52 protein-coding genes and 1 tRNA gene (1 of these 53 only partly in view) are annotated in these 56771 nt (G+C 64.1%); 28 read left to right on the top strand and 25 right to left on the bottom strand.

Annotation, left to right across the window (positions count from 1 at the left end):
• Positions 1-116 precede the first annotated feature (116 nt).
• A complete protein-coding gene (gene pdeM / locus J1C48_RS15355; RefSeq protein WP_207258895.1) occupies positions 117-830 on the top strand; it encodes a ligase-associated DNA damage response endonuclease PdeM in 714 nt (237 codons plus the stop codon).
• A gap of 10 nt (positions 831-840) precedes the next feature.
• Here pdeM and J1C48_RS15350 read toward each other — a convergent pair whose 3' ends face one another.
• The 4 genes from J1C48_RS15350 to J1C48_RS15335 all read right to left on the bottom strand — a co-directional run bounded on the left by J1C48_RS15350 (position 841) and on the right by J1C48_RS15335 (position 7452).
• Positions 841-1356, bottom strand: coding sequence for a DUF3429 domain-containing protein (locus tag J1C48_RS15350; protein ID WP_207258870.1), 516 nt, complete (start codon positions 1354-1356; stop codon positions 841-843).
• Positions 1357-1449: 93 nt separating this feature from the next.
• Entirely contained in the window at positions 1450-2346 is an 897-nt protein-coding gene (locus J1C48_RS15345; protein WP_231081822.1) for a TIGR02186 family protein, read from the bottom strand.
• A 47-nt stretch (positions 2347-2393) separates the two neighbouring features.
• Positions 2394-3323, bottom strand: a complete 930-nt coding sequence (locus J1C48_RS15340; RefSeq protein WP_207258869.1) for a TSUP family transporter — start codon at positions 3321-3323, stop codon at positions 2394-2396.
• Positions 3324-3558: 235 nt separating this feature from the next.
• Positions 3559-7452: a peptidoglycan-binding protein gene (locus J1C48_RS15335; RefSeq protein ID WP_207258868.1), complete on the bottom strand. Its 3894-nt coding sequence runs from the start codon at positions 7450-7452 to the stop codon at positions 3559-3561.
• A 309-nt stretch (positions 7453-7761) separates the two neighbouring features.
• Here J1C48_RS15335 and J1C48_RS15330 point away from each other — a divergent pair, with 309 nt between their 5' ends.
• A complete protein-coding gene (locus J1C48_RS15330) occupies positions 7762-8217 on the top strand; it encodes a MerR family transcriptional regulator (protein WP_231081821.1) in 456 nt (151 codons plus the stop codon).
• A 657-nt stretch (positions 8218-8874) separates the two neighbouring features.
• Positions 8875-10083, top strand: coding sequence for an acetyl-CoA C-acetyltransferase (locus tag J1C48_RS15325; RefSeq protein WP_207258866.1), 1209 nt, complete (start codon positions 8875-8877; stop codon positions 10081-10083).
• Between the two features lie 43 nt (positions 10084-10126).
• Here J1C48_RS15325 and J1C48_RS15320 read toward each other — a convergent pair whose 3' ends face one another.
• The gene (locus tag J1C48_RS15320; protein ID WP_207258865.1) at positions 10127-10855 is read right to left on the bottom strand and encodes an EAL domain-containing protein; all 729 of its coding nucleotides are present in this window, start codon (positions 10853-10855) and stop codon (positions 10127-10129) included.
• A gap of 219 nt (positions 10856-11074) precedes the next feature.
• On the opposite strand from J1C48_RS15320, the gene J1C48_RS15315 reads away from it, so the two are divergent.
• The gene (locus J1C48_RS15315) at positions 11075-13282 is read left to right on the top strand and encodes an FAD-dependent oxidoreductase (protein WP_207258864.1); all 2208 of its coding nucleotides are present in this window, start codon (positions 11075-11077) and stop codon (positions 13280-13282) included.
• 236 nt (positions 13283-13518) lie between these two features.
• A complete protein-coding gene (locus tag J1C48_RS15310) occupies positions 13519-14757 on the top strand; it encodes an SH3 domain-containing protein (RefSeq protein ID WP_207258863.1) in 1239 nt (412 codons plus the stop codon).
• Positions 14758-14773: 16 nt separating this feature from the next.
• On the opposite strand, the gene J1C48_RS15305 is transcribed toward J1C48_RS15310, so the two are convergent.
• Together J1C48_RS15305 and J1C48_RS15300 are read right to left on the bottom strand one after the other, a co-directional pair.
• Entirely contained in the window at positions 14774-16153 is a 1380-nt protein-coding gene (locus J1C48_RS15305; RefSeq protein WP_207258862.1) for an L-serine ammonia-lyase, read from the bottom strand.
• A gap of 76 nt (positions 16154-16229) precedes the next feature.
• Positions 16230-17243, bottom strand: a complete 1014-nt coding sequence (locus tag J1C48_RS15300) for a YihY/virulence factor BrkB family protein (protein ID WP_343217705.1) — start codon at positions 17241-17243, stop codon at positions 16230-16232.
• Positions 17244-17539: 296 nt separating this feature from the next.
• On the opposite strand from J1C48_RS15300, the gene J1C48_RS15295 reads away from it, so the two are divergent.
• Positions 17540-18193, top strand: coding sequence for a S24 family peptidase (locus tag J1C48_RS15295; protein ID WP_207258861.1), 654 nt, complete (start codon positions 17540-17542; stop codon positions 18191-18193).
• On the top strand, positions 18160-18906 hold the full coding sequence (locus J1C48_RS15290; protein WP_207258860.1) for a thermonuclease family protein: 747 nt from the start codon (positions 18160-18162) through the stop codon (positions 18904-18906). The genes J1C48_RS15295 and J1C48_RS15290 overlap by 34 nt, the downstream gene beginning before the upstream one ends.
• Positions 18907-19005: 99 nt before the next feature.
• Here the strand turns inward: J1C48_RS15290 and J1C48_RS15285 are convergent, their stop codons facing one another.
• Entirely contained in the window at positions 19006-20661 is a 1656-nt protein-coding gene (locus J1C48_RS15285; RefSeq protein ID WP_231081820.1) for a lysine--tRNA ligase, read from the bottom strand.
• Positions 20662-20665: 4 nt separating this feature from the next.
• Here J1C48_RS15285 and J1C48_RS15280 point away from each other — a divergent pair, with 4 nt between their 5' ends.
• Entirely contained in the window at positions 20666-20833 is a 168-nt protein-coding gene (locus tag J1C48_RS15280; protein ID WP_207258859.1) for a hypothetical protein, read from the top strand.
• A gap of 144 nt (positions 20834-20977) precedes the next feature.
• Positions 20978-21388, top strand: a complete 411-nt coding sequence (locus tag J1C48_RS15275) for a tellurite resistance TerB family protein (RefSeq protein WP_207258858.1) — start codon at positions 20978-20980, stop codon at positions 21386-21388.
• Between the two features lie 19 nt (positions 21389-21407).
• On the opposite strand, the gene J1C48_RS15270 is transcribed toward J1C48_RS15275, so the two are convergent.
• The gene (locus J1C48_RS15270; RefSeq protein ID WP_231081819.1) at positions 21408-22286 is read right to left on the bottom strand and encodes a transporter substrate-binding domain-containing protein; all 879 of its coding nucleotides are present in this window, start codon (positions 22284-22286) and stop codon (positions 21408-21410) included.
• 106 nt (positions 22287-22392) lie between these two features.
• Between J1C48_RS15270 and J1C48_RS15265 the strand changes: the two genes are divergently transcribed.
• Entirely contained in the window at positions 22393-24468 is a 2076-nt protein-coding gene (locus tag J1C48_RS15265) for a glycosyltransferase family 2 protein (RefSeq protein WP_207258857.1), read from the top strand.
• Between the two features lie 126 nt (positions 24469-24594).
• On the opposite strand, the gene J1C48_RS15260 is transcribed toward J1C48_RS15265, so the two are convergent.
• On the bottom strand, positions 24595-24738 hold the full coding sequence (locus J1C48_RS15260) for an entericidin domain-containing protein (RefSeq protein ID WP_207258856.1): 144 nt from the start codon (positions 24736-24738) through the stop codon (positions 24595-24597).
• Between the two features lie 214 nt (positions 24739-24952).
• Between J1C48_RS15260 and J1C48_RS15255 the strand changes: the two genes are divergently transcribed.
• The 6 genes from J1C48_RS15255 (at position 24953) to J1C48_RS15230 (ending at position 31416) form a co-directional block, all read left to right on the top strand.
• Positions 24953-26101: a patatin-like phospholipase family protein gene (locus tag J1C48_RS15255; protein WP_207258855.1), complete on the top strand. Its 1149-nt coding sequence runs from the start codon at positions 24953-24955 to the stop codon at positions 26099-26101.
• A gap of 207 nt (positions 26102-26308) precedes the next feature.
• Complete coding sequence (locus tag J1C48_RS15250; protein WP_207258854.1) at positions 26309-26953, top strand: exopolysaccharide biosynthesis protein; 645 nt, start codon at positions 26309-26311, stop codon at positions 26951-26953.
• 91 nt (positions 26954-27044) lie between these two features.
• Positions 27045-27422 carry a hypothetical protein gene (locus J1C48_RS15245; protein ID WP_207258853.1) on the top strand — a complete coding sequence of 126 codons (378 nt, stop codon included), beginning with the start codon at positions 27045-27047 and terminating at the stop codon, positions 27420-27422.
• 290 nt (positions 27423-27712) lie between these two features.
• Positions 27713-28657: a GlxA family transcriptional regulator gene (locus tag J1C48_RS15240; protein WP_231081826.1), complete on the top strand. Its 945-nt coding sequence runs from the start codon at positions 27713-27715 to the stop codon at positions 28655-28657.
• A 138-nt stretch (positions 28658-28795) separates the two neighbouring features.
• Entirely contained in the window at positions 28796-30571 is a 1776-nt protein-coding gene (locus tag J1C48_RS15235) for a hypothetical protein (protein WP_207258890.1), read from the top strand.
• A 398-nt stretch (positions 30572-30969) separates the two neighbouring features.
• Entirely contained in the window at positions 30970-31416 is a 447-nt protein-coding gene (locus J1C48_RS15230) for a YqaA family protein (RefSeq protein WP_207258851.1), read from the top strand.
• Between the two features lie 63 nt (positions 31417-31479).
• Here the strand turns inward: J1C48_RS15230 and J1C48_RS15225 are convergent, their stop codons facing one another.
• Positions 31480-31698: a hypervirulence associated TUDOR domain-containing protein gene (locus tag J1C48_RS15225; protein ID WP_207258850.1), complete on the bottom strand. Its 219-nt coding sequence runs from the start codon at positions 31696-31698 to the stop codon at positions 31480-31482.
• Positions 31699-31872: 174 nt separating this feature from the next.
• On the opposite strand from J1C48_RS15225, the gene J1C48_RS15220 reads away from it, so the two are divergent.
• On the top strand, positions 31873-32901 hold the full coding sequence (locus tag J1C48_RS15220; RefSeq protein WP_207258849.1) for a DNA topoisomerase IB: 1029 nt from the start codon (positions 31873-31875) through the stop codon (positions 32899-32901).
• A gap of 38 nt (positions 32902-32939) precedes the next feature.
• On the opposite strand, the gene glcF is transcribed toward J1C48_RS15220, so the two are convergent.
• The 7 genes from glcF to J1C48_RS15185 form a co-directional block, all read right to left on the bottom strand.
• Positions 32940-34244, bottom strand: a complete 1305-nt coding sequence (gene glcF, locus J1C48_RS15215; RefSeq protein ID WP_207258848.1) for a glycolate oxidase subunit GlcF — start codon at positions 34242-34244, stop codon at positions 32940-32942.
• Between the two features lie 3 nt (positions 34245-34247).
• Positions 34248-34604 carry a hypothetical protein gene (locus J1C48_RS15210; RefSeq protein WP_207258847.1) on the bottom strand — a complete coding sequence of 119 codons (357 nt, stop codon included), beginning with the start codon at positions 34602-34604 and terminating at the stop codon, positions 34248-34250.
• Positions 34588-34827, bottom strand: coding sequence for a DUF433 domain-containing protein (locus J1C48_RS15205; RefSeq protein ID WP_207258846.1), 240 nt, complete (start codon positions 34825-34827; stop codon positions 34588-34590). The genes J1C48_RS15210 and J1C48_RS15205 overlap by 17 nt, the downstream gene beginning before the upstream one ends.
• 25 nt (positions 34828-34852) lie before the next feature.
• Positions 34853-36070, bottom strand: coding sequence for a glycolate oxidase subunit GlcE (gene glcE, locus J1C48_RS15200; protein WP_231081818.1), 1218 nt, complete (start codon positions 36068-36070; stop codon positions 34853-34855).
• A 23-nt stretch (positions 36071-36093) separates the two neighbouring features.
• Complete coding sequence (locus tag J1C48_RS15195) at positions 36094-36687, bottom strand: Uma2 family endonuclease (protein WP_207258844.1); 594 nt, start codon at positions 36685-36687, stop codon at positions 36094-36096.
• A 2-nt stretch (positions 36688-36689) separates the two neighbouring features.
• Positions 36690-38183 (bottom strand): FAD-linked oxidase C-terminal domain-containing protein, encoded by a 1494-nt coding sequence (locus tag J1C48_RS15190; protein ID WP_207258843.1) that lies wholly within the window; start codon positions 38181-38183, stop codon positions 36690-36692.
• A gap of 111 nt (positions 38184-38294) precedes the next feature.
• Positions 38295-39596, bottom strand: coding sequence for a DUF3422 family protein (locus J1C48_RS15185; protein ID WP_207258842.1), 1302 nt, complete (start codon positions 39594-39596; stop codon positions 38295-38297).
• A gap of 344 nt (positions 39597-39940) precedes the next feature.
• Here J1C48_RS15185 and J1C48_RS15180 point away from each other — a divergent pair, with 344 nt between their 5' ends.
• Genes J1C48_RS15180 through J1C48_RS15160 form a run of 5 tightly spaced genes read left to right on the top strand, consistent with a single transcriptional unit; the run spans position 39941 to position 43909 of the window.
• A complete protein-coding gene (locus J1C48_RS15180) occupies positions 39941-40738 on the top strand; it encodes a (Fe-S)-binding protein (RefSeq protein ID WP_207258889.1) in 798 nt (265 codons plus the stop codon).
• Positions 40739-40750: 12 nt separating this feature from the next.
• The gene (locus J1C48_RS15175; RefSeq protein WP_207258841.1) at positions 40751-41293 is read left to right on the top strand and encodes an O-acetyl-ADP-ribose deacetylase; all 543 of its coding nucleotides are present in this window, start codon (positions 40751-40753) and stop codon (positions 41291-41293) included.
• The gene (locus J1C48_RS15170) at positions 41290-41754 is read left to right on the top strand and encodes a DUF29 domain-containing protein (protein WP_207258840.1); all 465 of its coding nucleotides are present in this window, start codon (positions 41290-41292) and stop codon (positions 41752-41754) included. The genes J1C48_RS15175 and J1C48_RS15170 overlap by 4 nt, the downstream gene beginning before the upstream one ends.
• 11 nt (positions 41755-41765) lie before the next feature.
• Positions 41766-43199: a LutB/LldF family L-lactate oxidation iron-sulfur protein gene (locus tag J1C48_RS15165; RefSeq protein ID WP_207258839.1), complete on the top strand. Its 1434-nt coding sequence runs from the start codon at positions 41766-41768 to the stop codon at positions 43197-43199.
• Complete coding sequence (locus tag J1C48_RS15160) at positions 43196-43909, top strand: LutC/YkgG family protein (protein WP_207258838.1); 714 nt, start codon at positions 43196-43198, stop codon at positions 43907-43909. Before J1C48_RS15165 ends, J1C48_RS15160 begins: the two co-directional genes overlap by 4 nt.
• A gap of 290 nt (positions 43910-44199) precedes the next feature.
• Here the strand turns inward: J1C48_RS15160 and J1C48_RS15155 are convergent, their stop codons facing one another.
• Positions 44200-44862 carry a glycoside hydrolase family 18 protein gene (locus tag J1C48_RS15155; protein WP_207258837.1) on the bottom strand — a complete coding sequence of 221 codons (663 nt, stop codon included), beginning with the start codon at positions 44860-44862 and terminating at the stop codon, positions 44200-44202.
• A gap of 432 nt (positions 44863-45294) precedes the next feature.
• On the opposite strand from J1C48_RS15155, the gene J1C48_RS15150 reads away from it, so the two are divergent.
• The 5 genes from J1C48_RS15150 to J1C48_RS15130 are packed head-to-tail and all read left to right on the top strand — an operon-like array spanning position 45295 to position 50367.
• Positions 45295-46383, top strand: coding sequence for an ABC transporter ATP-binding protein (locus J1C48_RS15150; RefSeq protein WP_231081817.1), 1089 nt, complete (start codon positions 45295-45297; stop codon positions 46381-46383).
• 53 nt (positions 46384-46436) lie between these two features.
• Positions 46437-47720 carry an ABC transporter substrate-binding protein gene (locus J1C48_RS15145; protein WP_207258836.1) on the top strand — a complete coding sequence of 428 codons (1284 nt, stop codon included), beginning with the start codon at positions 46437-46439 and terminating at the stop codon, positions 47718-47720.
• 4 nt (positions 47721-47724) lie between these two features.
• Positions 47725-48702 (top strand): ABC transporter permease, encoded by a 978-nt coding sequence (locus J1C48_RS15140; RefSeq protein ID WP_425523512.1) that lies wholly within the window; start codon positions 47725-47727, stop codon positions 48700-48702.
• Between the two features lie 4 nt (positions 48703-48706).
• A complete protein-coding gene (locus tag J1C48_RS15135; protein ID WP_207258835.1) occupies positions 48707-49606 on the top strand; it encodes an ABC transporter permease in 900 nt (299 codons plus the stop codon).
• Positions 49607-49614: 8 nt separating this feature from the next.
• Positions 49615-50367: an aspartate/glutamate racemase family protein gene (locus J1C48_RS15130; protein WP_207258834.1), complete on the top strand. Its 753-nt coding sequence runs from the start codon at positions 49615-49617 to the stop codon at positions 50365-50367.
• 192 nt (positions 50368-50559) lie between these two features.
• On the opposite strand, the gene J1C48_RS15125 is transcribed toward J1C48_RS15130, so the two are convergent.
• Both J1C48_RS15125 and J1C48_RS15120 read right to left on the bottom strand, forming a co-directional pair.
• Positions 50560-50634 (bottom strand) — tRNA-Thr (locus tag J1C48_RS15125).
• Positions 50635-50749: 115 nt separating this feature from the next.
• Entirely contained in the window at positions 50750-51496 is a 747-nt protein-coding gene (locus J1C48_RS15120) for a HisA/HisF-related TIM barrel protein (protein WP_207258833.1), read from the bottom strand.
• A 123-nt stretch (positions 51497-51619) separates the two neighbouring features.
• On the opposite strand from J1C48_RS15120, the gene J1C48_RS15115 reads away from it, so the two are divergent.
• Positions 51620-52669, top strand: coding sequence for a hydantoinase/oxoprolinase family protein (locus J1C48_RS15115; RefSeq protein ID WP_207258832.1), 1050 nt, complete (start codon positions 51620-51622; stop codon positions 52667-52669).
• Positions 52670-52728: 59 nt separating this feature from the next.
• Here the strand turns inward: J1C48_RS15115 and J1C48_RS15110 are convergent, their stop codons facing one another.
• The 4 genes from J1C48_RS15110 to J1C48_RS15095 all read right to left on the bottom strand — a co-directional run.
• Complete coding sequence (locus tag J1C48_RS15110; protein ID WP_207258831.1) at positions 52729-54960, bottom strand: xanthine dehydrogenase family protein molybdopterin-binding subunit; 2232 nt, start codon at positions 54958-54960, stop codon at positions 52729-52731.
• A gap of 3 nt (positions 54961-54963) precedes the next feature.
• The gene (locus J1C48_RS15105; RefSeq protein ID WP_207258830.1) at positions 54964-55935 is read right to left on the bottom strand and encodes an FAD binding domain-containing protein; all 972 of its coding nucleotides are present in this window, start codon (positions 55933-55935) and stop codon (positions 54964-54966) included.
• On the bottom strand, positions 55932-56441 hold the full coding sequence (locus J1C48_RS15100) for a 2Fe-2S iron-sulfur cluster-binding protein (protein WP_207258829.1): 510 nt from the start codon (positions 56439-56441) through the stop codon (positions 55932-55934). Before J1C48_RS15100 ends, J1C48_RS15105 begins: the two co-directional genes overlap by 4 nt.
• A gap of 223 nt (positions 56442-56664) precedes the next feature.
• Positions 56665-56771: the end of a DUF447 domain-containing protein gene (locus J1C48_RS15095; protein WP_207258828.1), read on the bottom strand. 469 nt of this gene lie beyond the right edge of the window; only the last 107 of its 576 coding nucleotides appear in the window; the start codon falls outside the window, past its right edge; its stop codon occupies positions 56665-56667.

Here is a 56771-nt window from a genome sequence, read left to right as displayed (position 1 = left end):
AAGGCTGCGCCCACCCGCCGCAAGGTCGCCGCTCCGCTTGGGGCCTTGCCAACGGCCCATCGGCGCTGGCAAAAAGAACGAAACGCGAATCAACGCGGACGAGAGACCCCTTGGCGATGAATGCTTTGGCGCGGCGGCGCTTGCATGAGGACTGCGCAGCCTTCGAAATGGCGTTGGCCGGCGAGCGGATCGCCTGCGACCCGTCGGGCGTTCTGTTCCTGCCGGCCGAAAACTGCCTCGTCGTCTCCGATCTGCATCTCGAAAAGGGCGCGGCCTTTGCCCGCCGGGGCATGTTTCTGCCGCCCTACGATACCGCCGCAACGCTCGCGCTGCTTAGCCTCGCGCTTGAGCGGTATCAACCGGCGCGGGTGGTGTGTCTCGGCGATTCCTTTCACGACCGCAAGGGCGCGGCGCTGATGCCGGCCGGCGAACGGGCGACCTTATCCCATCTGATGCGGGGCCGCGACTGGATCTGGATCGCCGGCAATCACGATCCCGAGCCGCCCGTCGGCATCGGCGGCGAGACATGCGACACGGTCGCGATCGGCGCCCTCTCCTTTTGTCACGAACCGCGCGTCGGCATCCGGCGCGGCGCGGTGTCGGGCCATCTCCATCCGGTGGCGCGGCTGGCCGGCCGCGGCTCGCGGCGGGCGTGTTTTGCGACCGACGGCGAGCGGATGATCCTGCCCTCCTTCGGCGTCACCACCGGCGGGCTAAACGTCTTGGATCGCGCGTTTCACGGGCTTTTCGACGCCAGCCGGGCGTTCGCCTGCATGATCGGCCAGAGCGGCGTCTATCCCGTGCGCTTTGCGGCACTCGCCGCCGGCTGACAGCGGGTCATCAGCTGAAGGTCGCGGCGAAGGCGACGAGTTGGCAGAGCGTCACGATCAGGGACAGGACGAGGCGCAGCCTGCCGAACCAGGCCGGCAGATGGCCACGGCGCGCCGCGAATACATCCCACAGGCCGGTCATCGCGAAGCCGAGCGCATAGCCGGCAAACATAAAGGGGCTCGGCACGAACAGCATCGCCCAGCCGAACAGCGACGGCAGCACCGAGATCAACAGCGTGCGGCCCGACTCCGGGGCGGGCGTCAGCACATGGCCCCATCGGATGCCGCCGAGAAATGCCAGGATCGTCGCCGAATAGCCGGACAGAGCCAGGATAATCTGCGGATAGGCGATGAATTCGCGCCCGGCATAGGCCAAAAGCCCCACCATGATGACGAAGGGAACGAGGCCGAGAAGGCCAAGCGTCCAGGCCATGCGGTGATGGTGAACGTCTCGCGGCGGGACGCCGCGTGTACCGCGCACCGCCGGAGCGGCATTGTCGAAGGGGATATCGTCCGTCGTGCTCATGGGACAAACAGATAGGCGGATGCCGCCAGCCGTCACCGCCCTGCGACATCGATCCGAAGCGCGCGCCCGCCGGATCCCGCCTTCCGCAGTCGATCAGTCGCGCTTGAAGACCAGCCGGCCGAACCAGCCGGTGAAGATCGCCAGGATCACCGCCGAGATGCCGTAAAGCACGCCGTGATCGGTCGCGAAATTGTCGATCCAGCTCTCGATACCGGACTTGACCACCCGCAGCGGCTCCGAGGCCTCGCGGATGAAGACGCCGCTGCGGAACAGATAGGCCCGCGCGACATGAGTGCCGGTCGGCAGATCGGCGGGCAGCTGCAGATCGGCGCGGAACAGCGTCGGGCTGACGAACGAGACCGAGCCGACGGTCTGGTTGTAGAGCCCCTTCGACTCGCGAATGCGCTTCAGCGCCTGGGCATATTGGTCGGCCGGGCGCGAGGGAAGCGGTAGCGTGGCGGCGCCGCTTTCGCTCTTCGCGCGCCGCTCCTTCAGACTGATATTGGCCTGCGCCCGCTTCTCGCCCGCCGGCAGATCGACGGCGGACAGGCCCGCCGGCCCCGGCGGCGGTGGATTGTCGAGCTGCAGGTCTTTGATCCCGAGGGACAGGCGCTCGCGCAGCTCCGGCCGGGTGACATCGGCGAGCGGCCGGGTCGCCGCCAGCGAATAGGAGGTCGGCACGGAGGTGAAGGTTTCCGAGCCGCGATTGATCCACAGGCCGAAGGTGCGCTTCTTTTCACGCACCACCGCCGGCTGGCGAGGGCCGACAAGCACGACGACAATGTCGTAGCGCTGCTGGCGCAACAGCTTGGCGTCGGCATTGTCGAGTGCGCCAAAGACCACAAGCCTGGCGCCGGAAAAGTCCGAGCCGATCGAGATCTTGTTGGTCGACAGGCCGATTTCGAAGCCTTCGCGGCTGCTGTCCTGGGCCCGAGCCGGCGCGCTCACGAGCGCGCTCAGCCCAGCGGCGACAGCGACGATGGCCGCCACGCGAGCGGCCGCTCGAGGCGGGCGCCGGTGGCTGTGCACCGCGCCGCTCACCCGGTCTCTCCCGTCGGCAGCGTGATGGTGAAGGGCTCTTCCGGCGTCACCACGAGCTGGATGCCAAGACGAATACCGACGGCGAGCACGAGCAGCGCCAGAAGCGCACGCAGCTGATCGCCGCGCAGCCGCCGCCCCGCCTCGGCCCCGAACTGCGCGCCGATGACGCCGCCGAGCATCAACAGAAAGGCGAGGACGACGTCGACCGTGCGGTTGGTCGCCGCCTGCAGAATGGTCGTCGCCGCGGCGGTGAAGATAATCTGGAACAGCGAGGTGCCGATGACGACGCTGGTCGGCACCCGCAACAGATAGATCATCGCCGGCACCGCGATGAAGCCGCCGCCGACACCCATGATGCCGGCGAGAAGTCCGATCAGGAAGCCGAGCACCAGCACCGGAATGACCGACACATAGAGCTTGGAGCGATGGAACCGCATCTTCAGCGGCAGCCCGTGCACCCAGCTGTGCTGGCCCGGCCGGCGCACCTCGCCGGCCCCCTGCGATTGGGAGCGCAGCATGGATTGCAGGCTCTCGACCAGCATCAGGCCGCCGATGCCGCCGAGAAACACGACGTAGAGCAGCGAGACGACGAGATCGAGCTGGCCGAGACGGCGCAGCAGCGTGAACAAGGCGACGCCGAGCAACGAGCCGCAAAAGCCGCCGATCAACAAGACAGTGCCGAGTTTGAAGTCGATCGTTCCACGCCGGTAATGGGCGAGCGCCCCGGAAAAGGACGCGGCGATGACCTGGTTGGCGCCGGTCGCAACGGCGACGGCCGGCGGAATGTTGTAGAAGATCAAAAGCGGCGTGATCAGGAAGCCGCCGCCAACGCCGAACAGGCCCGAAATGAATCCGACCGCCGCGCCCATCCCGACAAGGACAAAGACGTTCAACGAGATTTCCGCGATCGGCAGGTAGAGATTCACGGGCGTGCGGCCGAAGGGTCTTGAGCGTCAGCCCGCCGATGCAACGGGCAAGGCACTTCTGGCGGGAAGCCACGTCGCTGTCAAATATCAAAATGCGCAAACGACGCGGCCCGCAAGCTGAGGATTCGAAACGTCAGCCCGCCGCGCGTCCGATCAGATGCACACAGGACACGCCACCTTCTTGAGTTGACGCATCGTGCTTGCAAAAATCGATCCCGATTTTCGGGCCGGTGCGTCAGCCGTCCTTGCGCGCGAGCAGCTTGCGGATCAGCGCCTCGTCGATCTTGCCGGTGGGCTTCAAGCCGGAGTCGGCCTGGAACTTCTCGATCGCTTCCGTGGTTTTGGGACCGATCACACCATCAGGCGTGCCCGGCGCATAGCCGAGCTTGATCAGGATCGCCTGAATGTTGCGGATGGCGCGGGTCATGTCGATCGACGACGTCTGGGTCTTGCCGGACACGCCCATCCAGGACTGCGGGGTATCGACGGTGTTGGCGCCCTCGTTGCGCGTCAACGGTTTGTAGTCGGCCACCGCTGCCTCGCCCGCCGCCAGTTGCTTCGGCGTCATCACCTTCTTGATCTCATCGCGCTTGGTGGCTGCGTCCTTGTCGCCGCCCTTGGCGACAATCGAGAACCACGTGAATGACTTCACCAGATCCTGATCGACGCCGGCACCGCGCGCATAAAGAATACCGAGATTGTACTGGCTGTCGGACATGCCGTAACTGGCCGCCTTCTCGAACCATTGCGCCGCCTTCGCGGGATCCGACTTGCCGTCGATCCCGGTGGCATAGAGCACCGCGAGATTGTGCATCGCCCGGACATTGCCGCCATCGGCCGCCTGAAGATATTCGTCGCGCGCCTTGATCAGATCACGCTCGACGCCGTTGCCTTTCTCGTAAAGGGTGCCGAGACTGTACTGCGCCGGAGCAAAGCCGCGCTCGGCTGCGAGCGCAAACCATTTGGACGCCGTCGTCGGATCGGGATCCCCGACCCGGCCTTCCATCAGCCGCAGCCCGATCTCGAACAGCGCCTTCGGATCGCCGGCCTGAGCGGCTTTCGTCAGCGCCTCATTGGCAAGCCCCTCGGGGATCGACGGCAGGTCAGCGGGCGCGATCGCAGCCGTCGTTGAAGGCGAAGTCGAAATCGGGGCCGCAGGAATGGCGGCACTCGCCGCGGATGTGTCGGCCTTCGGCGCAGCCGGCGCCGCGGGGGGCACAGAGGCCGCTCCGGAGACGCTTGTCGATGCCGGCTTGATGCCGTTAAAGCCCGCGCCTTTCGGTCCATCCGCGAGCGAAAAGCCGTTCTTCGGATCTGGCAATGCCGTCGACGCGGTCGGCGCGGTCATGGTCCCGCCGGCGGTGGCTTTCGCAGCGGGCGGGTTCGGCGCAGCCGGCGGGTTCGGTGCAGCGGACGGGGTCTCCACCTTCGCCATCGCGGTAGAGTCAGTGCTCAAAGGCACCGTCGATGCGGATTTCTGCGGCGCCGCCGGCGTCACTTTCGCGTCGACGACCGGCGTGTCGGCATCGTTCCCGGCGATCATCTTCGAGGCGACATTGGCGAGCGGCAGCGCCATCAGCGCCAACAAGACGGCGCTGACGGCGAGCAGGATCGGCTTCCGGCGACGGCGAACGATATCGGCGAGGCTTGCCTTGCCCTCGGTTTCTTCAGCGCTCTCCGGCCCGCTGCGCATCGCGTCTGCCTCGGCGGCCGCGGCAAGCGCCGCACGACGCGCGGCGGCAATGAAATCCGCCCGGCCATCATGATCCTCCGGCGCGGCTTGCTGTTGTTGCTGCGCCCGGACACGCTCGATCAGCGAAACGATATCCGGCTGGCCGGAGCCGATCGCCAACGGCCGGTTGGCTTCGCTCAACGAAAAGGCGTCAAATCCGACCGCCATCTCGTCGTCGTTCTCCTCAGCCTCGGCCATTGCCTGCGGCCGCGGCCCGGAGGCGCCGAGCTCAGGCTCCTGGCGATCGTCATGAGCGGTCTCATCGAGGCTTTCGGCGCTGGCCGACTTACCCCGGCGCCACTTCAGCAAACCGCGCAGACCACGCGGCGCGTCGGCATCGTGGAGATCGGCCGCCGCGGTTTCCCTCGCCGTCGCAGCGCTCGCCGTGAAAGCGCCGGTGGTGCGAGCCTCGGACAGATCGCTGTCGATTCGGTCGATCCGGTCGATCAGTTTCAGCAGCGTTGCATGCATCGCCTCGTAGAAGGTCTGGCTCTGTTCGCCGCTCGCCCGCGACATTTCCTGCAAGGCCCGCAGATCGCCGGCTAGCTGCTCGACATAGATGTTCGGCGCGCCGCCACCATTTTCAATCATTCGGCGAACGGCGGCATCGGCTGCGGCCTGCGCCGCGTCGAGCACCGCCTCGCGGTTCTCCTCGATGCGAAATTCGATCGTCGCCAGCCGTTCGTCGAGTTCCGGATCGGACAGCGCGCTGGCGCCGCCGGCTTCGGCAATGCGATCGGACAGCCGGGCGATCTGCTCTTCGAGCGCGGCGACAACTTCGAGATCGATTCCCGGGGCCGCCAGAGCTTCAAGCCGCTCGTTAACCGCCTTCAACCGCTCTTCGAAGGCGCTGATATCGGGCCGGGCGTCGCCATCGCTGGCGCTGGCAAAGGTTTCGAGCTTGGCCGAGAACGCCTCGATCCGCTCGCCGAGCGCCGCGATCGCAGGACCATTCGAGAGGCTCTCGATGCGGTCGGCAAGCTCGGCGATCTTGGCCGACATCGCCTCGGTATCGGCCTCGCCGAGGCTGTCGACACGGCTCGACAGCGACTGCAGCCGCGCCTCGACCCGCTCGACCGGAGACATGTCGATCGTCGGGACCTTGGTGGCCGCAGCAACGATGGCACGAGAAATTTCGTCGAGGCGCTCTTCGATCACCCCAAACTGCTCGTCCTCGGCCTCATTGTTCAAGCTCTGGCCGAGCGCCTCGAGATTGGCCGCGAGGGCCTGCACCCGCTCCTCCAGCGGCTTCAAGGCGAGACTGTCGGGCAGCCGATTCAAGGTTTGCTCGAGCTGCTCCATGCGCGTCGACAGCGCCTCGATGCTGGATTCGATCGACCGGGACGCAAAGCGCTCCTCCAGTGAGCCCCAGCGCTCCTCGACCGCCTTCACGGTCTGCTCGGAAGCGAGCGTCTCCAGCTTCTCCCGCAGGCTCGTCATCTCGCTCTTGAGCAGACCTGAAATGTCGACGCTATCATCCTTGCCGGAGCTCTCCAGAAAGCGGCTTTCGAACTCCGCCCAGCGCCGTTCGACGGCCTTGACGTGTTCTTCGCTGGCGAGCCCACCGAGCGACAGGCGGAGGCGCTCGATTTCATCCTTGATGTTGCGGCGCTCGGAGTTGTGCTCGGCATCGCGGCTGGTGATCGTCGCGCGAAAGTCTTCCCACTTATCGTCGGCGGCCTTGAGGCTGTCCTCACGGGCGAGATCGCCGACCAGCGCGCGAATCAAGTCGAACTCCTCGCGCAGGCCTTTGACGCCGGCGGCATCGGCGCCGTTTGACGCCATCTGGCTGAGCCCTTCCTGAACCCGAGCGATCTCGGCCTCAATGCGCTCGCCGCTGACCTTTTCGGAGATCATCCGACGCAATTCGTCGACGGCTTCGCGCATGTCGTCGAAGCGTGGCTGGAAGCTCTTGGCCATATCGGCCCGCAGCTCTTCGCGCAGGCGTTCGAGCTGGGCGTTGATCGTCGGCGCGCTGCCCCCTTGCGGACGCGACGAGGCGGCGCGCGCCGCGGCCTCCGCCCCAGGATGCGGCAATGAGGCGATGCGGGTGGCCTCGTCCGCTGAATGCGACGCGGGCGAAGCACCAGGAGTGTTGAGCGCCTGCTGGCGCATGCGGATCTCGGAAACGGTGTCGGTAAGGTCCACCGCCGGTACGCTGAGAGCTGGCGCATGCGCCAGAGAGTCACCGACAGCTCGACGCATCGGAACGCTATCGGTGACCGGCTCGGCGTCAGACCTCTCACCACGCCGCCGCTCGGCCAAGCGGGACTGGCTCGCGGTCAACCGGGACAGGCGGGCTTCGAGTTCCTCGAGGGTCCGGTTGAGCGAATCAAGCGACGAGGGTTCACCGATCGCACGCCGCTCAACTGCTTCCGTCTCGTTCAACTCGGCCATTTCCGTTGCTTCCCGGTCCTTAGGACTGCGTCATATTCGCCACAGTCGACGCGAAAGGGGCAGCGGCGCAGTTGGCATCAGGGCACCCGTCACCGGTTATCAGAAGCCATGGACCGCTTACCATTCGCTATCGGATAGCCCCGCAAGCCGGTTTGAAGCTGGAATTGGGAAATTGCGTCCTGAAAAAATTGTCTTTGAAGCGACGCATTTCAGACCATATTCCTCTACGGAGGGGCGTGAGGCTCGCCATCCGGCCGGTCGTTCCACGCCTCGGGGCAACATCGGAACTTCGCAATGACAAATGTATCGATGGCCGAAAGGCTCGAAGAAGAAGGCAAAGTCGACATCGACTTTCTGCTCGGAATCAGCGGTGATCCCTTAGCAGACAAGGAAACCTTCCGAATCGGCGACCTCTCGCACGAATTCGGTGTGACTCTCCGCACCCTGCGTTTCTACGAGGATCGCGGCCTGCTTTCACCGGCACGTCGGGGGACCACCCGCCTTTATAGTCGCAAGGACCGCACGCGGCTGCGACTCATTTTGCTCGCCAAGATGCTCGGCTTCTCACTGACCGAGGCCAAGCAGCTCATTGAGCTCTACCATCAGCCGAATGGCAAGCAAAAGCAAATGGAAGTGTCGCTAGAACGATTTGAAGAACAGCGACACATCCTGCTGGAGCAAAAGCACGAGATCGAGGAATCGATCAGCGCGATGGACAAGACGATCGACTACGTCCGCTCTCAACTGAACGACTTGACAGAATAAACCCTCCCAGCGCCTGAGAAGCGCACTCACGCGCCGTGCGTCCTACGGGGACGCACAAACGACGCGCACTCTGACGGAGTCGACGCATCGGCCCGAAAATGGATTCTAATTTTCGGGCCGATGCGTAGGACCGAAAGGGCGCGAGCAAATTCATTTCTCGCGCCTCGACATCATCCAAAGCGACGCCCCGCCCCGCCATTCTGCCAGCCCAACGGCGCCTAACGACCGGAGTGAGTCTCCGGTCACCACAATTCGACGACGCCGCCCGTTCTTACCTTCCTCACCAGCAGAACCGCCGAACGGCCGCGCTCCCGCGCCGATCAAACCTGCGTGCCAACGACCCGCATCGACTTTCGCGCCCCGCGTCCCATCTAGAAAGACCTGTGGCCCTCGGTGCAAACCACAATCGCTCCAGCACCGGCCGGAAAATCGGCATCACCCTTCGGCAAAGCGCAATTTGTAGAATCAACGAGTTAGCGCCCTTCGCCCGATCGGACGCCGAGCGCGCTAATGTCAACGTGCCAGGATCTGCCGACAATCAGACGGAGTCTTCCATTGACGTAAACGTCAATGGAAGACATATATCCGTCAGCCAAAGCCGCCCGAATATCCCCCGGACCCGAGGCGGCGCGAAAGTTGGGACAGGAGGCAACGCTCGTGGCTGAAGCATACATCTACGATCACGTTCGTACGCCGCGCGGTCGCGGCAAGAAGGATGGCTCGCTGCATGAGGTGCCCGCGGTGCGCCTTGGCGCGAAGGTGCTAGAATCGCTTCGCGATCGCAACGGCATCGACACCGCCAAGGTTGACGACATCATCTTCGGCTGCGTCGATCCGGTCGGCGAAGCCGGCAGCGTGATCCCGAAGGCTGCCGCCTTCGAAGCCGGCTATGCCTTTGCCGCCCCCGGCATGCAGATTTCGCGCTTCTGCGCCTCCGGCCTCGATGCGGTGAACCTTGCCGCCGCGAAGATCGCGCAAGGCGCCGACGACCTCGTCATCGCGGGCGGCGTCGAATCGATGTCGCGCGTCGGCATGGGCATGTCGGGCGGCGCCTGGGTCATGGATCCCTCGGTCGGCATCCCGGCCTATTTCATGCCGCAGGGCGTCTCGGCCGATCTGATCGCGACGAAATACGGATTTTCCCGCGACGACGTCGACGCCTATGCCGTCGAGAGTCAGAGGCGGGCCGCCGCGGCCTGGGCCGACGGGCGCTTTGCCAAGTCGGTGATCCCGGTCAAGGATCAGAATGGCATGATGATCCTTGATCGGGATGAGCATATGCGCCCGACGACCGACATGCAGTCGCTCGGCAGCCTGAAGGCCTCCTTCGCCCAGATCGGCGAGATGGGCGGCTATGATGCTGTCGGCATCCAGGCCCATCCGGAGATCGAAGCGGTCGAGCATGTCCACCATGCCGGCAATTCCTCCGGCATCGTCGACGGTGCGGCCGGCGTCCTCGTCGGCTCCAAGGCCGGCGGCGAGACGCTCGGGATCAAGCCGCGCGCCCGGATCAAGGCCTTCGCCAATATCGGCTCCGATCCGGCGCTGATGCTGACCGGTCCGGTGGACGTCACCAACAAGCTGCTCGCCCGCGCCGGGATGAGCCTTTCCGACATCGATCTGTTCGAGTTGAACGAAGCCTTTGCGGCCGTCGTCCTGCGCTACATGCAGGCTTTCGACATCAATGCCGGCATTCTCAACGTCAATGGCGGTGCGATCGCCATGGGGCATCCGCTTGGCGCGACCGGCGCGATGATCCTCGGCACGGTCCTCGACGAGCTGGAGCGGCAGGATAAGCAGACGGCACTCGTGACCTTGTGCATCGGCGCCGGCATGGGCACGGCGACGATCATCGAGCGGGTCTGAGGCAGCGGGTATGGGCTGCGGTGCGCGGCGCCCTGCCGTATCGTCAGGCGATCGCCGGGATCGGACCGTGTTCGGGCAACAACTCGAGCGCAATGGTGTTTGCGGGCAGCGCCTCAAAGGCCGGCTTAGCGAAGTAGTAGCCCTGAAACAGCGTGACCCCGGCGGCTTTGAGGGCGTTGAATTCGGCCGCCGTCTCTACGCCCTCGGCCAGCACCGCGATGCGCAGGTCGCGGGCAATGCTCAAGATTCCCGCCAGGATCGACTGCCTGGCGTAGGAGCTATCGATATCGCGCACGAGTTCCATGTCGACCTTGATGAGATCGGGCTGAAAGTTGGCGAGAAGCGCCAAGCCGGAAAAGCCCGCGCCGAAATCGTCGAGGGCGGTGATGAAGCCGACGCGGCGATACTCCTCGATGATCAACTCGAGATGCGCGATGTCGGCGAGCTCCTCGCGCTCGGTGAACTCGAACATGATGGCGTTCAACGGAAACGCGTTGCTGCGGGCCGCCGACAGCGTTGTCCGCAGGCAGGCCGACGGCTCGTAGATCGCATTCGGCATGAAGTTGATCGACAAGCGAAGATCGGACCGGCGAAACAGCTTCGCGGCCAATTCAATCGCCTTTACCCGGCAGGCCTGATCGAACCGGTAGATCTGGTCTGCGGCAACTCGCGAGAGGATCGACCCGGCCCCCTCGCCGCCCGCGCCGCGCACCAGGGCCTCATAGCCCCAGACATCGCCGGCAGCGGTGTCGATGATCGGCTGAAACGCCATCGAAAATGTGAAATCGAGGGGCCGCGACGTCTGACAGACCGCGCAAGAAAGGTTTGTCACCGGATCATCACCAGGGCTTATTTTTCAAGACAGGGGGCACATTACCCTGCAAAAGGTTGAAACTATCTCAACAAGAACCATGCGGCGGTGCAGTCACCATCGCACGACAGCAGCAGATTGCCGTAGCTGTGACAGCGACAAACGGGATGGGAGCGCACGATGACCTATCAGAATTTCACGATCGACACGGATGATGACGGCATCGCGCTGATCACCTGGGACATGCCGGGCCGCTCGATGAACGTCTTCACCGACGAGACGATGAGCGAGATCGACCAGATCATCGACCAGATCGCCGCCGACGATGCCGTCCAGGCCGCGATCATCACCTCCGGCAAGCGCGGCTCCTTTACCGGTGGTGCCGATCTGAAGTCGATCAGCGGCATGTTCGACGAGTTTCAGGCGGCGATGATGAAAAACGGCGAGGCGGCGGTCGCCAATCTGTTCGAACGGTCCGGCCGCATGTCCCGGCTATGGCGCAAGCTGGAGACCTGCGGCAAGCCGTTCATCGCCGCGATCAACGGCACCTGTATGGGCGGCGGCTTCGAGCTCGCTCTAGCGAGTCATGCGCGGGTCGCCGCACGTTCGGCCCAAATGGGCCTGCCGGAGGTGAAGGTCGGCATCCTGCCCGGCGCCGGCGGTACCCAGCGCGTGTCGCGGATGATGGACACCCAGGGCGCCCTGCAGATGCTGATGAAGGGTACCACCCTGTCGGCCGAAAGCGCTCTGAAGATGGGGCTAATTGACATCGTGGTCGACGATGACGAGTTGCTCGAAGCCGCCAAGGCGATGCTGAGGGCCGGTGTCTCGCCGGTCAAACCGTGGGACGAGGAGCGCTTCAAGCTGCCGTCCGGCCCGGTCTATTCACCGGCCGGCGCCAAGGTCTGGCCGGCCGTCGCCTCGCTCTATCGCAAGGAAACCAGCGACAACTATCCGGCCGCCAAGGCGATTGTGAAATGCGTCTATGAAGGCCTGCTCTTGCCGATGGACACGGCGCTCAAGGTCGAGCAGCGCTACTTCACCGAAGTGCTGCGCACCACCGAGGCGCGGATGATGATCCGCTCGCTCTTCGTCTCCGCCCAGGCGCTCGCCAAGGGTGCGCGGCGGCCGAAGGACGTGCCGGCAAGCGAGTTGAAGACCATCGGCATCATCGGTGCCGGCTTCATGGGAGCGGGCATCGCTTATGTCGCCGCCAAGGGGGGCCTCAATGTCGTCCTGATCGATCAGCAGCAAGCGGCCGCCGACAAGGGCAAGGCCCATTCGGAAATGCTCGCCGGCGGTCTCGTCGCCAAGGGGCGGATAAGCGAGAGCGAGGCAGGCGCCCTCCTCGGCCGCATCACCGCGACCACCGACTACGGCCGCCTCGCCGAGGCCGGTCTCGTCATCGAGGCGGTGTTCGAAGATCGCGACGTCAAGGCCGAGGTGACGAAGACGGTCGCTGCCGTGATTGCCGCCGACGCGATCTACGCCTCGAACACCTCGACCATCCCGATCACCAGCCTCGCCGCGACCTTCCCCGACCCGGAGCGCTTCATCGGCATCCACTTCTTCTCGCCGGTGGACAAGATGCCGCTGACCGAGGTGATCCTCGGCGACGAGACCGGCGATAGGGCCCTCGCCGTGGCGCTCGACTTCGTTCGCGCGATCCAGAAGACGCCGATCGTCGTCAACGATTCCCGCGGTTTCTTCGCCAATCGCTGCGTGCTGCGCTACATGAACGAAGCCTATGACATGCTGGTCGAGGGCGTGCCGCCAGCGATGATCGAAAATGCCGCGAAGTTCGCCGGCATGCCGGTCGGCCCACTGGCGCTCAATGACGAGACCGCCGTCGATCTGTCGTACAAGATCATGAAGACGACGATGCGCGACATGGGCGAGGATGTGGTCGATCCGCGCCACTTCAAGCTGGTCGAGACCATGGTCAATGACGGCCGGCTCGGCCGCAAAGCCGGCAAGGGCTTTTACGACTATCCGGAGAAGCCGGCCAAGAAGAAGCTTTGGCCGGGTCTGAAAACCATGTTCGAGCAGCAGGATCCGGAGGCGATCGACTTCGAGGAACTGAAGCAGCGGTTCCTCGTCACGATGGCGTTGGAAGCGGCCCGCACAATCGAAGAGGGTGTGGTGGTGGATCCGCGCGAGGCCGATATCGGCTCGATCTTCGGGTTCGGCTACGCGCCCTATACCGGCGGTACGATCAGCTACATCGACGGCATGGGCACAGCCGCCTTCGTCGCCCTCTGCAACAAGCTCGAAGCAAGGTTCGGCGAACGTTTCAGCCCACCCCCCCTGCTCAAGGAAATGGCCGAAAAAGGCGAAATTTTCTACCAGAGGTTCAACCCGGACGAGACTTCGACGAAGGTGGCCTGATCGCGCCACAACCATCGAGCGATGCGCCGCTCCGTGCCTCGCCCCGCCGACATCACCGAAGTTCTGTCGTCAACTGTTTCAGAATGGGATGGCGTCAGACCTTTGCCATGTTTAAAGGTCAGATGACGATACGGGATGATGATCCGCTTTGCCGGCCACGACGAGGTGGACGGCAGCGGGCATGTTGCGGCCATGCTCGATGCGGGGACGGTGAAAAACAAGGAGTTGGGGTAGATATGACGACGGGGGATCATCAGTCCCACGAGGGCGCCACCAATGCCGCGACGCTTGACGAGCATGGGCGTCCGAGTGTGGAGACCATCCGCAATCGCTTGATCGACCGCAGGATCACCTACGAGAAGGCCGCGGCCGAGCGCCGCCTGTTGGCGCGGGCGAGCCGGCAACTCAGCTACAAGACCCTTTATCCGAATGCGCGGCCGAAATCCGCCTCGCCGCACGGTCTGCTGCGGCGTAGCAGCCAGGCGGTCCTCGACCGACCGATCGTCGCCTTCGCGACGGCAGCGGTGGCATCGGCGCTGATACTCGTCCCTTTGGCGCTCTCATCCTTCGTGCCGTTTCCAGGCGGGACCCGGGCCTCCGGCAGCTTCCCCCGCACGCTGGCAGCGAACAATGCCCCGCCGGCCAAGTGGGTCAGCGAAGCCGATGCGAAGCGGCAGCACGACGTCCCGGTCACTGGCAGCCAAGACGCCTTACTCGTCGAAGAGTTGAAGACCCAGGCCGCAAGCGAGGAAACCAAGGACGGCGCTACTCCGACCACGGCTGCCACGCCCCGGACCAAGCTGTCCGAAGTCGATCGGCTGGAAGCGACCAGTGTGCGCCAAAGCCGGTCCGACAAGGCCGCCGGCACGGCAGTCATGGCAGAAAACGGCGAACGCGCCATGGATCCGGCCGCCGCAGCGCTGGCGCTGAGACTCCCGGATGAACCGACGGAGCTTGCCAAATCGATAAAGGCGGCATCGCTCGACCAGGCATCCACCGGCAGCATCCTGCGCTCTCAGAACATCGCGGTGCAAGCCGCCACCGCTCCATCGCAAGTTGATGCGGCACCAGCCAGGCCGGCGACCACCATGACGGCGATCTCGCAGTCGATCTTGGCGGCGACCGAATCCGACGACAGCCAACTCGCGGCTGCAGCCGAGACCGCGCCATCCACGCCGGTTGAAACCGTGGCTGCGCCGGTGGAGACCGCGGCGGCGCCGCGCCCGGCCGAACCGACAAAGGACGCCTCGGCAAGCCCCGCGCCCGCCGATGCCGCCGCCAGCCGCACGACCGCATCGGTCAACATGCGTGACAAGCCGGCCAATGACGGCACGATCGTCGCAGTTCTGGCCAAGGACACGCCAGTGACGATCGTCTCCTGCAAGGGCTGGTGCGAGGTGACGGACGCGCAGGGCCGGACCGGCTACATCTACGAGAAATTCCTCACCGTCGGACCGCAAGGCACCAACGGTTGAGGGTGGCGGTCTCGGTTCAGCACAGGGTGACGTTGGCGGCAAGGCCGCCGAGCGCCGTTTCCTTGTATTTCTCGCTCATGTCCTCGCCGGTCTGGCGCATCGTCTCGATCACCTGATCGAGCGAGACGAAATGGGTGCCGTCGCCCTTGAGCGCGAGACGCGCGGCGTTGATCGCTTTGATCGCGCCCATGGTGTTGCGCTCGATACAAGGGATCTGGACGAGGCCCCCGATGGGATCGCAGGTCAGGCCGAGATTGTACTCCATGGCGATCTCGGCGGCATTTTCAACCTGTCGAGGCGCCCCACCCAGAACGGCGGCAAGGCCGGCCGCCGCCATTGAGCACGCAACACCGACTTCGCCCTGGCAGCCCATTTCGGCCGCCGAGATCGAGGCGTTCTGCTTGTAAAGTGCGCCGATCGCCGCCGTCGTGGCGAGAAGGCGGACCGAGCCCTCGTCGTTTGCGCCCGGCACGAAGCGCTCGTAATAGGCCAGCACCGCCGGAATAACGCTGGCCGCCCCGTTGGTCGGAGCCGTGACGACCCGGCCGCCGGCAGCGTTCTCCTCGTTGACGGCGAGCGCGTAGAGATTGACCCAGTCGAGCGTCGTCAGCGGATCGCGCAGCCCCTGCTCGGGCCGGTGGACCAGATCCTGATAGAGCTGCTTCGCCCGGCGCTTGACCTTCAGCCCACCCGGCAGACAGCCGTCCATCCGGCAGCCGCGCTCGATCGAAGCGACCATCGCGTCGCGGATCGACAGGATCCCGGCGCGCACCTCGGCGCGGCTTCGCCAAGTCTCCTCATTGATCAGGACGATGTCGGCGATCGCCAGCCCCTCCCCGTCGCAATGGACAAGAAGTTGATCGGCATCGACAAATTCATACGGGGCGCCGGCGTTCTTTAGGACTGGTGTCTCATCCCCCGCCTCGCCGGCCGACAGCACAAAACCGCCGCCGACGGAATAATAGTCCGCTCGGTCGAGTTCCGCCCCGACGTCGTCGAAGACGATGAAGCGCAGGCCGTTCGGGTGATACGGCAGCCGATCGCGCCGGCGGAAGACAAGTTCGCGGCCGTCGCGAAACGCCACCACCCGGCCGCCGTCGAAGGCGAGTTCGCCGGTTTCGCTGATCTGTGCATAAGCGCGTTCGGCTTCATCGGGATCGAGCTGATCGGGGCGAGCCCCTTGAAGCCCCAGCATCACCGCCTTGTCGGTGCCATGGCCGACGCCGGTCAGCGCCAGCGAACCGTAGAGCTCGACCGAGACCGCTGCCACGGCGCTCTTCAGCCCACGCGCGTCCAACCGGTCGAGGAAGCGCCGCGCCGCCCGCATCGGCCCGACCGTGTGGGACGACGACGGCCCGATGCCGATCTTGAACAGATCGAACAGGCTGACCGACATGCCGCTTGGCTCCCCTCTGGCCGACGGACCGAAGTGACGGTGCGTGTCCGATGGCAACCAGAAAGCGGCTTTCCGGTCAAGCGTTTCGGCCGATCCTTCGACCGACGGTATCAGCGACGCGGGCGCCTCGGCGGCCGATCGGCTTGGGTGGCGGATCGGTGGTGTCGACGGCGGTCTGATGCTCCATCTCGGCGTTAATCTCCGCCCCGAGGATGAAGATCACCGAGGAGATCCAGACCCACATCATAAAGCCGACGACGGCGCCGAGCGAACCGTACATGGCGTTGTAGTTGGCAAAATTCTGCAGATACCAGGAAAAGCCGATGGAGGCGATCAACCAGACGCTCGCCGTCAGCACCGCACCGAAGGTTACCCAGCGCCAGCGCGCCCGGGTCCGGCTCGGCCCATAGCGATAGATGATGGCGATGGCGGTGACGATCAGCACGAACACCACCGGCCAGCGCAGCGCCGCGATCGCCGCCTCGGAAAAACTCTTCAGCCCGAAGATCGCCATCACCACCGGCACGATGCCGATGGCGGTGATCAGCACGACGCCGAGGACGATCGCTCCGAGCGTATAGCCGAAAGCGACGAGGTTGAGCTTGATGAAACTCCGCTTCTCGCTCTCGCCATAGGCGACGTTCATCGCCTCGAACAACGTCTTGATGCCGTTATTGGCGCTCCACATGGCGAACAGCAGGCCGGTGACGAAGCCGAGCGACAGCGAGGCGGAGTTCTGCGAGGTGAGATTCTCCAGCTGCGCTTCCAACAACTGCGTTCCGGCCTGCGGCAGGAACTGGCCGATAAAGGCGATGTGGTCGCTGATCGTCTTTGGATCACTGACAAAGCCGTAGAACGAGACGAACACAGCAAAGGCCGGAAACAGCGCGAGCAGCAGATAGAAGGTTGCGCCCGCGGCGATCAGCATGACGCGATCTTCAAAGAAGGAGACGTAGATGCGCGCGGCGATATCCTTCCAGCCCAACCATGGGATTCTGGTCGGATATTCGGCGTCGCGCCCTCGCCCCGGCTCGCCGGCCCGATGGCGCATCTCCTCACTCGTCTGCGCCGCGAACCGCGTTTCACTCACCGTGTCTCATCTCCTTCAGCGACCGCGCCCGACAACACTTGCCGTAGGCTCACGCTCGGCTTCGCGAGCTTGAGACTATACAGCCCCGCCGCCCTCTGCCACACGAATGCCTGAATGGGCTCACCGCCGCTTCGTTCCCCCCGGCAGAGCGACAAAAGCGCCCAAAAGGCGGCGCCATGCTCGCTCGGGATCGGGCTGTGAACAACGCTATCATTCGCGGTGGACAATAACGATTCGCCCCTTTAAGAACTGGCCAAGGTATTTTTTCCTGACTGCTCGACCACGGAACCGCAGCCATGTTTTCACATGACCGAATCTGGGCCGCGATCGACGCGCTCGCCGCGCGCAACAATCTGTCCGCCTCCGGCTTGGCGCGGCGGGCGGGTCTCGATCCGACGACCTTCAATCGGTCGAAACGCAGCGCCGGAGACGGGCGGCCACGCTGGCCGTCGACGGAATCGATCGCCAAGGTGATCGAGGCGACGGGCTCGAGCATTCAGGAATTCACCAAGCTGATGGCTGGCCAGAACGGTAGTGACCCCGATGCCGGCGAGTCTCGCCCCGCGGTCACGGTGCCGCTGCTCGGCTTTGCCCAAGCCGGTCACGGCGGTTTCTTCGACGATGCCGGCTTCCCCGTTGGCCAGGGCTGGGACGAAATCCAACTGCCGGCACAGACCGACGAGACGGCCTATGCGCTGGAGGTATCGGGTCAGTCGATGATGCCGCTCTATCGTGACGGCGACGTCATCATCGTCGCCCCCGGCGCGGCGATCCGGCGCGGCGACCGGGTGGTGGTGCGTACCCGCGGCGGCGAAGTGATGGCCAAGATCCTGCAGCGCCAGACCGCCCGCACAATCGAACTCGCCTCGGTCAACCCCGATTACCCCGACCGGCAGTTCGCCCTGGACGAGATCGAATGGATGGCCCGAATCCTCTGGGCGAGCCAGTGAGGGGCCTGCCCCGCCTCGACGACATCCGGCGCAGCATCGTCATCCTTGCCGCACTGAGCCTCACCGCTGCCGGCCTGATCTGGCTCGCGCCGCACCAGCCGGCTGGCCGCAGCATCTTCGACGCAGCGCCAACGACCGGCGGCGAACTGAGCGAAGCGGCGGGCGCATCACCATCCTCGCCCGCGACGACAAACGCGCAGCCGCCGGTCAAGCTGGAGCGGCCCGGCACGGTGCGCAGCGTTACCGCCAAGGACATCACCGCCTATGGCGGCCATGGTGACGCGCCGCTGATCCGCCTGCCGCCCCGCCAGCCGCTCTCCCAGCCCGAGCCACAGCCGAGCAAGCCGAAGCGGCAGCTGCTGCCGCGGCCGATCGCCATTGATGGCGGCCATATCGCCTATCGCCAGGGAGTGATCACCCTGCCGGGGGTCGAAGCGCTGCCTTTGCGCGAGCGCTGTGACACTGATGCCCGCCCCTGCGGCGCCCTGGCGCGCACGGCGCTGCGGCGGTTCCTGCGCGGCCGCTCGATCGCTTGCGACGTGCCCTTCGACTTCGGCAAAAAGCGCGGCGAAGCGACGACCGCCTGCTCCGTCGGCGGGGAGGATATCGGCGCTTGGGTGGTGGAGAACGGTTGGGCGCGCGCCGTACCGGGCGGCCGCTACGAACAGGCCGAGACAAGCGCCAAGGCAGCGCGGCGCGGCATCTGGCAATAGCCGCCGACGACGTTTCGCATCACCAGTCGATCCGGCCGGCGGCACCGCCGTCGCGGTTTGGGCCGCAGGCGCGGGCGATACAGCCCCCGTGCCTTGTCCTCAGGACGACGCCGTCAGCGTGCCGTCGAGCGCCTCTCGGATCAGCGCCCGAGTCTCGCCGATGCCGTAAAGGGCGACGAAGGAGCCAAAACGCGGTCCCTTCTCCTGGCCGAGCAAGATCTGGTAGAGTGCCTGGAACCACTCGCCCGACACACCGGGACCGCCATCCGGGCCCTTTTTCTTCAGGTCCTGATAGCGCTCGATCGGCCGAGCGACGTCGAGCATGGCGTTCTGGATCGTCGCCCCCTCGGCATCGGCCGGCAGCGCCGCGAGTGTGTCGTCAAGGGCCTGCAGCGCCTTGCGTTCAATCTCATCGGGCGCGCGAAAACGCTTGGTCGGCTTGACGAAATCGTCGTAGTAGCGCAGCGCATATCCGACCAGCCGATCGAGTTCCGGATCGCTCTGAGCCGTCACGCCCGGCGCATACCGGCTGATGAAACCCCACAGCGTCTCCTTATTTGCGGCGTTGGAGGCCGAGACGAGGTTGAGCAGCATTGCGAAGGGCACGGCAATCCCCTCGACCGGCGGCTCGCCGTCATGGATGTGCCAGACCGGGTTCTGCAGCTGCTGCTTGACGTCCTGCCGATGAAAGGCCGCGACGAAAGCGTAATAGTCGTCGACCGCCTTCGGGATGACATCGAAATACAGCTTCTTGGCCGTCCTCGGCTTCTGGAACATGTAGAGTGACAAGCTCTCCGGCGAGGCATAGGTCAGCCACTCGTCGATGGTGAGACCGTTGCCCTTCGACTTGGAGATCTTCTGGCCGGTCTCGTCGAGGAAGAGCTCGTAATTGAAGCCCTCCGGCGGACGCCCGCCGAGCGCCACACAGATCTTCGACGACAGCGCGACGGAATCGATCAGATCCTTGCCGGCCATCTCGTAATCGACACCAAGCGCCGTCCAGCGCAGGGCCCAATCGGCCTTCCACTGACACTTCACCTGGCCGCCGGTAACCCCGGTTTCGATCCGCTCGCCGGTCTCGGGATCGAGATAAGCGATCATGCCAGCCTCAGGATCCCGCTCGACCATCGGCACCTGCAGGACAATGCCGGTCTTCGGATGAACCGGGAGGAACGGCGAATAGGTGGCGCGGCGATCCGGCCCGAGCGTCGGCAGGATGATCGCCATGACGTCGTCATAGACCGCCAACATCTTCAGCAGCGTCGCGTCGAAACGGCCCGACGTGTAATAGTCGGTCGCCGAGGCGAAGCCGTACTCGAAGCCGAAGCCGTCGAGGAACCGCCGAAGCCGGGCGTTGTTGGCTGCGGCAAAGGACGGATATTCGTTGGAAAACGGATCCGGCACGCGCGACAGCGGCTTGCCGAGATGCTTCGCCATCATCTCCCGGTTTGGCACGTTCTCCGGCACCTTGCGCAGACCGTCCATATCGTCGGAGAAGCATAAAAGCCGCGTCGGGACCTGATCGTGGGTCAGGATGCGAAAGGCATGGCGCACCATCGAGGTCCGCGCCACCTCACCGAAGGTGCCGATATGCGGCAGGCCGGACGGCCCGTAACCGGTCTCGAACAGCACCTCTTCCGGCATGCCGGTCGCGTCGAACCGCTGCAAGAGTTTGCGCGCTTCCTCGAACGGCCAGGCATTTGAGGCCAGCGCCTCTTCGCGCATCAATGCGGCATCGTTCGAAGAGATCGGCATTTCCATGTCCATGATCGAGAAACGTCAAAAACCCGGGCGCGACGCGAAAATCGCTGCCGACGAGCGGAGGACAGGTCTAGAAAGAAGCTGTCGGCGCGTCAACAAACCCTTCGCGCTGCAACGCGTCGGCTTTCGCCCCCAGCCCCTTGTTGCCCGCCGTCTCGATCCCTAGTTTGCTGGCATCGGAGCGTTTCGTCATCTGAACCGCAACGACGGGAGAGCTCTCCCTCAACCGATCGATCGGGCTGATCGTGAAACCCGCGCTCGCAGCCGATCGTCGATAACGATGTCAATGACGATGGAGACACGATCAGGCATGGCCGCAATGGACCCGCAGGACGCCCTCATCCATTTGATGATCGCCGTAGCGGCGGCGGACGGCCAGATCAGCAATATCGAGCAACGCGAGTTTACGGTGCTGTTGCGCACCCTGCCGGTCTTCGACGGCTTCGAAGAGACAAGGCTCGGCACGATCGCGCAGGACTGCGGGGCATTGCTCGATCAGGACGATGGCATCGATCAGATTATCCGCAACGTTCGTGACAGCGTGCCGGCGAACCTCTACGAGACCGCCTATGCGCTCGCCGTCGAGGTGGTGGCCTCCGACGTCAATGCCTCGCAGCCGGAGCTGCGGCTGTTGGAAATGTTGCGCGACGCCTTCAAGATGGACCGCCTGACCGCCGGCGCCATCGAGCATTCGGCCCGGGTGCGCTATCGCCGGGCTTAAAGGCCGGCGACAGGCTCGATCAAAACGCGCTGATCGGGAAGTAGCGCAGCATCAGCTCCGACATCCGCCCCTTGCTGACGAGCTGGGCGATCGCGTAGTCAATTGCGCTGGCCAGCGCGCTATCCTTGTGCGCGACCGCCACCGACAGCCCCTCGCCGAGATAGCGATCGGACAGAAAGGGCCCGCCGGCAAAATGACAGCAGCCGTTCGATGCGTCGCTTTCGAGCCAAAAGGACAGGCTGACGCCGTCGCCGAAATAGGCGTCGACCTTGCCCTCGCGCATCCCCGCCAGCGCGTCCAGCCGATTGGCGAACGGTTGCACCTTGGCAGTCGGAAAGAAGGCGCGCAATAGCGCTTCATGGGCGCTGCCCTTGGTGACACCCACCACCTTGGTGCCGAGATGATCGGCGACGGGCGCGGCCAGCGGGCGATCCTTGCGGATAACGAAGCGGGCCGGATAGCGGAAATAGGGTTGGCTGAAGGCGAATTCGCGCCGCGTTTCGGCGTTCATCGCCAGACCGGCGACGATCGCTTCGCCATCGCCCTTTTTCATCGCCGGAATGAGATCGGCAAAGGGCAGCGCCTCGATCTGGCAGCGGGCGAGAATGTCGAGTTCGGCGCAGATGTCCCGCACGAGATCGACGTTGAAGCCCGTCAACCGCCCGCGCGCATCGAGGAAATTGAACGGCGGATAGTCGGTGGTGGTTAAAAAGCGAATGCGCGGCCGGTCCGACAGGTCCGGCTTGGTCATCCGCTGGCGCTGATCGACAAAGTTCGGCGTTTCGACGGTCAAGGCGCTTTGGCCCCGGTCGCGTCGCGCTTTCGCGGTCTGATCGGCGGCAAGACCGGGCGTCACCGCGACCAGCAGCGTGACCGCCGCAAAAAGCAACCTGAGCAAGAATTTTTCCCTCAACAGTTCGTTTACCCGATCATCGATTTTCGAGACGATATATTTACCGTTGTAAATTCTCGCACACCATCGTCTCACGGCTGCGGAGGTTTGATTGCTCGAGGCTGTCGACCAGGTCCCTCCGCATGCCTCTTCCTATCTGATCGCCCGCGGCGCGAGCAAGCAGCCGAAGCACCCGGACGCCGGTTCGGACATGCGCCGCCGATGGCCCCGAGACATCGCCCGCCCCCTGCCGCCCTGGTTCACCACCCGCCAGCGCCTTTTGTTCGCCGATCTCGGGATCAACCACGACACCGCCTTGCGCGCCCATTTCGCCGCGCTGCGCCACGGCAGCGACCTGGCGAGCGAGCTGATCACCGCCGGCATGCTCGATGAAGACCGCTTCGGCGAGATCATCGCCCGCCATCTTAGCCTCACCTTCGAGCCGATTGCCGAGGGTGACCGGATCATCGACCCCGCAGCGATGCTCCAGCGTTCTCCGCCACGCCTCCTCAAAATCTGCAACGACCGGCTCGACGGGCGAATCTTCATCCGCCCGACCATCGAGTGTCTGGATGCCGTCGCCAGCTATCTTGCCCGTTGGCCGCGCATAAGCCGGATCATACGGGTCACCAGCGGCCACTCGGCAACCCGCGCCATCGACCGGCAGACGGCGGCGAAACGCTATCGCGCCGCGCGGCTCTCGTTTTCAGCTGACATGCCGCGCCTGTCAGCACGGACGGTGATCGAGCCCATGCAAGCGGTCATTGCGCTGATTCTTGTTGCGACAACCATCGCCCTCTTCGCCATCACGCCCGCCTTTGCCTTCGTGCTGGCCCATGTCGTCGCGACGGGGTTTTTCGCGGCAAGCATCGCCTTCCGCTTGCCGGCGATCCACACCCCGCATCTCGCCATCGCGACCCACGAGGCTCTTCCCGAACCCGGCGTTCTCGAAACCGAGGCCCGCGCCGTGCCGGTCTACAGCGTGCTGGCCGCGCTCCACCACGAGACGGCCGTGGTGACGACACTGGTTGCCGCCCTCGATCAATTGGACTGGCCGAAATCGCGGCTCGACATCAAGCTGATCTGCGAGGCCGACGATGCGGCAACGACCGCCGCCGTGAGCCGGGCCATCGCTGGCAAGCCACAATTTTCGCTGGTGGTGGTGCCGCCGGGCGAGCCGCGCACCAAGCCGAAAGCGCTGAATTACGCCCTCCCCCTCGCCCATGGCGAATTCCTCGTGCTTTACGACGCCGAAGACGCGCCGGATCCTGCCCAATTGCGGGAAGCCTATCTGCGATTTCGGACCGGGCCGAGCAACCTTGCCTGTCTGCAGGCGCCGCTGGTGGTCACCAATGGCGACGCACACTGGCTGGCAGCGCTCTTTGCTTTCGAATACGCCGCCCACTTCCGCAAGCTCTTGCCGTGGCTCGCCCATCGCGGACTGCCGCTGCCGCTCGGCGGCACCTCCAACCATTTCATCCGCCAGCATCTTGTCGATGTCGGCGGCTGGGATTCGCATAATGTCACCGAAGACGCCGATCTCGGCATTCGGCTGGCGCGCGCCGGGTTTCGCATTGGAACGCTGACCCGCCCGACCTACGAACACGCCCCCGAGCGCTGGGGCGTCTGGCACCGGCAACGCACCCGATGGATGAAGGGGTGGTTCATCACCTATCTTTTGCACATGCGCCAGCCGCGGCTGCTCTACGCGCAGCTCGGGCTGCGAGCGACGGTGGTGTTCCAGCTCCTGTTTTTAAACATGCTGCTGTCGTCGCTGGCGCACCCGCTGCTGTTTCTGTGTCTGATAGCGGAAGCAGGCTCCATCGCCGCCGGCTATCAGTTCTTCGCCCAGATCGGGTGGCTGCTATGGCTCGATATCTTCAACGTCATCGCGGCCTACGGCCTCTTCGTTGTCCTGTCAGCTGTGGCAATGGAGCCCAAGGAACGCCGAGGGCTGCAATACCGCTATCTTTGGCTCCCAGCGTACTGGATTTTGCTGGCGCTCGCCTCGCTCCGCGCAGTGCTGCATCTGGTGACCGATCCGCATAACTGGGAAAAGACCCCGCACGGGCTCGAATCGCGTGCCGACCATGATGCTCACCGCCACCGGGTCGAACCATTTCTGGGCGAAACTCATTTTCCCGCCGCATGCGGGGGGTTGCCGCAAGATGCAGCGAGCCTCCCGTGACGGGATCGGCGTCGAGAAAAAACAACCGACAATCGATCCGGCAATCCACGCGCCGCCCAGACTTGCCGCCGACAGCACATTGAATGCTGCGGTGCGTGACCCGCAGCACCGCCGGTCGGCACTCAATCAGCGGGCGACGTCTTCCACCGCCTGGCCGGTCGCATGAACCGTGTTGCCGACATCGCGGCCGACACCGCGCACGGTGTTGGCGCACGCCGAGACCAGCAGCATGCCGGCCAGAAGACCAAAGACGAGCGTGTGACGTTTCATGATATCTGATACTCCCTGAAAATTCGCCGTTCCAGCTGCGTTTTCAACGTTCAAGGAGCGGGAATGTTCCGGTGGCCAAGCACAATCCTGCGAGCCGTTTGTAACCTTCCCTTTCTTCCGTATTGCGCCGCAATAAATAGCGTTTCGTCTCCTGGTCGACCTGCCGGACCGGCCCCACCCGCAGGCCGTCGATTCATACTGAGGTTGAATCGCCATGTCACGCAACGCATCCCGACCCAAAATCTCCAACGACACCGCCATCACCAAGGGTGACGAGAAGCTTGTTCTCGTCTTTCAGGGCGGCGGCGCACTTGGCTCCTATCAAGGCGGCGCATTCGAAGCTCTGGCCCATCACGGCGCAAGGCCCGATTGGGTCTCCGGGATTTCGATCGGCGCGATCAATTGCGCGCTCATTGCCGGCAATCCGCCCGGCGAGCGCGTCGCCGCAATGCGCGACTTTTGGAGCGAGGTCTCATCGAACACGGTGTTCGGGCCGGCCTGGCCCGGCAATTTCGCCCATGCCGCGTTTAACGAGGCCAGCGCGGCCTCGTCGGTTCTCTACGGTGTTCCAGGCTTCTTCAAACCGCGCTTTCCACCGACTTATCTCGTCCCGGACGGCGTGCCCGGCGACGTCGGCTTCTACGACACCGGGCCGTTGCGCCGAACCCTCGAACGGCTGATCGACTTCGATCGGCTGAACAACGGCGAGACGCGGGTCAGCCTGGGTGCCGTGAATGTCGAGACGGGCAATTTCCGCTATTTCGACAGCAACGACACCCGCATCGGCCCGGAGCACGTCATGGCCAGCGGTGCATTACCGCCCGGATTTCCGCCGATCGAGATCGACGGACATTGGTATTGGGATGGCGGGTTGGTCTCCAACACGCCGTTGCAATATGTCCTCGACCGCGATCACCAGCACGACATGTGCATCTTCCAGGTGGATCTGTTCAGCGCCCGGGGGCCTGTGCCGAAGACGATTTTCGATGTCGGCGAACGCGAAAAGGACATCCGCTTCTCCAGCCGGACGCGGTTGAACACCGACATGATGAAGGAGCAGCGCGAGCTTAAACGCGCTTTACACCGGCTGTTGCGCAAGCTGCCGCCGGAGCTCGAATCCGATGCGGACGCCCGACGCTTGCTCGAGGCATCAAACGACGCCTCGATCACCATCGTTCACCTTATCTATCGTCGGAGCGCGACGGGCGGCGATTCCAAGGACTACGAATTCTCCCGCGCCTCGATCGAGGAACGATGGGCCGACGGCTTCGCCGACGCTATGGAAACCTTGGACAATCCGCGCTTCATCGATCGCGACGTGCCGCCGCATTCGGTCGAAGTCTTCGACCTCAGCGACGGCTGATCGCGGGCACTCACACAGCAACCCCGGTCCGCCGGTCGGCTCGCGCCGATCCGCGGCCAAGCGCGCAGAAACGATCCAAACCTCGACTTAACCACTGAAAGGGCATAGTGAGCCGTGGCCGGTCCCAATCGGCCGGCGACGGGAACGCGCGCAAGCAGACGATTCCGTCGCCATCACTCGACATGTCACACGTTAGAGCTTCGCCCCGTGTCCCCAGGCGGTTTTTCCCATCTGCGCCACACCCTTCGCAACCGAGGCAGGTCGCGGCAGAAGCGAATTTCCGCCATCCTTCGCGCCCACAGCCACCGCAATCGCCGCGATCCGACGATCGGCGAACTCTCGCAAGCCTTCGATACACGAGCCTTCGGCGCTTTCTTCATTCTGTTCGGCGGCCTCAATCTGGTGCCGCTGCCGCCGCCGGCCTCGTTCTTTATCGGCTTGCCGCTGATGTTCTTCACCATTCAGCTGGCCATCGGGCGGCATCGGTTGTGGCTGCCGGAATCGGTCCAGCGCATGAAGCTCAGCCCGGATCGGATCGCGCTGGTGATGACCAAGATCGGCCCGGCGTTGCGCTGGGTCGAGCGGGTGGCACGGCATCGCTATTGGCTGGAACCCGAGCGCCTGCTGCTTTCACTGGTTGGCTGGTACTGCTTCGTCATGGCAATCATCGTCGCCATCCCGTTTCCGCTCAGCAATCTGATCCCGGGAATTTCGATCGCCATCGTCGGCGTCGCGATCAGCACCCGCGACGGTCTGTGGCTGATCGCGGCTCTCATCGTCGGCGTGATCGGCCTTGCGATTCTCGGCGGCGTTTACGGCGCGGCGCTGTTTACACTGCTGCAGCTGTTCTAACGCCAAGCCGCGACCGGAAATAACGCAGTGCCGAGCTGCGACGAAATCCGCGTCGAAGCCGTTTTCCTCGCAAACCTTTGAGGCAATCCCAATGCGTCTTTACGATCCGTTCTTCGCCATGCCCTGGCTCGAAGCTCCCAAGGCGCTGGCCGAGATGACCACGATCGCGACCTTCGCGCCGCTCGTCGTCGCGACCCGCCTGTCGCAGCTCGGCTTCGCCATCGCGACTGCGCCAACTGCCCGCGACGGCCGCGAGGCCACCCGAATGGTCAGCGAAAAACTCGACGCCGCCCGCGAGGCCACCGCCGCGATGCAGACCGCCTTCGCCAAGGCCGGCAGCGACGCGGTGGTGGCGGCGATGACCGGCCGGCGGGCCAAGGGCAATCCGGCCGATGCGATCGTCAGCGCCGGCCTCGCCCCTTACGCCAAACGAGTGCGCGCTAATCATCGCCGCCTGTCGCGACCATGAGCGAACAGCCAGTGTTGCCGCAGCGAGATGCGGGCTGAAATCTCTCCGATCGACAGACCGCGACATCGCTTGCGTCATGACGGAGCTTGCTGATCTTGCGTTGCTGACGAAATTTCGACACCGTTCGCGTGCGCAATGAAACCGAATGGACGAAATCGCGATCGAAGGCCGCGGCAATGGATGACGCAGGACAGACAGGCGTTGCGACGCGGCCCGGCCCAGAAGGATCAGGCCAGGTGGGTGGCGGGCCGCAGCGTACCATCGTCTTCCTGCTGATCCCGAATTTCTCGATGATCGGCTTTGCCAACGCCATTGAGCCCCTGCGCATTGCCAACCGCATCGTCGGGCGCGAGGTCTATCGCTGGCGCCTGGTGTCGACCGACGGCGCGGCCGTCGCGGCCTCGAATGCGGTTGCCTGCTCCGTCGCAGGCTCGGTCGCGGCCGAGCGGCGCCGACTGATCTCCGCCGAGCGGCCGACGATGATCTTTGCCTGTTCGGGCGTCTTCGTCGAGGACTGTCAAGACAAGGCGCTGTTTTCCTATCTGCGCGAGGCGTATCAGCGCGGCATCGCCGTCGGCGGGATCTGCACCGGCGCCTGGATTCTCGCCCGCGCCGGGCTGCTCTCTGGCCGGCGCTGTGCGATCCACTGGGAAAACCTCGCCGGTTTCGCCGAAACCTTTCCCCGAGTCGAAGCCTTTGCCGAGCTGTTCGAGGTCGATCACAACCTCCACACCTGCGCCGGCGGCACCGCCTCGCTCGACATGATGCTGGCGCTGATCCGCGACGATCTCGGCGAGGAGGTCGTCAATCGCGTCTGCGAACAGGCGCTGACCGACCGGGTTCGCGCTGCCCATGACCGCCAGCGGCTGCCCCTGCGCGCCCGCCTCGGCGTCCAGCACGCCAAAGTCGTGCGGGCCATCGAAATCATGGAAGCCAATCTCGCCGATCCGCTGTCGCTCGCCGAGATCGCCGATCACGTCGGCCTGTCGCGTCGGCAGGTGGAGCGGCTGTTCGAGCGCGAGATGGGCCGCTCGCCAGCGCGCTATTACCTCGAAATCCGGCTCGATCGATCCCGCCATCTGTTACGCCAGTCTCCCATGCCGATCGTCGAGATCGCCATGGCCTGCGGCTTCGTCTCGGCCTCGCATTTCGCCAAATGCTATCGCGAACTCTATACCCGCTCGCCGCAGCAGGAACGCGCCGGCCGGCAGACCGCCATGGCGTCGGTCGCCTGAGGTCTCCCCGTGGCCCGCCTTTGATCGCGGCCTCATCGTCGCGGTTGCCGCTGAGCGTTTGATCCTCAAGCGTTTTTTAATTCCGCAACGGTATTATTCGACGATCCGATCTTCATTGGGGGACGATTGATCGTGACGATGATTTCCGCTGGACATCATGACCGCCAGACGCGCGTTCTGGCACGGCTTTGTTCTCCTTTGCTCATTCTCGCCGCGACAATCGTCGTACTCGGATGCCTGCTTTTGCTGCCGTTGACGGTTCCGATCGGGGCATTCTACTGGGATCTGTTCATCTATTTCGACGCGGCCAATCGGATCTTCTCGGGCCAGATTCCGGGCGTCGACTTCTTCACGCCGGTCGGCCCGCTCGGCTACTGGCTGTTTGCCGCCGTGGACGCGATTTTCCCCCGCGGACAGCCGCTGCTGCTTGTCCAATGGTCGACGCTCATCGTCACCGGGCCGTTGATCGCGCTCGTCGTCGCCGATGTCGACAAGCGCTCGCGCGGAACGGCGCTGGCGCTCCTCTTGCCCTTCCTCGTCTTCCAGATCCTGCCGATCAACGTCACCGAATATTACTACTTTCCAAGCGTCGACGGCTTCGGCATCTACAATCGCCAGATCGCCGAGATCCTTTACGTGCTCTGCGCCGCGCTGCTCTTCGTCACCGCTCGGCGCACCCTGTTTTTGACTGTCACCGGCACGATGCTGGCGCTGTTCCTGATCAAGATCACCGGCTTTATCGGCGGTGGCCTTATTTGCGTCGTTGCGCTTTCGGCGCGCCGGGTCGACATCAAACTGTCGCTCCTGGTGGCCGCCATCTTTCTTGCGGTATTGGCGGTCTTGCAGCTTTGGCTGGGCATCATCACCGCTTATCTCGACGACATCCTCGCCCTATTGTTTCTCAACGAGGGCGACCTGCTGCAACGCTTCCTGCAAGCCGCATCGATCCATTTTCGCGTCTTCGGCCCGCTCTGCCTGCTCATCCTGGCGCTGTTTGTGATGGATTTTCGCGGCCTCGGCCGCCGGGCAAAAGCCGTGAGCCAAACGCCGAATGCCACGTCCCTCGCCGGCCTTGCCGACCAGCCCCTGATCTGGGTCGCCGCGACGGCCTTCGCCGCGCTGTTTGTCGAGGCGCAAAATACCGGCGGCCAAGGCTTCATTTTCGTCTGGCCGGCTCTGCTGATGACCTGGCAACGCCGGGGCACCCTCAACGCTGCACGCACGGCGCTGCTGGCAACGCTGATAGCGGCAAGCACCCTGCCCTATCTCACCGAAGTCGTCGCGCGCGGGGCCCGCGCCTTCATCGGCCAGATCAAATATGAGCGCCTGGCCAACACCCATCTCGGCACGCTCGGCGCGGTGACCCAACGCCCGGAAATCATGCAGCATGCCAGAGTGATGAAGGCGATCTACACGACCGATCCGAAAACCTACGAGGCGATCGCCAAGGCCGGCGAGCTGCCGAGCTATACCCTTTACAACGAACCGGATTTCCAGCTGACCTGGCTGATGAGCGTCGACGAGGCCGTGGGCGCCATCAAGGCGCTCGAAGCGGAAAAGCAGATCCACTTTAACACCATCATGAGCCTCAACTTCACCAATCCGTTCCCCTGGCTGCTCGACCGCCAGGCGCCCCGCCTGATCGCCATCGGCGCCGATCCAACCCGTGCGGTGCCTAATCCCGACGCAAGCGTGCTCGCCTCGGTGCGCGCCACCGATCTGATCCTTTATCCGCTCTGCCCGATCACCGCGGCCAACAGGCTCCTGCGCGATCTCTACGCACCGGCCTTGACCAACGAAACGAAGATTTCGCTATCGCCGTGTTGGGACGCTTATCTGTCGCCGCAGATCGCAGCCAGTCTGAAAATGAGCGGCGGCGACGCGCCGAGCCCGCGGCCGGCCGTTTCGAACTGAGCTGGATAGGGCTGGATTCACGCCTTGGCCTGTCAAAAAGCCGGCGGCGTGAGGGTCGACGCTCGCCAGTCCCGTCATGGCGGGCGTCGCGACGATCCCCTGGCTTTTTGCCAGCCCGAAGGGCAGAACGGCCGTGTGATAACGATTCGTCTTTCCCATTCCGCGTTCCCGATGCGCCTGTCTTTAGATGCGGCCACGACCGATCGCTCCATCGCCGTAAGGCCCGCGCATCGAGCTTTGCGATTTTCGGACAGCACGATGCGTCGACCCCATCAAAGTGCGCGTCCTTTGTCCGTCCGATCGGACGCACGGCGCGCTAAAGGGTTTCGGCGAGACCATCTCGATCATGCGTCGGCGCGCTTCGGCCATGCCTTCACAGGCGCAAGCTCGGCGACGCGATGACCGCGGCGTTTGCTTCCGAAGCCGCCGTGTTCTGGTCGGCCTTTCTGTCGGCGACCTTCCTGCCCGGCGCCTCCGAGCTGGTGCTGGCGGCAAGCCTTGCCGAACGCAGCGCCGACCCCTTCGTGCTGATCGGCCTCGCGACGCTGGGCAACACGCTCGGCTCGCTGGTCAACTGGGTTTGTGGGCGATTCCTGATCGCCTTTCAAGACCGGCGCTGGTTTCCCGTCCCGCCGCGCCAGATCGACCGCTTCACCGCGTTTTTCCAGCGCTGGGGTATCTGGAGTCTGCTGCTGGCCTGGGCGCCGATCATCGGCGACGTCTTAACCGTGATCGCCGGCATCGCGCGCGTCAGCGTTCCGGCTTTTCTTGTTCTTGTCGGCTTCGGCAAACTCGCGCGCTATCTGGCGGTCGCAGCGGGGGTGCTGAGCTGGCCGTGGGTCTGACACGCCAAGGTTCGGCTCACAGACGATCGGGCCAAAAGCACACAGGCTCGGTGGCGAAATCGGTCAACCGGCCTTCTTCAATTCTGATTCCGATTTGAGGACGCGGCTGCCGTCGTCCTGTTCGATCAGATAGGCGGGGTTATCGTCGCTCGCCTCGCGGGTGACGTCAGTGCCGTCGATTGTCCGCGTCACCTTGTCCTTGAAGTGCTCCTGCACTTTGCCCTCGCCCTCGCCCTTGCCCCACGACCAGGCGACATGCTGGCCCTTTCGAAATTTCGTCATCTGGCAAATCCTTTTCGGTAAGACGTAGCGGAATCAAAGCTTCGCCAATGCCAAAGAGTTCCGTGACAAGCCTCTGATCCAGGACGTGAAATCGCCGCAGGTCAGTTCGGGAACATCGCCTCTGCAGGAAACGTTTGCCTCACCACGAGCAACGAACATGCCAGGCCGGAACCGATGCAATACGATCTTGCCATGCACGCCAAGCGCTACGGATTGGAGATGGTTGATCCGGAAAGCTTCGAGATCGAACGTCATAAATGTGGACGCGGCTTCAAGATCTGTTTTTGCTCGGGCGAGACCATCCACGACAAGCGGCTGAAGACACGAGTCAAAGCTCTGGCAATCCCGCCCGCCTGGGACAAGGTGAAGATCTGCGTCTATGAGAACGGCCACATCCAGGCCGTTGGCCGCGACGAAAAAGGCCGGCTGCAATACCGCTATCACGACGCCTGGGTGAATGTCCGCAATGCGGTCAAGACCGAGCGGCTGCTCCGCTTTGGCAAGGCGCTACCGGCCCTGCGCAATCGCGTGGAAAGCGACCTCCGCCGCCGCAAGGCCGACCGGCGGATGACCGCGGCCGTCGCGACGCGGCTGATCGATGTCGCGGTGATGCGGCCCGGCCACGAGAAATATGCGGCCGATGGCGGTCGCGGCGTTGCCTCGCTGCGGCGCAAGAACCTGCGCATCGTCGACAATGTCGCGGTCCTGAAATTCGTCGGCAAGTCCAATAAGGAACATCGCATCGAGGTGACCGAGCGGCCTTTGGTCAAGTCGCTGAAGAAGATGCGGCAGGGATCTGGCCAACGGTTGTTCCGTTTTCCCGGCAAATCGAGAAAGCAGCGCGAGCTGACGGCCAACCTCCTCAACGACTATCTGGCGGAAGCCTCCGGCGCTCACATCTCGGCCAAAGACTTTCGCACTTTCCACGGCTCGGCCGAAGCCCTGCGCTATCTGATTGAGGATACGGGGAACGCCGACACGCCGAACAAGAAAAAGCGCGCCGTCGCGGCAGCGATGCGCGCCGTTTCCGCCCGGCTGCGCAACACGCCGGCGGTCGCCCGCTCGTCCTATGTCCACCCCGCGATCGTCGAGGCCTATGAAGCGGGCGAACTTGACGACAACCTATTGAAAGGCCGGCGTCGCGAACAGCTGAGCGCCCCGGAAACCGGCCTGATGCGGTTCCTGGAAGAGGTCGCGCGGTAGCCCGACCGCCACGTTCGCGCCCGCGAACGGTGTTCCTGTCAGCCGAGCGCCGCCGGCTTTTCGCCACCAAAGGCCCAGTCGAGCAGTTCGACCGTGTGGACGACAGGGATCTTCGTGCCGCTGCCGATCTGGGTCATGCAGCCGATATTGCCGGTGGCGATCACTTGGGGGCTGACGCTCTCGATATTTTTCACCTTGCGCGTCTTCAGCCGTTCGGCGATCTCCGGCTGCAGGATGTTGTAAGTGCCGGCCGAGCCGCAGCACAGGTGGCCTTCAGGAACGTCGCGGACGGTGAAGCCGGCCCGTGCCAGCAGCGCCTTCGGCTGCCGGATCACGCGTTGGCCGTGCTGCATCGAGCAGGCCGAGTGATAGGCGACCATCAGGCCCTCGCCCGCGGCGCGCGGCGCCGGCAGATCGATCGTCGCCAGGAACTCGGTGACGTCCTTGGCGAGCGCCGACACCCGCTTCGCCTTCTCGGCATAGGCCGGGTCCAGCCGCAGCATGTGATGATAGTCCTTGATCGTGGTGCCGCAGCCCGACGCCGTGATGACGATTGCATCCAGCCCGCCGGCTTCGATCTCGCGAAGCCAGACGTCGACATTGCGCCGCGCCATGGCAAGGGCGGACTCCTCCTGGCCCATGTGATGGGTCAGCGCGCCGCAGCAGCCTTCGCCCTCCGGCACCACCACCTCCACGCCGACCCGGTTGAACAGTCGCACCGTCGCTTCGTTGATCTTCGGATCGAGCACCGATTGGGCGCAGCCGGTGAGCAGCGCCACGCGATGGGTGCGCGCGCCGGTTGCCGGGCGCACCCCAGGGCGGTTGACGGCGGAGTGGGCGGGCAGCGCCGTCGGCGCCAGCCGCAGCATCGCGGCCAGCGGCTGCAGCGGCTTGATGCCGGCCAGGAGCGCGGCGAAGGGGCGGCCAAACTTGGCGAGCCGGAGGCCGGCCCGGAACCGCGCCGGATAGGGCAAGGTCAGACTGAGCAGCTTGCGGATCATCCGGTCCGCGAAGGGCCGCCGATAGGTCGCCTCGACATGGGCACGGGCATGATCGACGAGATGCATGTAATTGACGCCGGAGGGACAGGTCGTCATGCAGGCGAGGCAAGACAGGCAGCGATCGAGATGGGTGACGATCTCGGCATCGGCCGGCCGCTCGTTCTCCAGCATCTCCTTGATCAGATAGATCCGGCCGCGCGGGCTATCCAACTCGTTGCCGAGGGTCACATAGGTCGGACAGGTAGCGGTGCAAAAACCGCAATGGACACATTTGCGGATGATCTTTTCCGAATGCGCGACGTCGGGATTTTCAAGCTGTTCGGCGGTAAAGGCAGTTTGCATCGATCAGGTCTTTTTCGGCTTGATTGTCTCCAGCGAACCGCTTTTTGCGATCAACCAGACCCCGTCGGGCTGAATGCGATTCAGCGCGGCGGCAATGTTCGGAAGAAGAGGCTCAAGGTTGCCGAAGCGCGGCGATGGGGTGACGAGGACCGCGAGCGGATGGCCTTTGACGGCCTGCTGATAAGGAATGTTCTTGTCGACGGTGATGAGACAGGCAAAGCCCTCGCGGTGCAGTCGCTTCAAGAGCTCACCGTTGTTCAACCCCTTCGAGGCCTTGAGAAACGATGCCACGTCGCATCCCAGCTCCAGCAGGGGGACAGCCAGCCGAGCGGGCAGGTTCCCATCAAGCAGCGCTTTCAACCGGGCGCCCAACGCGGTGGTGGATCAGACGCTCTTTGGCCAGCTGGATGGCGGCCACGGCCTGGTTCTTAGAGACCGTCGGAAAATCACTCAAGAATTCGGCGAGCCGGTCGCCAGACGCCAGATAGACGAACAGCGTATCCACCGGAACGCGCGTGCCTGTAAAGACGAGCTCCCCCGACAAAACGTTCGGATCGCAGGTCATGATGTCGCTTGGTTCCACCGTCGAAGCCTCCTCTGAGATCAGTCTAACCCATCCGCCCCGGATTGAGGACGCCCTGCGGATCGAACTGCGCCTTCAGCCGCTTTGACAGCCCGGCCAGCCCGGGCTCTTGCGGCTGAAAGACCGCGGTTGCCGCCCGCACGGTCTCAGGCGCCCGCACGAGCGTCGCGTGGCCGCCGCCGAAGCGGGCGATCGTCTGGCGAATGAGCTCGGCTTCCGGCTCGCCGGCCTCCATCCGCAGCCAGACGAGCCCGCCCTGCCAATCGTAAAAGGCGTCGATCGCCGCCTGCATCCTGAGGCTCATGACGATCGCGTGGCCGGAAGTCGGCGTCACCGAGAGACGCCAGACCGGCTTGTCGCTGCCATCGACGAAGGGGCGCACGTCGCGCACGTCGCGCCACAGCGCGCGGGAGGCCTCCGCCTCCAGCCGCTCCAATTTGCCGACCCGCTCCAGCGCCTGGCCGAGATGGGCCGACCGCGCCGCGACCGAGGGGCCAAAACCTTCGATGCGAATGACGGTCGCCGCCGCCTCGCCAAGCGCCCCGTCCATCACCCGCGCGGCCAGATACATCGGCAGATGCGCCGCGCCCGACACCTCCGCCGGGGACCCCATCGAAGCGGCCATGGCGCCCGCCGCTTCCGCATCGGACAGGCCGCGCAAGACGAGGGTGGTCTCGGTCTCCGACTTCGGCAGCACCTTGATGGTGATTTCGCTCATCACCGCCAGCGTGCCGTAAGATCCGGTAAGTCCCTTCGAAAGGTCGTAGCCGGTGACATTCTTCACCACCCGCCCGCCGGACTTGAACAGCTCCGCCCGGCCGGACACGGCGCGCACGCCGAGAATATGATCGCGGGCCGCGCCCTGTTTCAGCCGCCGCGGCCCGGCCAGATTGCAGGCGACGACGCCGCCGAGCGTGCCCTCACCGGGCGCCGCGCCATGCAAGGGGCCATAATCCAGCGGCTCGAATTCCAGACGCTGATGATTGGCATCGACCAGGGCCTCGATCTCGGCGATCGGCGTACCGGCCTTGGCTGAGAGCACCAGCTCCTCAGGCTCATACAGCGTCACGCCGGACAATTTGGCGAGCGACAGCGTCCGTGCCGCCTGGACCGGCCGGCCGAGGCCGCGCTTGGATCCGGTTCCCTCAACGGCCAGCGGCTCCTGCGCGGATACGGCAGCCGCCACGATCTCGCGCAACTCGTCTTCGGATTGGGGATGGAGCAGTGATGATTGCGTGGTCATGGATAACGCTTGGGACACCTCGCTCATGCCAGCTGAGTGCGCGCGTAAAGCGCGCCGAGCTCACACGAAAATCCAAATTCGGGGAGTTCGATCCGATCATCTAGCGCGCGATAGACGCGGCCCCGCCATTCATCCAAGCGAGCCCAAACCTCGACCATGCATTCGGTCTGCGACAGGATCAGGACGTAGAGACACTCGGCATGCTCGGCATAGCGCAACCGCTTGGTCGCGATATACTCTGCCGTGTTGGCGTCCGAGAGTACTTCAGCCGCAAGGTAGAAGCGCTCGGCGAAATAAGGATTGTCGCCGAGATGATCATCGATCACTCCAACGTCGGCCTGCGGGCGAAAATCCGGCCGCGTCTCGACGGCAAGACCAATCTCGCGAATGGCGAAGCGCTTCGTACCTTGACGCTCGAGAGCGTCATTGAGCAGCCGCTCGAGGTTTTGGCCGATGATCTGATGCCTCAAGCTCGGCGGATGCATCATCATCATAGGCTCTCCGTCGATGAGCTCCCAGCGCTCGTCCTCAGAGCGCGCACGCAAAAATTTGAGAAACCGCGCCTCCTCCATCGCCGGCTCGTCGCGCATCGAGGGGCGCCGATCGATCACGCTCATGGTCAAAACCGCGGCAGATCGGGAAAGGCCACCTGCCCCTTATGGACATGCATGCGGCCGAGTTCGGCGCAACGATGGAGCTCGGGAAACACCTTGCCGGGATTGAGCAGATGCTTGTCGTCGAAGGCGCATTTGACCCGCTGCTGGTGCTTCAGATCGTCCTCACCAAACATCTCCGGCATCAGATCGCGTTTTTCGACGCCGACGCCATGCTCGCCGGTCAAAACGCCACCAACCTCGACGCAGAGCCGCAGAATGTCGTTGCCGAACTCCTCGGCCCGGCGCAGCTCGCCTTCGTTATTCGCATCGTAGAGGATCAGCGGATGCAGATTGCCGTCGCCGGCGTGGAAGACATTAGCGACCCGCAGGCCGTATTTGTCCGACAGCGCCTTCATGCCCGCCAGCACCTTCGGCAATTCCTTGCGGGGAATGGTGCCGTCCATGCAGTAGTAGTCCGGCGAGATCCGGCCAACGGCGGGGAACGCCGCCTTGCGACCGGCCCAGAACGCCGCCCGCTCCTCCTCCGACTGCGACACCCGGCAGGTCACCGCGCCATTGGCGTTGCCGATCGCCTCGACTTCGGCGAGGAGATGGTCGACCTCGGCGCCAGGCCCATCGAGCTCGACGATCAGCAGCGCTTCCACGTCGGTCGGATAGCCGGCCTGGACGAAATCCTCAGCGGCATGGATCGCCGGCCGGTCCATCATCTCCATGCCGCCGGGAATGATGCCTTTGGCGATGATCGCCGCCACGCAGGCGCCGGCCTGTTCGGAGGTCGGAAAGCCGATCAGCACCGCCCGCGCCGTCTCCGGCTTCTGCAGGATGCGGACCGTCACCTCCGTCACCACGCCGAGCAGCCCCTCCGACCCGGTCATCAGGCCGAGAATGTCGTAGCCTTCGGCGTCAAGATGCTTACCGCCAAGCCGGACGATCTCGCCCTCGATGGTGACGAATTCGATGCCGAGGACGTTGTTCGCCGTCAGGCCGTATTTCAGACAATGCACCCCGCCGGAATTTTCCGCGACATTGCCGCCGATCGAGCAAGCGATCTGCGAGGACGGGTCGGGCGCATAGTAGAAGCCACGATGGGCGACGGCATGGGTGATGCCGAGATTGGTGACGCCCGGCTGCACGACCGCGCAGCGATTGTCGTAGTCGATCTCGAGCACTCTGTTGAACTTCGACAGAACCAGCAGCACGCCGTCTTGGAGCGGCAGAGCGCCGCCCGACAGCGAGGTGCCGGAGCCACGCGGGACGACCGGAATCTCCTCGCGGTGGCAATATGTCAGCACCTCGGCGACTTGGCGCACCGTCTGCGGCAAGACGACGACGAGCGGCAGCTGGCGATAGGCCGTCAGCCCGTCGCTCTCGAACACCGCCATCTCCTGAGCGATATCGACGACTCCCTCGCCCGGCACGATCGCCCGCAAGGCGTCGACGATCACCTGGCGGCGGGACAGGATCGCCTCGGACGGCTTCGGCATCATCACGGACATCGTCGATCTCCCAAGTCCTGGGTCAGCCCAAGTCTTGGTTCAACCTATGTGCCGCAGGCGGTTTCGTCCACACGCGCGTTACAGCGTAACGGAGGTGAAAGACCGCAAGGCTCAGTGCTCGTCATCGCCCGCCGGGCGGCCGTGATGCCGACGAATGCGCTCGACCACCATCCAGACGAGGACGAGCGCGAACGGCACGAAAGCGGCCGTCAGCAGCGTCGCAGAGACCGGCAAGCCCTCATGCTCCAATCCCTTGGCGACATAGCCGAACAGACCGACGACATAATAGCCGATCGCCGCCACCGACAGGCCCTCGACGGTCTGCTGCAACCGCAGCTGCAGCTGCGCCCTGCGATTCATCGACGCGAGGAGATCGCGGTTTTGATGTTCGAGCTCGACGTCGATGCGGGTGCGCAGCAGATTGGCGGCGCGCGCGAGCTTTTCGGACAGGTTCGCCTGACGCTCCTCGACCGCCCGGCAGGTGCGCATTGCCGGGGCCATCCGGCGCTTCAGGAAGGCGCTCCAGCTTTCCTGACCCGCCAGCGCCTGTTCGCCGACGCCGGCCAGACGTTCGCGCACGATCTCGTCATAGGCGCGGCTGGCACCAAACCGATAGAGCACGGAAGCGGCGGAGGCTTCGACCTCGGCGGCGGCGAGCGTGATCTCCTTCAACAGTCCACGGCTGTCGCCCGGCTCGCCCTTCATCTCCTCGGTGATCTGCACGAGGCGACCCTCCAGGGCCTGAACCTGCGGCCCAACGGCATGGGCGAGCGGCAGGCCGAGCAAGGCGAGCGTGCGGTAGATCTCGATCTCGACGAGACGCATGGCGAGCGCCCCGGCCCGTGCCGGCGGCAAACCCTCGTCGAGAACGAGAATCCGCGTCAGCCCGTCGCCGTCCTGGCGAAAGTCGGTGGCAGCATGGGCCAAGCCGCTCTCCATGACCGAGTAACAGAAGCTCGTCCTGTCGAAGCTCGCAAGCGCCGCCTGCCCGGCCGGATCGTTCGGGCGAATTTCGAGGTGAACGCCGGCGATTAGCGGGCCCGGCGCTTCGAAATCGGCCCCGAAGGGATGGCCCGCGACCGGCTCGCCGAAGCGCTCCGGCACCGGCCCTTCCCAACAGTAGGTGCAAAATTCGGTGTGCCGCTCCCAACGCAGCCGGCCGTGACCGAACGCGAAACTGTGGGTGCGCGCGTCGCGGGCGGGCGGCGGAACGCCGCGCTTCACCGACATCTTGGTGAGCACCTCGTGATCGCGCGCGCCATGATCCTCGTTCATGAAAGCGAGCACGACCAGCGTCTTCGGCAGCTCGATCAAGGGAAACGGCCGCGCGTGCAGCTCGCCGAGCACCTCCGCCCGGCGCGAATCGTGATCAAAGCGCGCCAGCGCCTGCTGGCCGAATGTCGTCGCCGTCATGTCGCCCCCTCCCAAGAGACGCCCTTAGCTAGCCGATGACGGCGATCGAGGAAACGGCAATTTGCGATCCGTTCCAAATTGGCCGACGATCGCTAGTGGTCCGATTCCGACATTTGATCCCGCGCTGCCGAGACCGCTCAGCACATGTCGGAATCGAAGTGACCACGAGCCAAGGTTATGATCCGCGTGGATTTTTCGAATTTGACATTTCAATCCACGGACGCCCCCTCCTGGGATGCAAATGTCAAATTCAATCCACTAGATTAAGACGAAAGCGCTCCACCGGCCTGCGTTACCTGCACCGGTTCGGCGATTTGTGGTGGAGGAACAGGGCCTTGACGATTATGCGTGCGGCACATGGAGCCTGCGAGCATCGCGACGGGACCCTCAAGCCCACGGTCGCCCTGTTCGTGACCTGCCTTGTCGATCTCTTCCGGCCGAGCGTCGGCTTCGCGGCGATCAAGCTGATCGAGCACGCCGGCTGCCGCCTGGTCGTGCCGAAAGGCCAGACCTGCTGTGGCCAGCCGGCCTTCAACGCCGGCGACCGGGCGGACGCGATCGCGATCGCCAAGCAGGTGATCGCCGCCTTCGAAGGCTATGACTATGTGGTTGCCCCATCCGGCTCCTGCGCTGCGACGCTAAAGAAGCATTATCCCGAACTCTTTGCCGACGACGCCGAATGGGCGCCGCGCGTCGAGGCGTTTTCCGCCAAGGTTTTCGAACTCGTCAGCTTCCTGACCGATGTTCGCGGCGTCAAAGACGTCTGCGCCAGCCTCAACGCCAGCGTGACTTATCACGATTCCTGTTCGGGCCTGCGTGAACTCGGCGTGCGCCAACAGCCCCGCCAGCTGTTGCAGAGCGTCAAGGGGCTGCGGTTGAAAGAGCTGCCGGAATCGGACGTTTGCTGCGGTTTCGGCGGCACCTTCTGCGTCAAATATCCCGACGTCTCCAACGCCATCGTCGGCAAGAAGGCGAAACACATCGCATCCACCCGCGCCGACATGTTGCTCGCCGGCGATCTCGGCTGCCTGATGAACATGGACGGCAAGCTGAAGCGCGAGGCGATCGCCATCGAGGTTCGCCACATCGCCGAAGTGTTGGCCGGTATGACCGACAAACCGCCGATCGGAGGCAAGCTTTAAGAGGGGCCGCAGGTGCTAACGGAACTCGCGCGCGACACGACGACGGTTGCGGTGATCACCGCCGATATCACCACGCTCCGCGTCGATGCCATCGTCAATGCCGCGAACAGCCGGCTTGCCGGTGGCGGCGGGGTCGACGGCGCCATCCACCGCGCCGCCGGCGCCGTGCAGCTCCAGGCGGCCTGCCGCAGGATTGGCGCCTGCCCGACCGGCGAAGCTCGGATCACCGACGGCTTCGATCTTCCCGTCCGCTTCATCATTCACGCCGTCGGACCGGTTTGGACCGGCGGCACGACAAACGAAGACGATCTCTTGGCGAACGCCTATCGCGCGTCTTTCGCCCTTGCCGAGGCGCACGACCTCAAGACGATCGCCTTTCCGGCAATCTCGACCGGCATCTATGGCTTTCCGAAAGACCGGGCGGCCACGATCGCGGCCCGCGAGTGCCTGGCCGCCGCCGACGCTGGCAAGTTGTCGCGGATCGTGCTGTGCTGCTTTTCCGGCGACGACACCAGGATTTACGCCGCCGCTTTGACCAAGGAGGCGACGCCATGAGCCTTGCCAAGGATAAACCCTCACTCGAAGGGCCAATACTCTACGAGAACGATTTCACGGCTTGGGCTTCTCAGCAAGCGGACTTGCTTCGCGCTCGCCGGCTTTCAGAAATTGACCTACCGAACCTTGTCGAGGAGATCGAAAGCTTGGGAAACGAGCAACTCCACGCCTTGGAATCATTTTATATTCTCGTGATTTCTCACCTATTGAAGTGGCAGTTTCAACCTGAGCGGCGAAGCCGGTCCTGGGATTTAACCATTTACGAATCCCGCGGGCAGATCGTTCGGCGGGAAAAGCGCAGTCCGTCGCTGCGAGCTCGGGCCCAAGAGATCGTGAACGAGATCTATCCGGACGCGCGAGGCTCAGCGTCGAAGGAAACCGGCCTCTCCCTTGCGACATTCCCGGAGAGCTGCCCCTACACCGCGGCGCAGCTTCGCGACCACGGCTTCTTGCCCGAATAGGCGCATTGTTGATGCAGATCACCTCCCCGACATTCAAGGCCAACACGGTCAAGGCGCTCGCCGACGTCGATCTTCAGCGGGCGCTGCGCCATGTCGAGACGGGCTTTATCGGCAAGCGCCAGAAGGCCGCCGACGCGCTACCGGAGTTCGACGCGTTGCGCGATAACGCCAAGGCGATCAAAGAACATACGCTCCAGCACCTAGACCTTTATATCGAAGCCTATGTCGCCAAGGTGGAGGCCTCGGGCGGCAAGGTGCATTTCGCCGAGGATGCCGATCACGCCCGGCGGATCTTCCTCGACATCGCCAAGCGGCGAAAGGCGAAGACCGTCACCAAGGGCAAGACGATGATCTCCGAGGAGATCGGCCTCAATGCCTTTCTCGAAGAGCACGGCATCACGCCCGTCGAAACCGATCTCGGCGAATACATCATCCAGCTGCGCGGCGAGCATCCGAGCCACATCATCGCCCCCGCGATCCACGTTAACCGCGATCAGGTGGAAGCGGATTTCCGCAAGACCCATGTCGATCTCGACCCGCAGCGCGACCTGACCCGGCCCGAAACGCTGCTGTCGGAAGCGCGGGAGATCCTGCGCCGCAAATATGGCGAAGCCGATATCGGGGTCACCGGCGCCAACTTCCTGATCGCCGAGACCGGCACCTCCGTCATCGTCACCAATGAGGGCAATGGCGACCTGACCCAGCTTCTCGGCAAGTGCCATGTCGTGCTCGCCTCGATCGAGAAGCTGATGCCGACGCTGGAGGATACGGCACAGATCCTGCGTGTTCTCGCCCGTTCGGCGACCGGTCAAGAGATGAGCGTCTACACCACTTTGTCGACCGGACCCAAGCGGGCCGAAGACGAAGACGGGCCGGACGAGTATCACGTCATCCTCCTCGACAACGGCCGCTCCAACATGCTCGGCACCGAGTTCGAGGACATGTTGCGCTGCATCCGCTGCGGCGCCTGTATGAACCATTGCCCGGTCTACCACGCCGTCGGCGGCCACTCGTATGGCTGGGTCTATCCGGGGCCGATGGGGGCGGTGCTGACTCCTTCGCTGATCGGCGTCGACAAGGCCGGCCACCTGCCCAACGCTTCGACTTTTTGCGGCCGCTGCGAGAGCGTCTGCCCGATGCGCATTCCGCTGCCGAAGATGATGCGGCACTGGCGCGAGAAGGAGTTCGAGAGTCATCTCCAGCCCCAAGCGGTACGCACCGGCCTTAACCTGTGGGCCTATTTTGCCCGGCGGCCGAAGCTCTATCGGACGGTGGTCTCCTTCGCGATGCCGCTGTTGAAGCTCCTCGCTGGCCGCAAGCGACGCTTCCGCATGCTGCCGCTCGCCTCTGGCTGGACGAAGTGGCGCGACATGCCGGCGCCCGAAGGGCGAACCTTCATGCAGGCTTATGCCCAGAGCGGTCACGGCCACGGAGACGAGCGATGAGCGCCTCGACCCGTGACGCGGTTCTGAAGCGCATTCGAAGGGCGGTCGGCGCGACGCCGGCCCATGATCGCGCGCGGCGAGAGGCGGTGGCGGAACGGCTTTCCCGCACGCCCGCCGGCATCGTGCCTGAGCGCGGGCAAGTGCCGCCGGCCGAGCGGCTGGCACTATTCGTCGACAAGGCGACGGTGGCGGCCGCGACGGTGACGCGGGTCGAGAACGACGCGGCGATTCCGGACGCGATCGCGACGTACCTGCGCGAGCACAATCTGCCCGCGGCGATCAAGACCGGGCACGATCCGCGACTGACAGCGCTCGACTTTTCCGCGACGGCGCTGAGGGTCAGCCGCGGTCCGAGCGATGGTGACGATCTGACGAGCCTGTCGCGCGCCGATGGCGGCATCGCAGAGACCGGCACGCTGGTGCTGACCTCCGGCCGTGACAATCCGACGAGCCTCAACTTTCTGCCGGAATATCACATCGTCATCCTCGACGCGGCCGATGTCGCCGGCGATATGGAAGCGGTCATCGCCAAGCTGCGCCAGCGCCACGGTCAAGGCGAGCTGCCGCGCTCGGTCAATTTCATCACCGGGCCGTCGCGCTCGGCCGACATCGAACAGACCATGCTGCTCGGCGCTCATGGACCACGAAGCCTGCATATTATCGTGATCGGCGAGCCCGGGCTTGGGGCAGCCAAACCCAAGCCACACTGAGCGGCCCGAGCCTAGAGTGCCCTACATCCTATCGGACGCAGAAAGGTCGCTCTCACCCTTTGAACCGACGCATCGTGCTTTCCGAAAATCGATGCGTCACATCAAACCGCTAGCGCGCCGGTCGCCCCGGCGCTTAGCCGTTTACAGTTTCGTAGATCGTTTGAGCCCCGATAAAGGTCGGCTTTACATCTTCTCCTTTGCCCGGCTGGCCGTGATCATTGTCCAAGCGCCAGCTGAACATGCCTCGCAACTGCTGTTGCACGGCGTATTCGGTCCAGGAGCGGGTATTTTCAAGCGACGTCTGATACGGGCCGTTCTCGGTGGAGACGCCCCCCCATCAACAGCCCCGCCGACACCCCCGCCTCGATCCACACGGGCACGTCAGACGGTGTCCCGGCGGCCGAATAGTCCTGCAATTCGAGCACCGCGACATGGGCGTTGAAAGCCTGAACAGCGCCGGGTCCATAAAATGCTGTGGGTCCACGCACGGGCCACGGCACGGAGACCGCGATTTTCAGCCCCGCGGCCTCGAAGCTCGGACCAAGCTGGGTGACGAACTCCGCGACGAACCTCATGGCCTGAGACTCGGCATCGATGGAAACGCCGCTGTATCCGCCGCCGTTGAGCCAGGCTACGATATTGTTCGTCGAGCGATTATGATTGGCGTTGTTGTCCGCTACGGCCTCCGGGATACCATCATCGCCGAGCCCGACGAAAATGGCGGCATTTTTCGCCTGATTGAGGATCGCCTGCTTCACCGCGTCGGCATATTGTCCGGTCATCTCAACCGTGTAGCCTCCCTCGGGTGCCGGTGAGAGCTTCGCAAAAGCGAGATTGTAACGGGTGGCGTAGCCGAGCGGCACGCTTCTCGTCTTCAAGTGCAAAAGTCCACGCTCATTCCACGTGTCGTACCACGTGGCGATTTCAAAGTTTCCACCGTTGATGTCGGACATGATCTGCTCTCTCCCTTTCGAAATAATTGCTGATCAAACTGATCTCCGCCTCTTTATGCCATCGCCTGCCGTCCTTTTGCGGGCCAGCCCGAATACAATCTAAAGTTTACAATAATGATTGACGATATGTAAGATTTAAAAACAGAAAAATGAAATACGGCAGAGTAGTTTCTTTCAAAACTATCTATATTTTCGACAAGCCCCAAAAGTAACATTGCCAAATTCAACGAAATTTCCGCAATTTTAATATTATTTTATGCGAAAACTCAAGAAAAGCGGGAAGCGGCAACCGGCGCGAACGGCAGGCGTCGCAACGGGAGACCATGTCATTTGCCGCAAGATGCCTGAGCGAATTTTCCGAGCGAAAGCAGGCATCCTCGTCGCCCCGCGAAGCAGAGTGGCATAATGTCCACATTTTAAGCAGAGGTGGGCATGGCCGCAGGATCCAGCGCCTACAATTCCGGCTGTTTTGAACTTGGCATGACCGTTGCATCGGCGTGGCGAACGCTGTTTTGCCACGAAGGTCATGCCTTGCCGAACCAAGCTGCCGATCTGGAACTTGCCGCCGTCACCAAGACCTATGGCGAGACGGTCGCCGTCAATCACGTCTCGCTGAAAATCCCTGCCGGAACCTATTGCTGTCTGCTCGGCCCATCGGGCTGCGGCAAATCCTCGACATTGCGGATGATCGCCGGCCACGAATTTATTTCCGACGGCGACGTGATGATCGGCAACACCATAGTCAACGATCTGCCGCCGGCCAAGCGCGGCACGGCGATGATGTTCCAAAGCTATGCGCTGTTCCCGCATCTGTCGGTTCGCGACAACGTCGCCTTTTCGCTCAAGATGGCCGGCACCGGCAAAGCCGCGCGCGCGCAGCGCGCCGATGCGCTGCTCGATCTCGTCGACATGACGAAATATGCCGACCGCCTGCCCAGCCAGCTCTCCGGCGGCCAACAGCAGCGCGTCGCTCTCGCCCGTGCGCTCATCACCAATCCGACGGTGCTCCTGCTCGACGAGCCGCTCTCCGCCCTGGATCCGTTCCTCAGGATCCGCATGCGGGCCGAACTGAAGCGCTACCAGCGCGAGTTCGGGATTTCCTTCATCCATGTCACCCACAGCCAGGAAGAGGCGATGGCGCTCGCCGATATGGTGGTGGTGATGAATGACGGCCGCATCGAGCAGATCGGTTCGCCGCGCGAGGTCTTCAACACCCCGAAGACCACCTTCGTCGCCCGGTTCATAGGCCGCCACAACGTGGTCCCGGAGGATGGGCGGACCTTCGCGATCCGCGCCGATCGCCTGAAGCTCTCGCCCCCCGCCGCCGCCGATGGCGCTGCGGCGACCGTCACCGAGGTCGAATATCAGGGCATGAGCGTCCATGTCGCGCTGCGGCGCAGCGACGGCACCGAACTCCTCGCCACCTTATCCGAGAGTGATTTCGACCGTGCCCCGGTCCAGGTCGGCGACAGTGTTTCTGTCGGCTGGCAAGCCGCCGATCGCCACGAACTGGCCGCCTGACGGCCTTTGCCCCAACACCGCCGCCATCCAAGCGCAAAGGAGCCCTGAAGCCGATGATCACTCTTAAGGAAACTCGCGGCGGCGTCACCCGCCGATCGATCCTCAAAGCCTCGGCGATGCTGGCCGGCGCCGGCGCCATCACCAAGGTCACCGGCTTTCCGGCCATCGCCCAGGAAAAGGTCACCCTTCGCTATCTTTCGACGGCGGTGAACCAGGCGCCGGCGATCGCCAAAAAGGCCGGCGAAGACCTCGGCATCACCATCCAGTACATCACCTCGACCACCGACGACGTCACCAAGCGGGTGATCACTCAGCCAAATTCCTTCGACCTCGTCGACACGGAATATTTTGCCCTGCCGAAACTGCTGCCCTCCGGCAACATCATGGGTCTCGACGCCAAGAAGATCAAACTCGCCGACAAGATCGCCTCGGTGATCCGCGACGGCACGGTCGACGGCAAGAAGGTCGGCCTCGACGGCACGGCGCCTTGCGAGGTGCTCTATCTGCCGGACGAGCAGGCGACAGAGTTCTCCAAGGAGCCGACCGAGTTCCTGACCCTGATCCCGACCACCTACAACGCCGATACGCTCGGCATTCGCCCCGACCTCATCAAGGGCAAGGTGGACAGCTGGGCGGCTCTGCTCGACCCGAAATACAAGGGTCGCGCCGCGACGCTCAATATCCCGTCGATCGGAATCATGGACGCCGCCATGGCGATCGAAGCGCGCGGCGACATGAAATACGGCGACAAGGGCAACATGACCCGCGACGAAATCGACAAGACCATTGCGGAGTTGATCAAGGCCAAGAGGGCCGGTCAGTTCCGCGCCTTCTGGACCGATTTCAACGAGAGCGTCAATCTGATGGCCTCAGGGGAAGTGGTCATCCAATCGATGTGGTCGCCGGCTGTCACCGCCGTGCGCACCCAGGGAATTCCCTGCACCTATCAGCCGCTGAAAGAAGGCTATCGCGGCTGGGCCTCCGGCTTCGGTCTGCCGGTGTCGATCGACGGTCGCGAAAAGGATGCAGCCTACGAGTTCGTCAACTGGTTCCTCTCCGGCTGGGCCGGCGCCTACCTCGCTCGGCAGGGCTACTACACCGCCGTGCTGGAAACCACCAAGGAGGCTATGGAGCCCTATGAATGGGCCTATTGGTTCGAGGGCAAGCCGGCGGAAAAGGACATCCACGCCCCTGACGGCAAGGTCATGGAAAAGGCCGGCGCCAGCCGCGACGGCGGCTCCTATGACGAGCGCATGAGCCACGTCGCTTGTTGGAACGCCGTGATGGACGAAAACATCTACATGATCCGCAAGTGGAACGAGTTCATTGCCGCCTGAGCTGATGAGTGACACCGTGGAGGCTCCGACCCGTGTCGGGGCCCCCAACATCCGACGCACGAGCGGGGTGGATACGGCGGCGGGTGACGCCCGCAAGCGGCGCACCAGCTGGACACCGGCATGGGTCGCCTATCTCCAGGCGGCGCCGATGGCGCTGGTTTTTTTTCTTTTCTTCGTCCTGCCCCTGATCGCGACGCTGGTTGTCTCGTTCTGGAATTACACCGAATATTCGATCGAGCCGGCTTTCGTCCTCAGCAATTATCACGACGTCTTCTATGGCTGCGTCGCCAAGTTTCCGGGCCTGTGCACCACCTTTGCGACCTATCTCTCGACGCTGAAATTCGTCGCCATCGTCTGGGCGACGACGCTGCTGATCGGCTTCACGGTCGCCTATTTCCTCGCCTTCCACATCCGCACATTGCCGATGCAGATCGCGCTGTTCATGGTCTGCACGATCCCCTTCTGGACGTCGAATGTCATCCGGATGATCTCCTGGATCCCGCTGCTCGGACGCAACGGCCTTGTCAACGATCTGCTGCTCTCTCTCGGGATCGTCGACACGCCGGTCGAATGGCTGCTTTATTCCGACTTCGCCGTGGCGCTCGCCCTCGTTCATCTCTACACGCTGTTCATGGTCGTGCCGATCTTCAACTCGATGATGCGCATCGATCGCTCGCTGATCGAGGCGGCTTACGATGCCGGCGCCTCCGGCTGGCAGACGCTCACCAACGTCATCATCCCGCTGGTCAAGCCCGGCATCCTGATCGGCTCGATCTTCGTCGTCACCATCGTCACCGGCGACTATCTGACCATCGGCATCATGGGCGGCCAGCAGATCGCCTCGGTCGGCAAGACCATCCAGACCCAGATCAATTTCCTGCAGTTCCCGATCGCCGCCGCCAACGCCATTGTGCTTCTGGCCGTGGTGCTGGTGACGATCTGGGGCATGCTGCGGCTGGTCGACATCCGCAAGGAGCTTTGAGGCGATGGCGGCAAAACCGGTTCCGCGCGAAGAAAAGCGCCCGCGCTCCTTCTACGCCCTGTCGGCCTTTTTCGCGCTGTTCGTGGTGTTTCTCTACGGACCGGTGGTGACGATCCTGACCTTGTCCTTCCAAGGGCCGAATGGCGGCCTCACCTTCCCGATGAACGGCGTTTCGCTCTACTGGTTCGAGCGGCTGTGGAGCGGCCGCGGCACGGTCGATATCGGCACGGCCTTTTCCCGCTCGCTCATCCTCGGCCTGGTTGTCATGGCGCTGACCGTGGTGATCTCCGTCCTGGCGGGGCTCGCCTTTCGCAAGCGCTTTGCCGGCTCGACCGCGCTGTTCTACGTCGCCATCGCCAGCCTGATCGTGCCGTCGATCGTCGTCTCGCTCGGCATCGCTCTGGAATTTCGTATCATCGACGATCTGTTCCGCCCGCTGCTCTCGTCGATCGGGCTGGTCTCGCGGCGCGGCAACTCGCTGGGGCTCTTCACCTCCGGACTTGGCGCGCATCTGTCCTGGACACTGCCCTTCGGCCTTTTGATCATGTTCGCCGTGTTCAACCGGCTCGACAAGAGCTTCGAGGAAGCCGCCCGCGATCTCGGCGCCTCGAACTGGCAAAGCTTTCGCTTCGTCGTGCTACCGATGATCGCGCCGTACCTGATCGGCATCGCGCTGTTCGGCTTTACCCTCTCCTGGGACGAAATCGCCCGCTCCAGCCAGACCATGGGCTCGACCAACACCCTGCCGCTGGAACTTGCCGCCCTGACGACGACGGTCACGACTCCCGACATTTATGCGCTCGGCACCTCGGTGACTGCGGTGTCCTTCACGGTCATCTTCACAACACTTGCTGCCTTCATCATCCTCCAGAAACGACGACAACGCCGTTCGCTACCAGACTGAGGAGGTCGATGCGCATCTCGATCGTCAATCCGAACTCGACCCGGTCGATGACCGAGACGATCGCGCTTGCGGCGCGACAGGTCGCGGCGCGAGGCACGGAAATCCTCGCCTACCAGAACGACGCCGGCCCGGTCTCGATCGAGGGCCATGTCGACGGCGCCCTGGCGGTGCCGGGGCTGCTGCATGCACTCGCCATAGCCGAGCGGGACGGGGCCGATGCCCACGTCATCGCGTGTTTCGACGACACCGGGCTGGAGGCAGCCCGCTCCGTCCTGAAAGGCCCGGTGATCGGCATCGGCGAAGCGGCGGCGCGCATGGCCTCGCTGGTCGCCCGGCGATTTTCCGTCGTCACCACCCTGCCCGTCTCGGTCCCGATCATCGAGGACAATCTCGCCCGCTCCGGCCTGTCGACACTTTGCGCCAGCGTGCGCGCCAGCGCCCTGCCGGTGCTCGCCCTCGAAGCCGATCCCGCCGCGGCGAATGCCCGCATTTCGCAGGAGATCGGCCGGGCGATCGAGGAAGACGGCGCCGAAGCGATCGTGCTTGGCTGTGCCGGCATGGCAAATTTTGCCGAGGATCTGTCACAAGCCCACGGCGTGCCGGTGGTCGAGGGCGTCTCGGCCGCGGTGAAGCTGATGGAAGCCGCCGTCGCGCTGGGCCTCAAGACCGCCAAAAGCGGCGTCTATGCCCCGCCCCTTACCAAGAGTCAGGGCTTTGCCTATCCGGCGGGCATGATGACGGATCGGCCGGCGTCGGCATAATCGTCGCGCAACGGTCTTCTGCAGATCAGGCCAGACCACAATTTTCAATTGCAAGAAAAGAACGGCGCACAAGTAATGGCGGGCAGGTCTCGAATGGCGGCGCTCGAACCGAACAAGGTCCGGGCCCACGATCGACCCGGACACTGCGCATGCGAAGCTGCAGAGGACTCGGCCCAAACCCAAATGCGAAGGTGGTGCCGGGTGAGGGGATCGAACCCCCGACCTTCGGTTTACAAAACCGCTGCACTACCGCTGTGCTAACCCGGCGCGGCGCTTGCGATACCACATTGCGCCAGAGCGAGACACCCAAAAAATGTCCCTCTGCCATGCCCCAGGGCCCCAAGCCGGAGGCAGCGCGCGGGCAGCGCGCCAGCTCCTCGCATCATCCGGCGAGCGCGTCGAGATCGGCGCGGGTGATGCGGCCGTCATGCAGCGCCGAGGCGACCAGCACACCGGCCATGCCCATCGCGTCGAGCGCGCGCAGATCCTGCGGCCCGCGCACCCCGCCCGCGGCATAGACCCACCGGTCGCCGGCCCGTGCCTTGATCGCGCGCAGGAGGTCGAAATCCGGGCCGGCGCCGCTGCCGACCTTTTGCAGCGTCATGACGATCAGCCGGTCGGGCCACAGGCTCGCATCTTCGAAAATCGCGGGCGGCCCGATGAAATCGGCGCCGCGAAAGTCGAGGGAGAGCGCAACGTCGCCTCGCCGGCCCAACCGACGGACGGTCTCGGCGCTGTCGATCGACTCGCTGCCGACGATCGAACGAACCTGCGGCAAAGCAGCGATCGTCAAAGCATCCTCTTCGCCGGTCACGCCCGCATCGAGCCAGAATTCGACCGAGGGATGGGCCTTGGCAAGCGCGCCGAGCAAGGCGCGATCGGCTTCGCCTCGCCGCCTGACGCCGGACGACGATTGCCCGTGTGCGGACGCCTCCCCGGCTTCGATCACGTCGAGATCGGCAATATAGACCGTTTGAAAGGGAGCAAGAGCCATCAGCCCCGCAAGCACCGCCTGCGGCTCGGCGCTTGGTGCGAGCGGCGTTTCAATCGGCCGGTAATTGGCCCGATCGCCCATCACACCCCGCACCACAAGACCGCTTTTGACGTCGAGGACCGGGACGATTTGCATCTTGCACCTTGAGATCGAAGCACATTGGATGGTCATATACGCCCACCGGGGCAACACGACCAAGGCCCGCGGGCCGCGTGCAGGCCTCGGCACGATCGCCATGCAATCTGAGACGAAGCGGCTATGACGAAAATTCTGGGGTGGGACATCGGCGGCGCGCATTTGAAGGCGGCGCTGTGCGAGAACGGCGCGATCCGGCGGATCTGGCAGGAACGAACGCCGATCTGGCAGGGGCTCGGCCACCTTGAAGACGGACTCGAAACGATCCTCGGGGCGATTGATGCCGGCGCGGTCAGCCGCCACGTCGTCACCATGACCGGCGAATTGTCGGACGTCTTCGCCTCCCGGCGCGAAGGCGTCGAGAAGCTCACGCGGCTGTTCGCGGACAAGCTCTCGGGCGATATCCTTATTTATGGTGGGGCCGCCGGATTTCTGGCCCCCGGCGATGCCCGGTCCCATGTCGACGCCATCGCGTCGGCCAATTGGCACGCCACAGCAGCGCTGGCAGCGACGGCGATCGAGGACGCGCTGGTGATCGACATGGGCTCGACGACCACCGACATCCTGCCGATCGCCGGCGGGCAGATCGTCACCACCGCGGCCAGCGACCACACCCGTCTGATCGCCGGTGAGCTGGTCTATCAAGGCTATACCCGCACGCCGCTGATGGCGGTGGCAACTCACCTACCGTTCAAAGGCCGGCCCGTGCCGGTGATGAACGAACTGTTCGCCACCATGGCCGACGTTCAGCGCCTTCGCGGCGGTTTCGACGAGGTCGACGATCTTTATCCCACCGCCGACGGGCAGGAAAAGAGCCCGGAAGCCTCGCGCCGGCGGCTGGCGCGGATGATCGGCCTCGACGCCGAAGATGGCAGCGACGCCGCATGGGCAGCTCTGGCCGACGGCTTTGCCGAGGCGCAGCTGCGCAGGATCCATGACGCGGTGATGCAGGTTCTGTCCCGCCACAGCGTCTCGCCGGCGGCGCCGGTGGTGATCGCCGGCACCGGTCGCCCGATGTTGAAAAGTCTGGCGGCGCGGCTCGATCGCGGGGTCGTCGACTTTCCGGATCTGTTCGACTGCCCCGCGGCGTTGCGAGACGCGGCCTGCCGCGCGGCCCCTGCTGCGGCGGTGGCCGTACTCGGCAGCCGGCTGACGGGGGCGAACGCCGCGTAGAAGGGGTCGGCAACAAGCGCCGCCCCCTTGGGTCTTTGTCAGCCCGGCCAAATGCCGGATCAGGCGGCGGCGCTGACCTCGTCCGGCAAATGCGGCAGCAGCTTGTCCATGGTCACCGGATAGCAACGGATGCGCGCACCGGTGGCGTTAAAGATGGCGTTGTTGATCGCCGCGCCGACGCCGGCGATCGCCAGCTCGCCGATGCCCTTGCCGGCGAGCGGACTGGCATACCGGTCGCGCTCTTCGAGCAGCACGACATCGAGCTTCGGCACGTCGGCTTGGACAGGCACATGATATTCGGCAAGGTCGTGATTGACGATCAGGCCGTTACGCGGATCGACGACAAGCGCTTCCTCCAGGGCGTAGCCGATGCCCCAGATCTGGCCGCCATAGCACTGCGAGGTGGCGGTCTTTTCGTTGAGAATGCGCCCCGCGGCCCCGACCATCAGCAGCCGTCGCACGCGGGTCTCGCCGGTGGTCGCGTTGACCGCGACTTCGGCGAAATGCGCGCCATAGCTCGCCTGATTGGTCTTGTCCGCGGTGTCGCCCGGCTCGATCTTGCCGGTTACCGTCAGCGTTTCACCCTTGAGGATCTCGGAGAACGGGATCTGCCGGTTGTGGGCGATGGCGTGGCCATCCTTGAGGGTCAAGCCGTCGGCCTCGACGCCGAGGCGCTTGGCGAATTCCTTAATCATCGCCTCGGCGGCGACATAGACCGAGGAGCCGGCCGAATTCGCCCCCCAGGATCCGCCGGAACCGGAGGATTCCGGCAGTGACGTATCGCCGAGCAAAACATCGACGTGGTCGAGAGGCAGGCCCAACATCTCCGCGGCGATCTGCTGCAGGATCGTATAGGTGCCGGTCCCGATATCGGTCATCGCGGTTTTCACCGTCGCCCGGCCCTCGGGGCTCATCGCGATCTCGGCCGAAGATTCCATCAGCGAATTCGCCCGGCTCGCCGAGGCCATGCCGTAGCCGATCAGCCACTCACCCTCGCGGCGGCTTCCGGGTGTGGCCGGACGATCCGCCCAGCCGAACCGCTTGGCGCCTTCCTCAATGCAGTCGAGCAGCTTGCGCGAGGAGAACGGCACATCCTCCTGCGGGTCCTTCTCCGGCTCGTTCATTCGGCGGAAGGCGACCGGATCGATCCCGAACTGTTCGGCCAGTTCGTCGAGCGCGCATTCGGTGGCGAGCATGCCGGTGGCCTCGCCCGGCGCGCGCACGGCCGAGCACATCAGAACGTCGGAGGCGATCACCCGATGGGTCACCAACCGATCCTTCCCCGGATAAAGGAAATTGGTCGAAATGCCCGACGGCTCGAAGAAGCCTTCGCCCTCGGAGTTCGGTGTTTCGGTCTCATGGCCGATGCAGGTGATCTGGCCCGCCTTGGTCAGACCGATCCGCACCCGCTGGATCGTCTCGCCGCGCCGCGACGTCGCCTGGAAAACGTTCTGCCGGGTCAAAGCCAGCTTGACCGGCCGGCCGGTCTCGCGGGCGCCGAGGGCGGCGAGAACGGCGTCGGGGCCGATGCCGAGCTTGGAGCCGAATCCGCCGCCGATATAGGGGCTGAGCAGGCGGACCTTCGAAACCTCCACGCCGACGCCATTGGCGATCTGCTGGATGTTGGTTTCAAGCAGTTGGCAGGACGACCAAACGGTCAGCCTGTCGCCATCCCATTTGGCGACGGATGCGTGTGGCTCCATCGCTGCGGCGTGGTAAGACGGCGTGCGATAGGTCTGGTCGAACTGGACCTCGGCCTCGGCAAAAGCCTTCTCGAAGTCGCCACGCTCCGTATCGGCGGCCATCGGACCTGTGTCTGACGCCCGCCCGCTGCCTCGCCGACTCTCGATTTCGTAGCGCCCGTCCTGGGCCTCATATTCGACCTTGACCAGTCGCGCCGCCGAGCGGGCCGCTTCGAAGGTCTCGGCAACGACAAGGGCGACCGGCTGATTGTAATGGAAGATCTCGCCGTCCATCGTCTGGCCGGCCGGTGACATCGGCTGCGCCGAGGATCGCATGATTGCGTCGCCGGTGACGACGGCTAGGACGCGCGGTTCGGCGAGCGCCCGCTCGACGTCGATCGTCGTCACCCGCGCCCGGCCGACCGGTCCGACGACCACGAAGCCATAGGCGACGTCTTCGCCGATCAGATGCTCGTAGGCATAGGGTGCCTTGCCCGAGACCTTGAGCTTGCCCTCATAGCGGTCGACGCCCTTGCCGATCACACCTTGAGTGTTGCGATCAAGGCGGGTCTCGCCGATCGGCTCGTTCATCACGTGCTTGGTCATCATCGATTACGCTCCCTTCGTGGCATCGGCCAGCACCGCTTTCAACGTGCGCCGTGCGAGCGGGATCTTGAAGTCGTTCTCGCCCTGTCCCTTGGCATCGGCGAGGAGGATGTCGGCGGCTTTTTCGAAGGTCGCCATCGACGGCTCCTGGCCGATCAGCGCTTTCTCCACCGCGGTGTCGCGCCAGGGCATAGGCGCCATGCCGCCGAGGGCCAGGCGGGCGTCGGCGATCGTACCACCGTCCATCCGCACGACCGCAGCGACCGATATCAGCGCGAAGGCATAAGATGCGCGGTCGCGAACCTTGCGATAGCGATGCGACCCGGAAACGGGCTTCGGCAAGCGCACGCCGGTGATCAGCTCGCCGGCTTCGAGCGCGTTCTCGACATCGGGCGTGTCGCCCGGCAGCCGGTAGAAATCATCAAGCGCGAGGATGCGCGTCGAGCCATCGGCCTTTTGTGTCTCGACCTTGGCGTCGAGCGCCCGCATGGCAACCGCCATGTCCGACGGATGGGTCGCAATGCAATGCTCGGAAACGCCGAGAATGGCGTGAATGCGGTTGAAGCCGCCGATCGCGCCGCATCCGGAGCCCGGGTCACGCTTGTTGCAGGGCTGCGAGGTCTCGTAGAAATAGCCGCAACGGGTGCGCTGGAGAAGATTGCCGCCGGTGGTCGCCTTGTTGCGCAGCTGGCCGGAGGCGCCGGCGAGCACCGCCCGCGACAGAACCTCGTAGTCGTTGCGGATCCGGCTGTCGGCAGCAAGATCGGAATTGCTGACAAGAGCCCCGATCCGCAGGCCACCGTCGTCGGTCGCCTCGATATCGCGCAACGGCAGACGGGTGATGTCGACGAGTTTGGCCGGCGTCTCCACCTCCAGCTTCATCAGATCGAGGAGGTTGGTGCCGCCGGCGATGAAGCGGCCGGTCAGCCGGCCGGCTTCGGCGACATCGCTGGCGCGGGTGTATTCGAAGGGTCTCATGCCGTCTCCTTCATCTTCGCGCTGGCGGTCTCGATCGCGTCGACAATGTTCGGATAAGCCGAGCAGCGACAGATATTGCCGCTCATGCGCTCGCGGATCTCGTCGCCAGACAGCGAGGTGCCATTCTTGACGTCGGCGCTGACGTGGCTCGGCCAGCCGTCGGCGACCTCGCTGAGCATGCCGACGGCCGAAACGATCTGCCCCGGCGTGCAATAGCCGCATTGAAAGCCGTCGTGATGGAGGAACGCCTCCTGCATCGGATGCAAATCGTCCGGATTGCCGAGACCCTCGATGGTGGTGATCACATCGCCCTCGTGCATCACGGCGAGTGTCAGGCAGGAATTGATGCGGCGGCCATTGACCAGCATGGTGCAGGCGCCGCACTGGCCGTGGTCGCATCCCTTCTTCGAGCCCGTGAGGCCCAAATGATCGCGGCAAACGTCGAGCAAAGACGTGCGCGTGTCGATATCGAGGTCGTGCTCGACCTCGTTGATGGTCAATTTCATCGGTAAAGTTCGCCCTTCGTTTTCGCCCCTAAGGCGCGGCTCCGCGACCGCGACCGATTTTGGAACGGTTCGAAATTTCAGGGTTAATGCCTTGAGAGCAGGATGGTTTCGCTCAGTCACGAACTGTTCGCCGATCCGATGCCAAAGTTGCAGACCGCCGAGTCATAGATCGAGCCGCAACACCGCAGCTAGAGCGCGATAGGGCAAGTGGGCAGTGCGACCTTCAGTCCGAGGCCTCGCAGGCGGCAAGGTGCTCGATCACCTTTTCCAACAGCCAATAGAACGCCTGTTCCTCCTCGGGGCCGGCGGTCTTGTCGATAGCGATCTTGA

This window comes from Jiella flava (assembly GCF_017349315.1).
GTDB classification, from domain to species: Bacteria; Pseudomonadota; Alphaproteobacteria; order Rhizobiales; family Rhizobiaceae; genus Jiella; species Jiella flava.
The sequence above is the reverse complement of the archived record's forward strand: the minus strand, read 5'-3'. Positions and strand labels throughout refer to the sequence as shown.

What these genes read in the sequence shown, in the direction of transcription:
- J1C48_RS15230 (WP_207258851.1), top strand. Translation starts at nt 30,970, where the DNA reads ATGACCGCGGCGTTTGCTTCCGAAGCCGCCGTGTTCTGGTCGGCCTTT.
- J1C48_RS15100 (WP_207258829.1), bottom strand. Translation starts at nt 56,441, where the DNA reads ATGAAATTGACCATCAACGAGGTCGAGCACGACCTCGATATCGACACG.
- J1C48_RS15320 (WP_207258865.1), bottom strand. Translation starts at nt 10,855, where the DNA reads ATGGCGTTTCAGCCGATCATCGACACCGCTGCCGGCGATGTCTGGGGC.
- J1C48_RS15185 (WP_207258842.1), bottom strand. Translation starts at nt 39,596, where the DNA reads ATGACGGCGACGACATTCGGCCAGCAGGCGCTGGCGCGCTTTGATCAC.
- J1C48_RS15145 (WP_207258836.1), top strand. Translation starts at nt 46,437, where the DNA reads ATGATCACTCTTAAGGAAACTCGCGGCGGCGTCACCCGCCGATCGATC.
- J1C48_RS15240 (WP_231081826.1), top strand. Translation starts at nt 27,713, where the DNA reads ATGATCGGCTTTGCCAACGCCATTGAGCCCCTGCGCATTGCCAACCGC.
- J1C48_RS15130 (WP_207258834.1), top strand. Translation starts at nt 49,615, where the DNA reads ATGCGCATCTCGATCGTCAATCCGAACTCGACCCGGTCGATGACCGAG.
- J1C48_RS15170 (WP_207258840.1), top strand. Translation starts at nt 41,290, where the DNA reads ATGAGCCTTGCCAAGGATAAACCCTCACTCGAAGGGCCAATACTCTAC.
- J1C48_RS15255 (WP_207258855.1), top strand. Translation starts at nt 24,953, where the DNA reads ATGTCACGCAACGCATCCCGACCCAAAATCTCCAACGACACCGCCATC.
- J1C48_RS15275 (WP_207258858.1), top strand. Translation starts at nt 20,978, where the DNA reads ATGGCCGCAATGGACCCGCAGGACGCCCTCATCCATTTGATGATCGCC.
- J1C48_RS15225 (WP_207258850.1), bottom strand. Translation starts at nt 31,698, where the DNA reads ATGACGAAATTTCGAAAGGGCCAGCATGTCGCCTGGTCGTGGGGCAAG.
- J1C48_RS15165 (WP_207258839.1), top strand. Translation starts at nt 41,766, where the DNA reads ATGCAGATCACCTCCCCGACATTCAAGGCCAACACGGTCAAGGCGCTC.
- J1C48_RS15110 (WP_207258831.1), bottom strand. Translation starts at nt 54,960, where the DNA reads ATGATGACCAAGCACGTGATGAACGAGCCGATCGGCGAGACCCGCCTT.
- J1C48_RS15260 (WP_207258856.1), bottom strand. Translation starts at nt 24,738, where the DNA reads ATGAAACGTCACACGCTCGTCTTTGGTCTTCTGGCCGGCATGCTGCTG.
- J1C48_RS15140 (WP_425523512.1), top strand. Translation starts at nt 47,725, where the DNA reads ATGAGTGACACCGTGGAGGCTCCGACCCGTGTCGGGGCCCCCAACATC.
- J1C48_RS15115 (WP_207258832.1), top strand. Translation starts at nt 51,620, where the DNA reads ATGACGAAAATTCTGGGGTGGGACATCGGCGGCGCGCATTTGAAGGCG.
- glcF (WP_207258848.1), bottom strand. Translation starts at nt 34,244, where the DNA reads ATGCAAACTGCCTTTACCGCCGAACAGCTTGAAAATCCCGACGTCGCG.
- pdeM (WP_207258895.1), top strand. Translation starts at nt 117, where the DNA reads ATGAATGCTTTGGCGCGGCGGCGCTTGCATGAGGACTGCGCAGCCTTC.
- J1C48_RS15350 (WP_207258870.1), bottom strand. Translation starts at nt 1,356, where the DNA reads ATGAGCACGACGGACGATATCCCCTTCGACAATGCCGCTCCGGCGGTG.
- J1C48_RS15135 (WP_207258835.1), top strand. Translation starts at nt 48,707, where the DNA reads ATGGCGGCAAAACCGGTTCCGCGCGAAGAAAAGCGCCCGCGCTCCTTC.
- J1C48_RS15245 (WP_207258853.1), top strand. Translation starts at nt 27,045, where the DNA reads ATGCGTCTTTACGATCCGTTCTTCGCCATGCCCTGGCTCGAAGCTCCC.
- J1C48_RS15220 (WP_207258849.1), top strand. Translation starts at nt 31,873, where the DNA reads ATGCAATACGATCTTGCCATGCACGCCAAGCGCTACGGATTGGAGATG.
- J1C48_RS15305 (WP_207258862.1), bottom strand. Translation starts at nt 16,153, where the DNA reads ATGTCGGTCAGCCTGTTCGATCTGTTCAAGATCGGCATCGGGCCGTCG.
- J1C48_RS15160 (WP_207258838.1), top strand. Translation starts at nt 43,196, where the DNA reads ATGAGCGCCTCGACCCGTGACGCGGTTCTGAAGCGCATTCGAAGGGCG.
- J1C48_RS15315 (WP_207258864.1), top strand. Translation starts at nt 11,075, where the DNA reads ATGACCTATCAGAATTTCACGATCGACACGGATGATGACGGCATCGCG.
- J1C48_RS15120 (WP_207258833.1), bottom strand. Translation starts at nt 51,496, where the DNA reads ATGCAAATCGTCCCGGTCCTCGACGTCAAAAGCGGTCTTGTGGTGCGG.
- J1C48_RS15235 (WP_207258890.1), top strand. Translation starts at nt 28,796, where the DNA reads ATGATTTCCGCTGGACATCATGACCGCCAGACGCGCGTTCTGGCACGG.
- J1C48_RS15285 (WP_231081820.1), bottom strand. Translation starts at nt 20,661, where the DNA reads ATGCCGATCTCTTCGAACGATGCCGCATTGATGCGCGAAGAGGCGCTG.
- J1C48_RS15335 (WP_207258868.1), bottom strand. Translation starts at nt 7,452, where the DNA reads ATGGCCGAGTTGAACGAGACGGAAGCAGTTGAGCGGCGTGCGATCGGT.
- J1C48_RS15155 (WP_207258837.1), bottom strand. Translation starts at nt 44,862, where the DNA reads ATGTCCGACATCAACGGTGGAAACTTTGAAATCGCCACGTGGTACGAC.
- J1C48_RS15195 (WP_207258844.1), bottom strand. Translation starts at nt 36,687, where the DNA reads ATGAGCGTGATCGATCGGCGCCCCTCGATGCGCGACGAGCCGGCGATG.
- J1C48_RS15150 (WP_231081817.1), top strand. Translation starts at nt 45,295, where the DNA reads ATGGCCGCAGGATCCAGCGCCTACAATTCCGGCTGTTTTGAACTTGGC.
- J1C48_RS15290 (WP_207258860.1), top strand. Translation starts at nt 18,160, where the DNA reads ATGGATGGCCCGAATCCTCTGGGCGAGCCAGTGAGGGGCCTGCCCCGC.
- J1C48_RS15280 (WP_207258859.1), top strand. Translation starts at nt 20,666, where the DNA reads ATGTCCATGATCGAGAAACGTCAAAAACCCGGGCGCGACGCGAAAATC.
- J1C48_RS15105 (WP_207258830.1), bottom strand. Translation starts at nt 55,935, where the DNA reads ATGAGACCCTTCGAATACACCCGCGCCAGCGATGTCGCCGAAGCCGGC.
- J1C48_RS15295 (WP_207258861.1), top strand. Translation starts at nt 17,540, where the DNA reads ATGTTTTCACATGACCGAATCTGGGCCGCGATCGACGCGCTCGCCGCG.
- J1C48_RS15190 (WP_207258843.1), bottom strand. Translation starts at nt 38,183, where the DNA reads ATGTCCGTGATGATGCCGAAGCCGTCCGAGGCGATCCTGTCCCGCCGC.
- glcE (WP_231081818.1), bottom strand. Translation starts at nt 36,070, where the DNA reads ATGACCACGCAATCATCACTGCTCCATCCCCAATCCGAAGACGAGTTG.
- J1C48_RS15310 (WP_207258863.1), top strand. Translation starts at nt 13,519, where the DNA reads ATGACGACGGGGGATCATCAGTCCCACGAGGGCGCCACCAATGCCGCG.
- J1C48_RS15180 (WP_207258889.1), top strand. Translation starts at nt 39,941, where the DNA reads ATGCGTGCGGCACATGGAGCCTGCGAGCATCGCGACGGGACCCTCAAG.
- J1C48_RS15330 (WP_231081821.1), top strand. Translation starts at nt 7,762, where the DNA reads ATGGCCGAAAGGCTCGAAGAAGAAGGCAAAGTCGACATCGACTTTCTG.